General features: G+C 45.8%; 64 protein-coding genes, 7 tRNA genes, 1 rRNA gene and 1 riboswitch (1 of these 73 cut by a window edge). Of the genes, 3 read left to right on the top strand and 69 right to left on the bottom strand.

All coding sequences use genetic code 11. The annotated features are described in order from the left end of the window. The 28 genes from QOZ98_RS17670 to flgB all read right to left on the bottom strand — a co-directional run. Positions 1 to 371, bottom strand: the 5' portion of a protein-coding gene (locus tag QOZ98_RS17670; RefSeq protein WP_308788599.1) for an HAD family hydrolase. Its footprint begins 301 nt before the window's first position; only the first 371 of its 672 coding nucleotides appear in the window; its start codon is at positions 369 to 371; its stop codon lies off the left edge, out of view. An 18-nt stretch (positions 372 to 389) separates the two neighbouring features. Continuing rightward, entirely contained in the window at positions 390 to 1,163 is a 774-nt protein-coding gene (locus tag QOZ98_RS17665) for an arylamine N-acetyltransferase family protein (protein WP_308788598.1), read from the bottom strand. 114 nt (positions 1,164 to 1,277) lie between these two features. Further along, on the bottom strand, positions 1,278 to 1,628 hold the full coding sequence (locus tag QOZ98_RS17660; RefSeq protein ID WP_308788597.1) for a PilZ domain-containing protein: 351 nt from the start codon (positions 1,626 to 1,628) through the stop codon (positions 1,278 to 1,280). A 20-nt stretch (positions 1,629 to 1,648) separates the two neighbouring features. Further along, the gene (locus tag QOZ98_RS17655; RefSeq protein WP_308788596.1) at positions 1,649 to 2,086 is read right to left on the bottom strand and encodes a YaaR family protein; all 438 of its coding nucleotides are present in this window, start codon (positions 2,084 to 2,086) and stop codon (positions 1,649 to 1,651) included. After that, positions 2,087 to 2,518 (bottom strand): DUF6115 domain-containing protein, encoded by a 432-nt coding sequence (locus QOZ98_RS17650; RefSeq protein ID WP_308788595.1) that lies wholly within the window; start codon positions 2,516 to 2,518, stop codon positions 2,087 to 2,089. Positions 2,519 to 2,554: 36 nt separating this feature from the next. Further along, the gene (locus QOZ98_RS17645; RefSeq protein WP_308788594.1) at positions 2,555 to 3,313 is read right to left on the bottom strand and encodes a FliA/WhiG family RNA polymerase sigma factor; all 759 of its coding nucleotides are present in this window, start codon (positions 3,311 to 3,313) and stop codon (positions 2,555 to 2,557) included. A 36-nt stretch (positions 3,314 to 3,349) separates the two neighbouring features. After that, positions 3,350 to 4,219, bottom strand: coding sequence for a MinD/ParA family protein (locus QOZ98_RS17640; RefSeq protein WP_407676720.1), 870 nt, complete (start codon positions 4,217 to 4,219; stop codon positions 3,350 to 3,352). Then, positions 4,212 to 5,333, bottom strand: a complete 1,122-nt coding sequence (gene flhF, locus QOZ98_RS17635; protein WP_308788593.1) for a flagellar biosynthesis protein FlhF — start codon at positions 5,331 to 5,333, stop codon at positions 4,212 to 4,214. Before flhF ends, QOZ98_RS17640 begins: the two co-directional genes overlap by 8 nt. Then, on the bottom strand, positions 5,330 to 7,369 hold the full coding sequence (flhA, locus tag QOZ98_RS17630) for a flagellar biosynthesis protein FlhA (RefSeq protein ID WP_308788592.1): 2,040 nt from the start codon (positions 7,367 to 7,369) through the stop codon (positions 5,330 to 5,332). The genes flhF and flhA overlap by 4 nt, the downstream gene beginning before the upstream one ends. A gap of 22 nt (positions 7,370 to 7,391) precedes the next feature. After that, positions 7,392 to 8,480, bottom strand: coding sequence for a flagellar biosynthesis protein FlhB (gene flhB, locus QOZ98_RS17625; protein ID WP_308788591.1), 1,089 nt, complete (start codon positions 8,478 to 8,480; stop codon positions 7,392 to 7,394). After that, positions 8,481 to 9,260 (bottom strand): flagellar biosynthetic protein FliR, encoded by a 780-nt coding sequence (gene fliR, locus QOZ98_RS17620; RefSeq protein ID WP_308788590.1) that lies wholly within the window; start codon positions 9,258 to 9,260, stop codon positions 8,481 to 8,483. Positions 9,261 to 9,266: 6 nt separating this feature from the next. Further along, entirely contained in the window at positions 9,267 to 9,536 is a 270-nt protein-coding gene (gene fliQ / locus QOZ98_RS17615; RefSeq protein WP_142827577.1) for a flagellar biosynthesis protein FliQ, read from the bottom strand. A gap of 16 nt (positions 9,537 to 9,552) precedes the next feature. After that, positions 9,553 to 10,242, bottom strand: a complete 690-nt coding sequence (gene fliP, locus QOZ98_RS17610) for a flagellar type III secretion system pore protein FliP (RefSeq protein ID WP_142827578.1) — start codon at positions 10,240 to 10,242, stop codon at positions 9,553 to 9,555. Beyond that, positions 10,239 to 10,886: a flagellar biosynthetic protein FliO gene (locus QOZ98_RS17605; RefSeq protein WP_308788589.1), complete on the bottom strand. Its 648-nt coding sequence runs from the start codon at positions 10,884 to 10,886 to the stop codon at positions 10,239 to 10,241. Before QOZ98_RS17605 ends, fliP begins: the two co-directional genes overlap by 4 nt. A gap of 26 nt (positions 10,887 to 10,912) precedes the next feature. Continuing rightward, positions 10,913 to 11,968 (bottom strand): flagellar motor switch phosphatase FliY, encoded by a 1,056-nt coding sequence (fliY, locus tag QOZ98_RS17600; RefSeq protein WP_407676719.1) that lies wholly within the window; start codon positions 11,966 to 11,968, stop codon positions 10,913 to 10,915. Further along, complete coding sequence (fliM, locus tag QOZ98_RS17595) at positions 11,958 to 12,941, bottom strand: flagellar motor switch protein FliM (RefSeq protein WP_308788587.1); 984 nt, start codon at positions 12,939 to 12,941, stop codon at positions 11,958 to 11,960. The genes fliY and fliM overlap by 11 nt, the downstream gene beginning before the upstream one ends. Before the next feature lie 13 nt (positions 12,942 to 12,954). Continuing rightward, positions 12,955 to 13,170 (bottom strand): flagellar FlbD family protein, encoded by a 216-nt coding sequence (locus tag QOZ98_RS17590; protein ID WP_142827582.1) that lies wholly within the window; start codon positions 13,168 to 13,170, stop codon positions 12,955 to 12,957. Positions 13,171 to 13,218: 48 nt separating this feature from the next. Further along, positions 13,219 to 14,001 (bottom strand): flagellar hook-basal body complex protein, encoded by a 783-nt coding sequence (locus QOZ98_RS17585; RefSeq protein WP_308788586.1) that lies wholly within the window; start codon positions 13,999 to 14,001, stop codon positions 13,219 to 13,221. Between the two features lie 42 nt (positions 14,002 to 14,043). Then, complete coding sequence (gene flgD, locus QOZ98_RS17580; RefSeq protein WP_308788585.1) at positions 14,044 to 14,505, bottom strand: flagellar hook assembly protein FlgD; 462 nt, start codon at positions 14,503 to 14,505, stop codon at positions 14,044 to 14,046. A 16-nt stretch (positions 14,506 to 14,521) separates the two neighbouring features. After that, complete coding sequence (locus QOZ98_RS17575) at positions 14,522 to 15,877, bottom strand: flagellar hook-length control protein FliK (protein ID WP_308788584.1); 1,356 nt, start codon at positions 15,875 to 15,877, stop codon at positions 14,522 to 14,524. A gap of 4 nt (positions 15,878 to 15,881) precedes the next feature. Beyond that, positions 15,882 to 16,367, bottom strand: coding sequence for a flagellar export protein FliJ (gene fliJ, locus QOZ98_RS17570; RefSeq protein WP_308788583.1), 486 nt, complete (start codon positions 16,365 to 16,367; stop codon positions 15,882 to 15,884). Beyond that, entirely contained in the window at positions 16,354 to 17,670 is a 1,317-nt protein-coding gene (fliI, locus tag QOZ98_RS17565) for a flagellar protein export ATPase FliI (protein ID WP_308788582.1), read from the bottom strand. Before fliI ends, fliJ begins: the two co-directional genes overlap by 14 nt. Continuing rightward, positions 17,651 to 18,448 (bottom strand): FliH/SctL family protein, encoded by a 798-nt coding sequence (locus QOZ98_RS17560; RefSeq protein WP_308788581.1) that lies wholly within the window; start codon positions 18,446 to 18,448, stop codon positions 17,651 to 17,653. Before QOZ98_RS17560 ends, fliI begins: the two co-directional genes overlap by 20 nt. Continuing rightward, complete coding sequence (gene fliG / locus QOZ98_RS17555; RefSeq protein ID WP_308788580.1) at positions 18,441 to 19,454, bottom strand: flagellar motor switch protein FliG; 1,014 nt, start codon at positions 19,452 to 19,454, stop codon at positions 18,441 to 18,443. Before fliG ends, QOZ98_RS17560 begins: the two co-directional genes overlap by 8 nt. A gap of 11 nt (positions 19,455 to 19,465) precedes the next feature. Further along, on the bottom strand, positions 19,466 to 21,103 hold the full coding sequence (fliF, locus tag QOZ98_RS17550) for a flagellar basal-body MS-ring/collar protein FliF (protein WP_308788579.1): 1,638 nt from the start codon (positions 21,101 to 21,103) through the stop codon (positions 19,466 to 19,468). 7 nt (positions 21,104 to 21,110) lie between these two features. Next, a complete protein-coding gene (gene fliE, locus QOZ98_RS17545) occupies positions 21,111 to 21,407 on the bottom strand; it encodes a flagellar hook-basal body complex protein FliE (protein ID WP_308788578.1) in 297 nt (98 codons plus the stop codon). Positions 21,408 to 21,457: 50 nt separating this feature from the next. Continuing rightward, entirely contained in the window at positions 21,458 to 21,913 is a 456-nt protein-coding gene (gene flgC / locus QOZ98_RS17540; protein ID WP_308788577.1) for a flagellar basal body rod protein FlgC, read from the bottom strand. A 4-nt stretch (positions 21,914 to 21,917) separates the two neighbouring features. After that, positions 21,918 to 22,319 carry a flagellar basal body rod protein FlgB gene (flgB, locus tag QOZ98_RS17535; RefSeq protein WP_308788576.1) on the bottom strand — a complete coding sequence of 134 codons (402 nt, stop codon included), beginning with the start codon at positions 22,317 to 22,319 and terminating at the stop codon, positions 21,918 to 21,920. A 79-nt stretch (positions 22,320 to 22,398) separates the two neighbouring features. Next, a riboswitch (cyclic di-GMP riboswitch) is annotated at positions 22,399 to 22,485 on the bottom strand. Between the two features lie 223 nt (positions 22,486 to 22,708). Between flgB and QOZ98_RS17530 the strand changes: the two genes are divergently transcribed. Further along, complete coding sequence (locus tag QOZ98_RS17530; protein WP_308788575.1) at positions 22,709 to 23,545, top strand: flagellar hook-basal body protein; 837 nt, start codon at positions 22,709 to 22,711, stop codon at positions 23,543 to 23,545. A 14-nt stretch (positions 23,546 to 23,559) separates the two neighbouring features. Then, positions 23,560 to 24,402 (top strand): flagellar hook-basal body protein, encoded by an 843-nt coding sequence (locus QOZ98_RS17525; RefSeq protein ID WP_308788574.1) that lies wholly within the window; start codon positions 23,560 to 23,562, stop codon positions 24,400 to 24,402. Between the two features lie 57 nt (positions 24,403 to 24,459). Here QOZ98_RS17525 and flgL read toward each other — a convergent pair whose 3' ends face one another. The 33 genes from flgL to QOZ98_RS17360 all read right to left on the bottom strand — a co-directional run bounded on the left by flgL (position 24,460) and on the right by QOZ98_RS17360 (position 53,633). Next, on the bottom strand, positions 24,460 to 25,341 hold the full coding sequence (gene flgL, locus QOZ98_RS17520; RefSeq protein ID WP_308788573.1) for a flagellar hook-associated protein FlgL: 882 nt from the start codon (positions 25,339 to 25,341) through the stop codon (positions 24,460 to 24,462). Between the two features lie 27 nt (positions 25,342 to 25,368). Then, a complete protein-coding gene (gene flgK / locus QOZ98_RS17515; protein WP_308788572.1) occupies positions 25,369 to 26,637 on the bottom strand; it encodes a flagellar hook-associated protein FlgK in 1,269 nt (422 codons plus the stop codon). 25 nt (positions 26,638 to 26,662) lie between these two features. After that, a complete protein-coding gene (locus QOZ98_RS17510; protein WP_308788571.1) occupies positions 26,663 to 27,148 on the bottom strand; it encodes a flagellar protein FlgN in 486 nt (161 codons plus the stop codon). A 30-nt stretch (positions 27,149 to 27,178) separates the two neighbouring features. Continuing rightward, complete coding sequence (flgM, locus tag QOZ98_RS17505; RefSeq protein ID WP_142827599.1) at positions 27,179 to 27,448, bottom strand: flagellar biosynthesis anti-sigma factor FlgM; 270 nt, start codon at positions 27,446 to 27,448, stop codon at positions 27,179 to 27,181. Positions 27,449 to 27,481: 33 nt separating this feature from the next. Then, entirely contained in the window at positions 27,482 to 27,907 is a 426-nt protein-coding gene (locus QOZ98_RS17500; protein WP_308788623.1) for a flagellar protein, read from the bottom strand. 112 nt (positions 27,908 to 28,019) lie between these two features. Further along, positions 28,020 to 28,445, bottom strand: coding sequence for a flagellar basal body-associated FliL family protein (locus QOZ98_RS17495; protein ID WP_308788570.1), 426 nt, complete (start codon positions 28,443 to 28,445; stop codon positions 28,020 to 28,022). Between the two features lie 10 nt (positions 28,446 to 28,455). Next, positions 28,456 to 29,220 carry a flagellar motor protein MotB gene (gene motB / locus QOZ98_RS17490; protein WP_308788569.1) on the bottom strand — a complete coding sequence of 255 codons (765 nt, stop codon included), beginning with the start codon at positions 29,218 to 29,220 and terminating at the stop codon, positions 28,456 to 28,458. Continuing rightward, complete coding sequence (gene motA, locus QOZ98_RS17485) at positions 29,210 to 30,007, bottom strand: flagellar motor stator protein MotA (protein ID WP_142827603.1); 798 nt, start codon at positions 30,005 to 30,007, stop codon at positions 29,210 to 29,212. The genes motB and motA overlap by 11 nt, the downstream gene beginning before the upstream one ends. A 283-nt stretch (positions 30,008 to 30,290) precedes the next feature. Next, complete coding sequence (gene fliS / locus QOZ98_RS17480) at positions 30,291 to 30,668, bottom strand: flagellar export chaperone FliS (RefSeq protein ID WP_308788568.1); 378 nt, start codon at positions 30,666 to 30,668, stop codon at positions 30,291 to 30,293. Positions 30,669 to 30,689: 21 nt separating this feature from the next. After that, the gene (locus tag QOZ98_RS17475; RefSeq protein ID WP_308788567.1) at positions 30,690 to 31,076 is read right to left on the bottom strand and encodes a flagellar protein FliT; all 387 of its coding nucleotides are present in this window, start codon (positions 31,074 to 31,076) and stop codon (positions 30,690 to 30,692) included. Next, complete coding sequence (gene fliD / locus QOZ98_RS17470) at positions 31,076 to 32,578, bottom strand: flagellar filament capping protein FliD (RefSeq protein WP_308788566.1); 1,503 nt, start codon at positions 32,576 to 32,578, stop codon at positions 31,076 to 31,078. The genes QOZ98_RS17475 and fliD overlap by 1 nt, the downstream gene beginning before the upstream one ends. Positions 32,579 to 32,596: 18 nt before the next feature. Further along, a complete protein-coding gene (flaG, locus tag QOZ98_RS17465; RefSeq protein WP_308788565.1) occupies positions 32,597 to 32,941 on the bottom strand; it encodes a flagellar protein FlaG in 345 nt (114 codons plus the stop codon). A gap of 128 nt (positions 32,942 to 33,069) precedes the next feature. Next, positions 33,070 to 33,759: a glucosaminidase domain-containing protein gene (locus tag QOZ98_RS17460; protein ID WP_308788564.1), complete on the bottom strand. Its 690-nt coding sequence runs from the start codon at positions 33,757 to 33,759 to the stop codon at positions 33,070 to 33,072. Positions 33,760 to 33,963: 204 nt separating this feature from the next. Then, a complete protein-coding gene (locus QOZ98_RS17455; RefSeq protein WP_308788563.1) occupies positions 33,964 to 34,140 on the bottom strand; it encodes a YjfB family protein in 177 nt (58 codons plus the stop codon). Positions 34,141 to 34,569: 429 nt separating this feature from the next. Then, on the bottom strand, positions 34,570 to 34,671 hold the full coding sequence (locus QOZ98_RS17450; RefSeq protein WP_274624516.1) for a flagellin: 102 nt from the start codon (positions 34,669 to 34,671) through the stop codon (positions 34,570 to 34,572). Between the two features lie 355 nt (positions 34,672 to 35,026). Beyond that, a complete protein-coding gene (locus QOZ98_RS17445) occupies positions 35,027 to 36,040 on the bottom strand; it encodes a flagellin N-terminal helical domain-containing protein (RefSeq protein ID WP_308788562.1) in 1,014 nt (337 codons plus the stop codon). A 174-nt stretch (positions 36,041 to 36,214) separates the two neighbouring features. After that, positions 36,215 to 36,439: a carbon storage regulator CsrA gene (gene csrA, locus QOZ98_RS17440; RefSeq protein ID WP_142827611.1), complete on the bottom strand. Its 225-nt coding sequence runs from the start codon at positions 36,437 to 36,439 to the stop codon at positions 36,215 to 36,217. Positions 36,440 to 36,441: 2 nt separating this feature from the next. Further along, a complete protein-coding gene (gene fliW, locus QOZ98_RS17435; RefSeq protein ID WP_308788561.1) occupies positions 36,442 to 36,897 on the bottom strand; it encodes a flagellar assembly protein FliW in 456 nt (151 codons plus the stop codon). 107 nt (positions 36,898 to 37,004) lie between these two features. Then, positions 37,005 to 38,828, bottom strand: a complete 1,824-nt coding sequence (locus tag QOZ98_RS17430) for an adenylate/guanylate cyclase domain-containing protein (RefSeq protein ID WP_308788560.1) — start codon at positions 38,826 to 38,828, stop codon at positions 37,005 to 37,007. An 11-nt stretch (positions 38,829 to 38,839) separates the two neighbouring features. After that, positions 38,840 to 39,184: a DUF3307 domain-containing protein gene (locus QOZ98_RS17425; protein ID WP_308788559.1), complete on the bottom strand. Its 345-nt coding sequence runs from the start codon at positions 39,182 to 39,184 to the stop codon at positions 38,840 to 38,842. Continuing rightward, entirely contained in the window at positions 39,181 to 40,332 is a 1,152-nt protein-coding gene (locus tag QOZ98_RS17420) for an HD-GYP domain-containing protein (RefSeq protein WP_308788558.1), read from the bottom strand. The genes QOZ98_RS17425 and QOZ98_RS17420 overlap by 4 nt, the downstream gene beginning before the upstream one ends. Before the next feature lie 200 nt (positions 40,333 to 40,532). Next, on the bottom strand, positions 40,533 to 41,018 hold the full coding sequence (locus QOZ98_RS17415; RefSeq protein ID WP_308788557.1) for an SRPBCC family protein: 486 nt from the start codon (positions 41,016 to 41,018) through the stop codon (positions 40,533 to 40,535). A 62-nt stretch (positions 41,019 to 41,080) separates the two neighbouring features. Beyond that, positions 41,081 to 42,499 (bottom strand): purine-cytosine permease family protein, encoded by a 1,419-nt coding sequence (locus QOZ98_RS17410; RefSeq protein ID WP_308788556.1) that lies wholly within the window; start codon positions 42,497 to 42,499, stop codon positions 41,081 to 41,083. A gap of 379 nt (positions 42,500 to 42,878) precedes the next feature. Further along, on the bottom strand, positions 42,879 to 43,697 hold the full coding sequence (locus QOZ98_RS17405) for an STAS domain-containing protein (RefSeq protein ID WP_308788555.1): 819 nt from the start codon (positions 43,695 to 43,697) through the stop codon (positions 42,879 to 42,881). A gap of 273 nt (positions 43,698 to 43,970) precedes the next feature. Then, positions 43,971 to 45,773, bottom strand: a complete 1,803-nt coding sequence (gene glmS, locus QOZ98_RS17400; protein WP_308788554.1) for a glutamine--fructose-6-phosphate transaminase (isomerizing) — start codon at positions 45,771 to 45,773, stop codon at positions 43,971 to 43,973. Positions 45,774 to 46,430: 657 nt separating this feature from the next. Then, entirely contained in the window at positions 46,431 to 47,780 is a 1,350-nt protein-coding gene (gene glmM, locus QOZ98_RS17395) for a phosphoglucosamine mutase (RefSeq protein WP_308788553.1), read from the bottom strand. Between the two features lie 98 nt (positions 47,781 to 47,878). Beyond that, entirely contained in the window at positions 47,879 to 48,856 is a 978-nt protein-coding gene (locus QOZ98_RS17390) for a CdaR family protein (protein ID WP_308788552.1), read from the bottom strand. Next, positions 48,849 to 49,685 (bottom strand): diadenylate cyclase CdaA, encoded by an 837-nt coding sequence (cdaA, locus tag QOZ98_RS17385; RefSeq protein ID WP_308788551.1) that lies wholly within the window; start codon positions 49,683 to 49,685, stop codon positions 48,849 to 48,851. The genes QOZ98_RS17390 and cdaA overlap by 8 nt, the downstream gene beginning before the upstream one ends. 102 nt (positions 49,686 to 49,787) lie before the next feature. Next, on the bottom strand, positions 49,788 to 50,423 hold the full coding sequence (locus QOZ98_RS17380; protein ID WP_308788550.1) for an anti-sigma factor: 636 nt from the start codon (positions 50,421 to 50,423) through the stop codon (positions 49,788 to 49,790). A gap of 12 nt (positions 50,424 to 50,435) precedes the next feature. Continuing rightward, positions 50,436 to 50,999, bottom strand: a complete 564-nt coding sequence (gene sigW, locus QOZ98_RS17375) for an RNA polymerase sigma factor SigW (RefSeq protein WP_142827624.1) — start codon at positions 50,997 to 50,999, stop codon at positions 50,436 to 50,438. A 193-nt stretch (positions 51,000 to 51,192) separates the two neighbouring features. Next, entirely contained in the window at positions 51,193 to 52,101 is a 909-nt protein-coding gene (gene rocF / locus QOZ98_RS17370) for an arginase (protein ID WP_308788549.1), read from the bottom strand. Positions 52,102 to 52,171: 70 nt separating this feature from the next. After that, the gene (locus QOZ98_RS17365) at positions 52,172 to 52,735 is read right to left on the bottom strand and encodes a GNAT family N-acetyltransferase (RefSeq protein ID WP_308788548.1); all 564 of its coding nucleotides are present in this window, start codon (positions 52,733 to 52,735) and stop codon (positions 52,172 to 52,174) included. A gap of 16 nt (positions 52,736 to 52,751) precedes the next feature. Then, entirely contained in the window at positions 52,752 to 53,633 is an 882-nt protein-coding gene (locus tag QOZ98_RS17360) for a LysR family transcriptional regulator (RefSeq protein ID WP_308788547.1), read from the bottom strand. A 102-nt stretch (positions 53,634 to 53,735) separates the two neighbouring features. Here QOZ98_RS17360 and QOZ98_RS17355 point away from each other — a divergent pair, with 102 nt between their 5' ends. Then, the gene (locus tag QOZ98_RS17355) at positions 53,736 to 54,815 is read left to right on the top strand and encodes a citrate synthase/methylcitrate synthase (protein WP_308788546.1); all 1,080 of its coding nucleotides are present in this window, start codon (positions 53,736 to 53,738) and stop codon (positions 54,813 to 54,815) included. Positions 54,816 to 54,885: 70 nt separating this feature from the next. Here the strand turns inward: QOZ98_RS17355 and QOZ98_RS17350 are convergent. The 8 genes from QOZ98_RS17350 to rrf all read right to left on the bottom strand — a co-directional run. Continuing rightward, positions 54,886 to 54,958: transfer RNA gene (locus QOZ98_RS17350), tRNA-Ala, on the bottom strand. Positions 54,959 to 54,987: 29 nt separating this feature from the next. Next, positions 54,988 to 55,060 (bottom strand) — tRNA-Lys (locus tag QOZ98_RS17345). Between the two features lie 10 nt (positions 55,061 to 55,070). Continuing rightward, a tRNA-Gln gene (locus tag QOZ98_RS17340) sits at positions 55,071 to 55,145 on the bottom strand. A gap of 14 nt (positions 55,146 to 55,159) precedes the next feature. Beyond that, positions 55,160 to 55,243: transfer RNA gene (locus tag QOZ98_RS17335), tRNA-Tyr, on the bottom strand. 20 nt (positions 55,244 to 55,263) lie between these two features. Further along, a tRNA-Val gene (locus QOZ98_RS17330) sits at positions 55,264 to 55,339 on the bottom strand. Positions 55,340 to 55,347: 8 nt separating this feature from the next. Then, positions 55,348 to 55,422: transfer RNA gene (locus tag QOZ98_RS17325), tRNA-Glu, on the bottom strand. Between the two features lie 56 nt (positions 55,423 to 55,478). Beyond that, positions 55,479 to 55,551: transfer RNA gene (locus QOZ98_RS17320), tRNA-Thr, on the bottom strand. A gap of 43 nt (positions 55,552 to 55,594) precedes the next feature. Further along, positions 55,595 to 55,699 (bottom strand): 5S ribosomal RNA (rrf, locus tag QOZ98_RS17315); the annotation flags it as partial.

The following is a 55,699-nucleotide window of genomic DNA, read 5'->3' as shown; positions in this document are numbered from 1 at the left end:
TCCAGCTGAAATTGCCCTCTGCCGTTAGTGATCATCCCTAAGCGGAGAGTTTGCTGGGACAGGTTCTCGAGCATGCTACCTATATCCGAAAACGGTACACAATGATACTTAAAGTTGGATACGTAGTCAGCCAGCAAAGTTTGCCAGTCTATCCCTCTAATGTCCAACTCTTTGGTTAACTGTTGATAAACCCGGTCTTTCCAGACATAGCCTTTGGCATCCAACTCGATAAACCGGTCGATGAAAAGATCTTTCGGTATATGCTGCACGTGTTCAGCTAACCTATTGTACTGATCCTCTATAAATGCAGCCAAGGAGCTGTCCCGATCTAATAAGGTCCCATCCAAATCAAAAATAACGGCTTTGATCATCCCAATTCTCCTATTCCATCATTCGCTGCTTCCCAGATTCAACCGCTGGTAAAATCCCAGTGATTCTTTCAAAAACTCTTTGTCGTAATGCGTTTTATCATGTATTCGTTCTATCCATTCCTCCAGCGTTTCAATCGCGCTGTCGCGATAGAGCCCTGTGCTCGTACTCATAAAACTTTTCCAATTATCGAATTCCCAGTGGACGGTTTCGCTACTTTCCCACAGCCGAACTTCCACCAGCGGTTCCGGATGGATATGGTGCTGGGAATATTCAGCGGCCTCTAGGAAATCTGCCCGTTCAACAGGTTCCATTTCATAGATCTGATTGGACTGTTTGCCGTTAGGCCGATAATAAATGACTTCTACCCCTTTATCCGTTTGCTTTACTTGAACTTCCGCTCCAGGGAAAAACCCTGACAGCCTGCCGCCTTGGAACTCTGGCCGGTCTGCATCCAGCAGGATTGGCTGAATCCACTGGTCGCCCAAATCACATAGAAATCTGCGGCCATCCCGGTCTTCGGCTATAATCGCTGCATGAGCTTGTTCTGTTCCGAGTCCGCTGCCTACCGGGTAAGCTTTGATGCCGGCTCCATCAAACGCTGCCAGCAGCCAAATCGCCAAATCAAAACAATTGCCGGTGATGCCATATTGATCGTGGTGTTGTTTCATCAGCTCCACACTGCGCTGCTTTTGTTCACCTGACCGTTGATAGTACCAAGCTTTCGTTAAGGTCTCCATCGGAAAATCATCAAACTGCCGCCATACGGAAAGCATTTCTTCCGGTGCTTCCATTTTTCCACCTTCCCTTTTTTCGTATGGCTATTACTTCTCTTTTCCTTCCAGAAATTCCTCCTGAACAAAAAAAGAGCGGACCCGGGAGTCTGCTCTTTTCATGAAGTCATGAATCTATTCAAATAAAAAACTTTTTCGTTGGCGGATTTGGTAGTGGTTCAGTTGCTTGAATAACTCTGAAGATGTTCCTTGATCTACAGTAAATTCAACTCCGCATTCCACTATATCTACCCCTGTTGCTTTCCGGACAATAGACCCCTCTAGTAAGAAAGCGCTGTCTAATATTTCAAAGCTGCAACGCACGCTTTCCCCCAAAGGGATATCAAGTGCAGAAGAAAACACTAGCCCTCCGGCGCTGACATCATAAATGTCGACCGGGAAAAAATTGCCTCCATAAATTGAAATCTTTCCATTCAAAGCTTGATTGAAAAAAACCCTAAAAAACTCACGACGATTTTCTGACATTTCACCCTCTCCATCCTTCTTTACATATATAAATTGATAAGCAATCCCTTTATTTCTCCGACTAGATCCAAAGTACCAATTCCTTCTTCTTCATTATTCAATACTTCATCTTGAATTTCAATCATTTTTTTATCAATCACTTTAATGATTTGCTGGGATTTCATTCCCCCGGCTGGATGCTGGCTTTGCTCGTCAGATAAAAGCAAGCCAAAACGGATAGATTCGCCAACAAATTGCTTTACCGCATGCTTATAATTTAATACATTCTCAAGCGTGCGTTGATTGGAGAGTTTCTGTCCTTGTTCGTCCACTCGTCCCATTAATTGGTTTAAAGAATCATTTTGCAGCTTAGATTGGGATTTTTTCATGGCGTTTGAAAAAATTTCACTCGTTTTGTTTCCCGCAACTTGTACTGAAAACCGTTCATTCTGGATATTGCTCTGACTATCAATGCGCAATTACAGCACCCCGTCTTCTTTAAAATTCACTTGTTGTTTGTGGTTCATCTTAACTACGAGCTCCACTTTACCATGATCGGTTTGGAGCACTTTGGCAATTTGTTTGGTAGAAAACCCCTGCCTTGAGAGCTGAATTATTTTCTTTGTCTCCACAGAAGCCTCTTCTGGAATTTCTATTTCTTTAGAACTAGGAGCAAAATTTCCTTCCAAACTTTCGATTCTTTTCGTTAGATGGATTTCACTTTCTTTTACATAGGCGATTAATTTATCATAAAGTTCATCATTTTCTTTTTCAAGCTGCGCCACGAATTCTGCCATACTTTCGTGGACTCCAGTTGGACCTTCATCCATTCGCTGCTTTTTGACTGTTAGCATCAGCAGGACATTCATTAGCAACAGGACAATACTGATTGCCACCAATAGCAATTCCATGATTATCACCCTGGCTCTCTGTTTATTATTTTCATTTCAATAATTGTCGTGCACCGATAATATTGAAGCATGCAAACGCAGCATGGCTTTTGAGTGAAGCTGCGAAACTCTTGATACACTGACACTCAGGATTTCGGCGATTTCGGTTAGTTTCATTTCTTCGAAATAACATAGGGAAACTGTGATTTTTTCCTTTTCCGGCAATCGCTCAATGGCGCGTACCAGCGATTCTTTGGTCATCTGCTCTGACAGGTGGCGCTCGGGTGAATCGACATGGTAATTTCCGAGCCTTCCTTGTTCTTCGAAATTTTCATCGTCCATCGATATCATTGTCGATAAGGCTGCTTCAGAAACTGTTTTATTCAGCTCAGCTTTCGTAATGCCCAAGTATGAACTGACATCTTCATCGGAAACAGAGGTGCTATTCTGCTGCTCCAGCAGAAGATAGGCTTTTTCAATTTTCTTGACTTTATCCCGGACTGAGCGGGGAAGCCAATCACTGGTGCGCAATCCGTCAATGATAGCTCCTTTAATACGCCAAGAAGCGTATGTTTCAAACTTCAAATCCCGTTCGATGTTGAATTTGCTTAGGGCATCAAGCAAGCCTTCATAAGCGTAGCTGCGGACATCGTCTTTTTCCACCGTTTTAGGCAAACTGATCATGAACCGTTGAATCACGTAATCGACCAAAGGAAGATACTGTTCAACCAAGTATTCGCCAGCTTCCGGATCCCGATGTTGTTGCCAATCGCTCCAGCAGGTGAGTTCTTCTTTGGACAACTTATGATTCACCATAATCTTCACCACCATTTCCAAGCGGAAAAGCCGCTCTTATTTAAACAGAATCTTCATAATGAATCCTTTGAGGCCTAATTTGTAAGGGACTGGCAGCTGTAGAAATTCACCGGCCACTTTTCGGATAGCTGCCGCCGACGGGCTGTCCGGATATGCCAGCAAAAGCGGCGTTTGTTTTTTCACCGCTTCTGGTATGCGTGCATCGCTTGGAATGAAACCAAGCGTGCCGATTTCTTTGCCGAGAAACTGCTCCGCTACCTGTTTAAAGTTATCTGCCGTCTGCTGACCTTCGCGTAAGCTGGTAGATTGATTGATCACCAGCTTCATGTGGACGTTCGGGTCTTTGCCATGAACCATCTTAACGACTGAGTAAGCGTCAGTGATTGAAGTTGGTTCAGGGGTCGTCACCAGGATGACGTCGTCAGCAGCTAGGATAAAGCGGAGATTTTCGTAAGATAGACCTGCTCCCGTATCCAGAATGATATAGTCTACTTTTCCCTGCAGCGTGCTCAGTTCTTTAAAAAACTTTTCCAATTTAAGGTCGTCCATCCGAAACAGGTCATTAAATCCGTTGCCTCCTGAGATAAATAACAGGCCATTGGGACCTTCTTCGATAATATCCTGCGCGGCCAGATCTTTTTCGATCATCGTTGCGATCGTTTCCTGCGGTGTCCGGCCCAACAGCACATCGATATTCGCAAAACCAAGGTCAACATCGAATATGAGTACTTTCTTGTTTTGTTCCACCAGGCTCAACGCAAAATTTAACGCAAAGTTGGATTTCCCCACCCCGCCTTTGCCGCTGGTAATGGCCAGAACCCGCGTCTTCCTGATGGTTTTTCGATCAGGTTTTTTTTTTTGCTTTGCCAACATTCTTTCCCTTAATTCATTCGCCTGATCAAGCATGCTTTTCTTCCCCCATTAAAAAATCTGCAACCAATTCAGAAGTGACTGTCAAAATATCGTCCGGAACGTTTTGTCCATTGGCTATGTAGCGGATGGGAATATCGTAATGAAAAATCAGGTTCAGAATGGCTCCCGAAGAGCTTGTTTCGTCTTTTTTGGTTAGCAGCAGTTCGTCCATGGCAATCGACTGGAAATTGTCGATGATTTTTTTCATGTCTTCGTATTTGGCAGTCAGGCTGAGCACTAGGTTAATCTGGACTTTGTTGTCATTCGGCAATAAGCGTTCAAGCTCATCAATATACTGTTTTTGCTGGTAGTTGCGCCCGGCAGTGTCCATCAGAATAATGTCACATTCTGCAAAATCCTCAATCGCATGCTTCAACTCTGCAGCCGAGTCAACTACTTTGACCGGCAGATTCAAAATGCTGCCATAAGTCTTCAATTGCTCAACTGCAGCAATCCGGTATGTATCGGCAGTAATTAAACCTACTTTTTTATCTCTTGTCAGCATATAATCAGCCGCGATTTTGGCGATCGTTGTGGTCTTCCCTACACCTGTCGGACCAATAAAACAAATGATTTCAGGATCTTGAGCAACTTTTGGCGGCTGTTTTTCTTCAATTATGGCAAGGATTTCTTCCCGAGCAGCAGACCATACCTTCTCTAACGTATGGTCAGTCTCGTCATTCAAATTCGAAATGATTTTCGCAATCAATTCCGCTTGGATGTCTTCTGCTACTTCCTGTGCAGTTAAGTGTTTTTTCAATATCTGAAATGTTTCCGGCAGACGGTCTTCAGTCATCTGCTGCATCATGAATTGCTTGATGTTCTTCAACTCGCTGATCAGTTCAGTTGCCGTTTCTTTTGGAACAGCCGGCTGCTTGACAGGCTGTACTTTCGGAAATTCTGCCGGTACGTGTTCCCGTTCACTTTCCCGTGTTGCTATAGGGTCAATCGCTGCTGTCACTTCCAGTTTTTCTTTTTGGAAAAACCCTAAAAAGCCGCCCGTTTTCACTTTTTTTGTATTCAAAATCATAGCGTCCGCGCCTAAATCCCGTTTGATAAGCGGGATTGCCTCTGTCATACTTCCAACAATGTATGTTTTCAGCCTCATGAGATATTAACAACTCCAACACTTTGAATTTCAATCTCCGGTTCCAGCTCATTGTACGAAAGTACTGGCAGATCAGGCGCAAATCGCTCTACAAACTGCCTCATATAAATACGGATGGCAGGAGACGTGAGCAAAATCGGTTGAACACCTGTCTGCTGAAGCTGGGCGGCCTGTTCCGTGATCTTCTGGAAAATTGTCTGGGAAGACTCAGGATCGATGGATAGGAAATTGCCCTGCTCTGTCCGATGCACCGAGTCTGCAAATTTCTTCTCGAGGCTCGCTCCGGCTGTGATCACCTGCAGCGGCTCTCTTTGCGTCGTGTATTGCAGCGTAATTTGCCTTGATAGTGCCTGCCTGACGTATTCCGTCAACAGATCCGTATCTTTTGTCTGCGAGGAGTAATCAGCCAGCGTTTCCAAAATGACCAATAAGTTGCGGATTGATACTTTCTCTTTCAGAAGTTTCATCAATACTTTTTGCACTTCTCCGATCGTCATCAGCTGCGGCACCAATTCCTCCACAACTGCAGGCGCAGTTTCACGCACATTTTCGATCAGCGACTTGACTTCCTGTCTGCCGATCAGCTCATGGGCATGGCGCTTGATCACTTCTGTTAAATGCGTCGAGACTACAGACGGCGGATCGACAATTGCGTAGCCGGCCATTTCGGCTTCTTCTTTCATTTCTTCATTGACCCATAGCGCAGGCATGCCGAAAGCGGGTTCAACCGTTTCGATGCCTTCCACCGCTTCGTCATCAATTCCTGGGCTCATGGCCAAGTAATGGTCAAGCATAATTTCTCCGGATGCTACCCGGTTGCCTTTGATCTTGATGACGTATTCGCTAGGCTGCAGCTGGATATTGTCGCGGATCCGGATAACCGGTACCACGATGCCAAGCTCCATTGCACATTGCCGGCGAATCATGATGACACGGTCCAACAAATCGCCGCCTTGGTTTTTGTCGGCAATTGGGATCAGCCCATAGCCAAATTCAAATTCAATGGCATCGACATGAAGCAGGTCGATAACGCTTTCCGGACTTTTCATTCCTTCCAGCTCTTTCTCGTCCTTGCCTATTTCCACTTCCTGCTTTTCCTCAGAGTTTAATGCTTGCTGCATCCGGAAAGCACCATATGAAATGACACCTGCAATCGGCACCACTAGCAGTGGGCTGATTGGTGTAAATACGGCAAACATTACAAGGGTTGCAGCTACAACATACAGCATTTTAGGATAAGCAAAAAGCTGCTTCGTGATATCCGATCCTAAATTGCCATCCGATACTGCACGCGTTACGACAATACCCATCGCTGTGGAGATCAACAGCGCAGGAATCTGGGAAACCAGACCATCTCCGATGGACAGTAGGGTGAATAGCTCGGCTGCTTCTCCAAATGGCAGTCCGTGGACCATCACTCCGATCAGCAAGCCGCCGATAATGTTAATGATGGTGATGATGATGCCGGCAATGGCGTCGCCTTTGACGAATTTGCTGGCACCGTCCATCGCTCCGTAGAAATCTGCTTCCGAGCTGACTTTTTCGCGCCGATTTTTGGCTTCCTGATCCGAAATCATTCCGGATCCCAGATCAGCATCAATGCTCATTTGCTTGCCGGGCATTGAGTCGAGCGTAAATCGTGCAGCAACTTCTGCCACTCGCTCAGATCCTTTTGTGATAACCAGGAACTGAATGATGACCAGAATCAGGAACACCAAAATCCCAATAATGGCACTGCCGCCAACAACAAATGAACCGAAAGTCTCGATAACTTGTCCAGCTGTCTGTTCGGTCAAAATGGAACGGGTTGTTGATACGTTTAATCCCAAGCGGAACAGTGTAGTCAGCAAAATCAGTGTGGGGAATATAGAAAATTGAAGCGGTTCTCTCGTATTCATTGCCACCAACAGGATGGTTAGGGCAATACTGATATTAATCATGATTAAAATATCTAATAAGAGCGGCGGAAGAGGGATGACCATCATCACAACGATCATGATGACGGCTACCATAATGGCATAATCTCTGATTTTCACGCGGTCCCCTCCTCTTTCCAATTCATCGGATTTTTCCTTTTAGTCGGTAAATATATGCTAAAACCTCTGCCACGGCCAGGAACAATTCTTCCGGCACGGTATCCCCTATTTCAACCTGGGCATACAGCGCACGTGCAAGAGGCTTATTTTCCATCGTCACAATTCCAAGCTCTTTCGCTTTTTCTTTGATTTTTAAGGCCAGATGATCTTTGCCCATCGCGATGATGACCGGAGCCGCCATCGTTTCGGCATCGTACTTGATGGCGATTGCATAATGCGTCGGATTAGTGATCAGCACGTCCGCGCCCGGCAAATCCTGAATCATTCGATTCATGCTCATTTGCCGTTGCTTGTCTTTTATTTTTGATTTGATCAGCGGATCGCCTTCCGCTTTTTTGTATTCGTCTTTAATGTCCTGCTTGGACATCCGTATGCCTTTTTCAAATTCGTATTTCTGGTAAATGTAATCGAGAATGGATAAACACAGCAGGATAATGCCTGCAACCAACCCCATTTGAAACACTAAAGAGCCGATAAAAGATAAGGAATGACTAATGCTTTTTTGAGACAGTAAAAACAATTCTTCCTTGCCAAGCCACAGCACACCAAAGGCAGCGCCTCCGATAATGGCAATCTTCAGCAAGGATTTTCCCAATTCGACCAGGGCACGAGCTGAAAAGATTCGTTTTGCGCCTTTAATCGGATCCATCCGTTCCAACTTTGCCATAATCGGATCCGTCGAAAAGATGGCACCGACCTGAATAAAGTTTCCAAAAAAACCGAAGACTACACCAATCAGCATGATCGGCATCATGAGCAAAAATGCATTCATAGCCATCTGTTCAAACAATGTTCGAATGGTCGCGGGTGTTATTTCCCAGGAAATATATTCAGTAAAGTGGATGCGGTAGATCGCCAAGATCCGGTCCAGCATCCAGCCGCCCAGTGAATTCAGCAGCATGATCCCACCTAATAAAATCATGGCTGCGGCGACTTCAGGGCTTTTGGCTACCTGGCCTTTCCGTTTGGATTCCTGGCGTTTTTGCGGTGTCGCTTTTTCAGTTTTTTCACCGGCAAAAAACTGCAGGTCCAGGGGATACCTTTTCACCACTTACGTTCCTCCTAATAAACTGATCAACTGAGCCATGCTCACCAAAATTTTCTCAAAGAGAATCTGCAGGATGAAGAAGAATACAGGCATGGTCAGAAACAGCATAACAAAGCCGACTAAAATCTTTATCGGCAAGCCAACAGCGAATATATTCAGCTGCGGAACTGTTTTTGCCAGGATGCCAAGTGCAATATCCACCAAAAATAAGGCACCGATGATCGGCAGCGCAATCTGGAGGGCGATCAGGAACATATCTGTGAACAAGCCGGTCATAAATTGAGCGATGTCTTCAGCTTTCACCGAAATCGCCAGACGTTCCACCGGAAACACGCGGAGGCTATGCATGACGCCATCCAGCATCAAATGGTGTCCGTTGGCTGTCAACAGGAACAGGATGGCCACCATGTACTTAAAGTGGCCAATAAGTGGTACTTGTGCACCTGTCTGCGGATCCAGTACATTGGCCATGGAAAAACCCATCTGAAAATCGATGAAGGCACCGGCAATCTGGACTGCGTACAACAGCAGTGCCGCTGTGAATCCAAGCGCCAGTCCCGTACCAAGCTCTTTGATGATTAATAAAATGTAAGAAGAGTCCATTGGAATCGTATCGCCCATCGGCAAGGTCGAAACAGCGACAAACGCCAGAAAAGCAGCGATGCCGATTTTAAATTGCGCCGGTACGCCCCGCATGGAGAAGATCGGGGCAATCAGGAAAAAGCTGCTCAACCGGATGAGCATCAGCAAAAAATAAGGCAGTATGTCAAAAATCATTTCCATGCCCGCTTACCCGATGATTCTTGGCAGCTGCTGAAACAGGTCTCTAGTGTAATCCAGCAGCAATGTCAGCATCCATGGTCCAAAGACTACAAGCGAAATGAAGACTGCCAGTATTTTCGGAATGAACGCCAACGTCTGCTCCTGGATTTGCGTCATTGCCTGGAAGACGCTGACCAATAATCCGACAGCAAGCGCAATCAGCAGCATCGGGGCCGAAATGAGGATAATGGTAAAAATCGATTGTTCGGCTAGTTTGATCACCATATCTGGAGTCATCGTTTTCTTCCCTTCGTCAAAAGCTGACAAGCAGCGATTCGATTATTAAGTACCAGCCGTCCACCAGGACAAACAGCAAAATTTTAAAAGGCAGTGAAATCATCACCGGCGGCAGCATCATCATCCCCATTGCCATCAGCGTACTGGCAACCACCATATCGATGATCAAAAAAGGAATGAAAATAACAAAGCCGATTTGGAATGCGGTTTTCAGTTCACTGATGGCAAATGCCGGAATCAGTGATGTCAAGGGGATTTCCTCAATGCTGTCGGGCTTTTCCAACTCTGCGTATTTAAAGAATAAGGCCAAGTCTTTTTCCCGTGTGTTTTGTGCCATGAATTCCTTTAACGGAAGAATGGCGGTATCCAATGCTTCCTGCTGCTCCATGTCGCCGTCTAAATAGGGCTGCAAGGCCGTTTCATTCATTTCCATCGCAATCGGCGACATGATGAAGAACGTCAGGAACAGTGCCAGGCCAACCAATACCTGGTTCGGTGGCATGGATTGTGTACCGAGTCCGGTCCGGACAAATGACAGCACGATGATGATCCGCGTAAAGCTGGTCATCATGATGAGAATTCCCGGGGCCAGCGACAAAACGGTCAACAGGAAAAATAGCTGTAGAGTCGTTGAGACATCTTCAGGCGATTCTCCGCCAAAATCAATGCCCGGAATATTGATGGATGATAAAATTTCCGGAATCATAGCGGACGCCCTTCCTTGTCGGTCTGTTCTTGTCCGAGCTCATTTTGGAGCTCTTGCTGTTTGGCTTTTTGCTTGTTTAGGCTTTGATGGAAAAGCTGATCAAAACCTTTTTTTTGCGGATTTTTCGAAAAATCCCCGATTTTCTTTTTCGTAAAGTCCAGCAGGTTTTTGGAAAGTGCCGGCTGCTGATGTTCAAAGTCTTTTTCAATGCCGCTAATTTCAGCTGCATCCGAGAATTCTTTGATCAAGGTCACTTCATCACCGACGCCAATCAAGTACATCTGGCCGCCAACTTTCACCAATTGAAGCGATTTGTTGTTGCCAAGAGGCGTACCACCCATCAGCTTGACTGCCTGGTTCGGCTGAAGATTCTTCTGGCGTGCTGCCAAAAACTTGATCAGACCGTAAATCATCGCCACAATTAATAGCGTATAAAGTACCAATTGAACAATGATGCCAGCCAGGCTTTTTTCTTCCACCGGTGCCGTTTCTACCGGATCTGCCGGCGTTTCTTCTTCGGGTTCTTCGTTGTTGAGCCATTCCACGACATTCGGGCTTGCCTGAACAGTCAATGGAACCGACAGTGCACCGAAAAACAAGACTGCCATTAGCAGTGCGATGTATACATTCTTTGATTTGTTCAATTTCGGCAAACTCCTTCTATCAGACATTAACGCAGCTTCGAGATACGCTCCGCTGTACTTAGTACATCTGTGACGCGGACACCGAAATTTTCGTCAATGACTACGACTTCTCCAACTGCGATCAACTTGTTATTGATCAAGATATCGACGGGTTCTCCAGCCAATTTATCCAGTTCGATGATAGATCCCTGTGAAATTTCCAGTATATCTTTGACCACACGTTTTGTACGACCTAGCTCCACAGTAACTTGAAGCGGGATATCCAATAGCATGTTCAGGTTATTCGGTTCCGACGGTGCTGTTTCCGTGTTATCAAAGCTTGAAAATTGGACGTTTTGTACCGTTTGTGTTTCTTGAGTCTGTTGATTTAGCTGTTTGTCTAGATGGCTTTCCGATTGCTTTGGCATTTCACCTATCTCCTTTGTGTCTTCTTCGTCAAACGGTTCAGTTAATATAGCTACCAAAAGTTTCGCTAGTGGCACTGGAAGGCATAGATGAAAACGGATATTCTGCTTGCCGCTAATATTCAGCTGAAATTGGGATTCCGTAAACCATTGCTCTTTCGTGAAATTGGCCAATGGAAAATCTACATTCCGATCGACAACATCTATACCCGATAGAGAATGGGCAATATCTCTTTCCAATAGAGATGACATCGACTGCGCTACGGAGTCGAACATTTTCCCAATCATGCTTTGAACAGCTTGAAATGCTGTTTCGTCTTCTGCATCCTCCAGTCCAGCTTTCAATGCAGCATCTACATCTTTTTTGGAAACGGCAAGAACTTGCATCCCGTTTGCTGCACCTGTATATTCACCAAGTGCAACATAAAACGGTGCACTTACCGAAGCGAAGACATCATCCCTATTGGTGATGGCCAAAGTTGGCGAAGTCACGAAAACCTGTTCAGAAAGCAGCGAAGTCAGTTCAGCGGCTGAACCGCCGAGTGATGCGTTCAGCAATTCGATGATTGCTTCTGTTTCCATTTTCGATAATGAACTTTCAGACATCATCTTTCCTCCCACATTCTTATAATTCAGTAAACCTGCAGTTTCTTCCGAAGAAGGTTGATCAGTCATCATCAAATAGAATTCCTTGAGTTGACACTTCTGTTACCTGTACAGCCATTCGACCTTTTGAAACGCCAGGCTGTGCATAAAATTTCAATTTATTGTCCACCTGGAGCGTGACCGGAGCATCATACGACTCATTCAAACGAATCACATCCCCGTTTTTCAGGTTTAGAAAATCCCCAAGTTCAATCGTCGATTTTCCCAGTACAGCTTTGATTTCCATTTTAGTGCTTTGAAGTTTTTCCTCCAAAGCTTCCATCTCATGTGTTTCAATTGCTTTTTTTTGATTGGCAAGCCAGTGTTTTGCTGACAGCTTCGGCAAAATTTGTTCCAGCACGACATGGGGCAAACAAATATTGATGATGCCTTCCACATTGCCAATTTTCGTTTGCAGCTTGACCAAAATGACCGTTTCATTTGGCGGAGACGTAGTCAGAAATTGCGGATTCACTTCAACCTCCCTGAGTTCTGGAGTCAGCTTCACTACGGACGACCAAGCTTCCTCGAAACAATCCAGTGATTTCGAAAATACACGTTCAATAACGCTGATTTCAATTTCAGTCAACTCACTGTCCTTCTGCAAAAGATTGCCTTGCCCCCCAAGAAGCCGGTCGAACATGACATATACCACATCCGGGGAAAAGCCCATAACCATACTGCCCTGCAGCGGTGCCGCTTCGAAAACTCCCAACATCGATTTTTTCTGGACATTGCGGATAAATTCCTGATAAGAAACTTCTTCTACCGTCTCGACACTAACTTGAACAAAAGCCCGAAGCTGCGCTGAGAAATAAGATGACAATAAGCGGGAAAAGTTCTCATGGATGCGGGATAAGGTACGAATCTGATCTTGTGAGAAACGCAACGCTTTCTTGAAATCGTATGCTTGAACATTTCTTTTTTTGTCGATAACTTTTGGCTCTTGGTTCCCCATTGCCGAAAGGATGGTTTCAATATTTTCATCTGATAAAACATCGGTCAACTTGATTGCCCCCTCATTCGTCCAAGTTCGGCTCATGCAAACGAGGTAAAATGTTCAGTTTCCGGTAATAATCGGTCACTTTGTCCATAACTTCCTCTACGGTTTCCAATACATGGACTTTCTTGCCCGTTGTTAAAGTCACGACGGTATCCGGTGTGGATTCCAACCGTTCAATATAAATAGCATTTAATACAAAAGAAGAGCGATTTAACCTGGTCAATTGAATCATGTCGATTGCTGTTCAAAGCTTAGCCCTGCTCAGCCTGAGCCTCCTCTATTATCGTTTCAAGTTGACTACTTCCTGCAGAAGTTCATCTGAAGTCGTGATTGTCCGTGAATTCGCCTGGAATCCGCGCTGTGCAATGATCATTTCCGTAAACTCTTCCGTTAAGTCAACGTTGGACATTTCAAGCATCCCAGAACCAATTTCTGTATTCTTGTCTGTAGCTGTTTGGATATTCAAGCCGTTTGCACTGGCCATTCCTGTCATCTCATACAAAGAACCGCCAAACTTCCGAAGGCCTGATGGGTTTTCAGGTGCGGAAATCCCAATCTCGGCAATCGTTGTTTCTGTTCCATCAGCTTGTTTTCCAATTACTTCTCCTAAGCGATTGATACTGAAGGAATCGTACTCTGAGACATTGATTGCCTGCTCGTTACTGCTTAAAACATTGTATCCCTGTGCCGTCACTAAATTACCTTCTGCTGTCACAGTAAAATTTCCCGCACGCGTTAAATATTGCCCTTCTCCGTTGGCAGCTTCTGGATCTTGAACAACAAAAAATCCGTCACCCATAATCGAAAGATCTGTTCCAACTCCTGTAGTCATTGCTGATCCTACATTATGGTTTACATTGATCGAAGCCATTGATGAACCTAAACCGATTTGCATGGGATTTGTTCCACCGCTTGATAAATTTTGGCTTAGAAGATCTTGAAAGTTAATCGTACTTTTTTTGTAGCCTATTGTATTAACGTTGGAAATATTATTCCCGATTACATCCAGCTTGGTTTGAAACCCTTTCATTCCTGAAATTCCTGAGTACATTGAACGCAACATTTAATTTTCCCCTTTCAAGAATCATCTTTTGACCGTAATGGGTCAGACGATTTCTTGGTCAATCGTGGCTGCTGTTTGTTTTTCAATCCGTTGAATCGATTCGATTGGCACTTTTACATCCGAGCCTTCAAGCTCAGCGAGCAACTCGCCGTTCTTGCTGGACAAAGCTTTAACAATTCCTTCACCTGAGCCTGTTTCTGACTCCCATTTAACTGATGTGCCGATTAAGTGTGCATAGTCCGCTAATGAAGAACTTCCCTGATTGCTGACAAACTGCGTCATTGTTTTGTTTAAGTTGGTCAGTTGTTCGAGGCTCGTAAACTGAGCCATCTGCCCAATGAATTCCGTGTCTTTCAATGGTTCCATCGGATCCTGGTGCTTCATTTGAGTGACCAGGATTTTCAAGAAAGCATCTTGCCCGAGTGCATTTGTGGCTTCCGTCTTAGCAGCTGGTGCTGCTGGAGCTGCTGCTGCGGTTCCCGTTGTTGCTGTCGAGATGTTCATCAAAACACCCTCTCTTCTATACTGTGTAATCCACTTTCATCAACTGGCCAACCGAAGGCTGCCGTATAGACGCCTTTTCTTCTTCGGGCTGAAAATAGCCATTTTTGTCTCGGTTGGCTGTTCCATTCTTATGCTGTTGCTGGGAAAATCGCTGTTCGGCATGAGATTGCTGTTGGCTGAAAGGCTGCGGCGAACTTTGCTGCAGCACTTCGATTTTTTCAACAGCTACGCCTTGCTGCACCAACGAAGCTCTGAGTTGATTGAGTTGAAGTTCAAGTGCTTCTTTTGCCATCGGTGTGCTTGCCATAATTTGAGCGGCCAGTTTTCCGTTCACTGATGTGAGAAGAATTTCCAGGTGGCCGAGATGTTCCGGAAAAATATTCACGCGCATTTTCATGCCTTCTGCAGTCTCTGCCATGCGCATCGAACTTTTCAGCATACCGCCCAAATCCTCAAGAAGGTTGGATAGCCGGACAAATGGTGCAGCGGGTGGATTTGCTTCTGTCCGCACTTGGTTGCCAGCAGCTTTTACAGCTTCAGCCGTCACGCTAGTGGTTGGCTGGATAGTCGTCTCTTGAGCCGTTTTGCTGTCAGCTGCCACTTTCGGCGACTGAAGTTCCTCGGCACCCTGAAGTTTTACGGATGGCTGAAGTGCAACTTCTTCTGCTTGTAGAGATGTTCCTTGTGTTTCAACAGGGACTTTCGGAAGTTCTTTGACTGGTTTTAAGGTTTCATTTAGAAACCTGGGAATATCATTTACCGATCTGCCCCCTTCAACCGGTAATTCCTGGCCAATCGACTTTCCTTGTTGAGCAGCTAACGTTGCTTGCTGCTCCTTTTCCAGAAGGCCAATCAACTCATCTAGTTGCTTTGAAATTTGAGGTAAATTGATAAGGTTGATGCTGTTTGTTTGTTCAGCTGCTTCTTTAACTACCGAACTTCCTGTGGATTGTGCAGACGCTATGCTTGAGAGAACTTGCAGCTTCTGCTGGATGTTTTCGAGCAACTCAAGCAGTTTGGCGGAAGCAGCTGTGGATTCTGCTAAACTGCCGCTCGTTTGGCTGGGTGCCGTCACGTTAAGCTGTGCATTTCCCGCCTGAAGCTCCTGCAGTTGAAGAATCGCATATTGAAGTTCCTGCTGTTCAGCCGTTTGTTCTTCAACCGGTATTTCCTGTAGGAGCGCCAACAAAGATTCCAGGTTTTCCAGCACACCTTCTGCCGAGGCTTGTTCTTCACTAGGAAGTTCCGCTTCAGTGGTGCCTAATGAAGTCAGCAAAGAAGCAAACAGAGCCTGATCTTGTTGAGCTGGTACAGCCGCTTTTTTTGCAGTCGGGCTTATGGTTTGTGGAAACGATAGTTTCAAAGCTTCCATCTGCTTAACTTCCTTCCGCTAAACTGTTCGCTTTGGCCAAACGATAAAATCGGGTGCTGGCCATTTCGTCAAAAAAGCTTTGCTCAGCCGCTTTGCTTTCTTCTTTGAAATGGTTCAATTTTTGCTGTTTTAAGTTTTCCCAGGTTTTTTCTTCCTGTGCTTTTTTTTGCAGCAAACCTTGAGATGTCGAGACGTTTTTCTGCAAATACTCCAATTCTCTTTTAGAAGAAAGCGATTGATCCTGCAGCTGGTGAATATAGCTTTCCAGCATTCTCAATTCTGAAATATTGACGCCGCTTTGCTGTTTAGTATTTTTCAATTGCTCGATATCGCTTATTTGGCTTTGAATGGCTTTGTTTCGTTGATGGCCCACTTCGTGCTTTTTGATGGCTTCAGCCATTTGGATCTGCGCAAAGCCCTTTTCATTTTCTTTTAAATCCAATATTTTTTGAAATCGAAAGTTGAATTGTGTCAGTTTAAACGCCCCCAAATTGTGCTGATAGCCGCTCTATACTTTCTTCCAGTTTGGCTTTTTCATAAATGTCCTGCTGCAAGTATTCCTTTATCAGTGGATGCGATCGAATCGCATCATCAATCTCTTTGTTTGCGCCACTCTTGTAAGCTCCGATATTAATAAGGTCTTCTGAAGTTTCGTAAGCTGCAAGCAAACGCTTGAATTCCCGTGCTGCCAGCTGATGTTCTTCTGACACGACTTCGTGCATAACGCGGCTGACGCTGGCCATGACGTTGATCGCTGGGAATTGGCCTTTTTGGGCAATTTTACGGTCCAACACGATATGGCCATCCAAAATTCCGCGCACCGCATCGGCAATCGGTTCATTCATGTCGTCGCCATCCACTAAAACGGTGTAGAAAGCAGTAATGGAACCTTTGCTTGAAGTGCCTGAGCGCTCCAGTAATTTTGGCAAGAGGGCAAAGACGCTCGGTGTGTAGCCTTTACTGGTCGGCGGTTCGCCAACAGCCAAGCCAACTTCGCGCTGCGCCATGGCAAATCGCGTAACCGAGTCCATCATCAGCATGACGTTTTTTCCTTGATCCCGGAAATATTCGGCAATTGCTGTTGCCGTAAGTGCTGCTTTAATGCGCTGCATCGGTGTCTGGTCTGAAGTCGCTGCTACTACTACCGACTTTTTTAACCCTTCAGGACCGAGGTCGCGTTCAATAAAATCCCGAACTTCACGCCCTCGTTCCCCGACTAAAGCGATAACGTTGATATCGGCTTCGGTATTGCGGGCAATCATGCCCATTAAGGTACTTTTTCCGACGCCGCTTCCTGCAAATACGCCAACACGCTGGCCTTGGCCAACGGTCAGCAAACCGTCAATCGCACGGACACCGACTTCAAGGGGCTTATCAATCCGCGGACGTTTTAACGGATTTGGTGGTGCGTTGTTCGTGGAATACTTTTTCAATCCGCGCGGCAATAAACTTTCATCAAGCGGCATTCCTGTTCCATCCAGGATTTTCCCTAAAATGGAGGGACCGACTTTGATTTGAAGCGGCCCGCCTGTTGCGACTACTAAGCATCCCGGACCGACTTGCGATAAGTCCTGCAGCGGCATGAGCATAATCCGATTTTCTCTAAAGCCGACCACTTCCGCTTCAATCGGTGGTTCATTGCGGTTTGGATATAACAGGCAAAGCTCGCCGATTTTCGCATTTGGCCCTCTCGATTCAATCGTCAAGCCGATGACCTGAATCACTTTCCCATGCTTTTGAATCGGTTCGATGTCACTCAGCAATTCCAGATACTCATCTTCCCACAGGTTCATCGTTGGTCTTCTCCTCACAATAAGCGAGCAATTGTTTTTTGATTTCATCCAGCTGATTGTCGACCACGGCGTCGTAAGATCCGCTCGCCGTATGAATCCTGCAGCCGCCTGGCGTCAGATTGGCCACTGGAACCAGTTTCAATTCCGAATCAGCTTTAATGTACGTCTTTAGTTCTTCCAAAAATGGAATGATGGTTGGATAGTCTTCAGCAGAAACCTGCATCGTGACGTCTTCCGATTCCTCTACCTGCTTTAATGCATGCTGTATAATGTGCAGCACCTGCTTTGTGTCCTGGCGGAGTTCATTATGAATAATTTTCTCTGCCACTTTGACACTTAATGATAATAAGAAAGGTTCAGCCTGCTGGATAATTCTTGTTTTTTCGTCGTAAGCCGTTTCCAGCAAGTGAGTCATTTCCAGTCGTTTTTCAACACTGTCCTGCTCAGCTTGCTGGAGGCCTTCTGAAAATCCAGCTTGAAATCCTTGCTGCCGTGCTTCTTGCGCCAGTTTTTCAGCATGCTCTAAAGCTTCATGCTGCTTGTCGTGCCACCATTCACTTATTTCCTGCTGTGCCGTTTGCTGATCGTTTAAAATTTGGTTGTGCAATTGTTCCTGGCGAGTTTCCAACTCAGCAATTTCTTGTAGTAATTGCTGGCGTTGCTGCCTTGGATCCTGTTCCTGATTACTGAAAACAGTTTTTTTAGTCTCAATTTTACGAGTCTGGATAATTTTCTTTTCTTTAGAAAGAGACTGTGGAAGACGAATGATGTTAGACAATCATTTCCTCTCCTTCTCCACGCGCTACGTCAATTTCTCCTTTTTCTTCCATGCTTCGGATCAATCCGACGATATTTGTTTGTGCATTCTCTACATCTTTCAGCTTCACTGGCCCCATAACTTCGATTTCTTCACGAATAGCTTCCGCTCTTCGTGTAGACATATTGCGGTAAATACTGTCTTTGACTTCCTCGCTCGCTACTTTAAGTGCAAATGTCAGATCAGCATCGCTCACTTCACGGACAATTCGCTGAACGGAACGAGTTTCCAGATTGACAATATCTTCGAAGACAAACATACGTTTTTTGATTTCCGCAACCAGTTCCACATTATCTTTTTCGAGTTCGGTCAATATGGATTTTTCTGTACCGCGATCAACATTGCTCAACACGCGAACAATCGCTTCAACACCACCGGTAGCAGTATAATCCTGTGATCCTGTAGCAGTCAGCTTCCGCTCTAAAATCTGCTCTACTTGATGGATGACATCCGGAGAAGTGCTTTCCATCAAGGCGATCCGCCTTGCGACTTCCGCTTGTTTGTCACTCGGCAACTCAGACAAAATCTTCGACGATTGCTTAGCATCCAAATAGGACAGCACCAATGCAATCGTTTGGGCCTGTTCGTGCTGCAGAACATTTAAAATCTGGTTTGGATCGGCTTTTCGAGCAAAACTAAATGGTTTTACTTGAAGCCGGTTTGATAGCCGGTTGATGGTGTCCATCGCCTTATCTTTTCCCAGTGCCTGTTCAAGGATATTTCGGGCGTAAACCAAACCACCTTCATTCATATAATCCTGGGCTAGAATCATTTCGTAAAATTCATTAATGACTCTTTCTGTTTGGCTGTTCTTCAACTGTCGAACGTTGGAAATTTCCATGGTTAATTGATCGATTTCCGGCTCTGTCAGTTGCTTAAATATCTCAATCGAGACTTCAGGTCCTAAACCAACCAATAAGATGGCCACTTTCTGAATCCCTGTCAACTCTTGTATTCCTCTAACCATTGGCCACTCTCCTAGTCATCTGCCATCCATGACCGCAACAATTTAGTAAAGTCTTCAGGTCTTCCTTTGGCAAGCTTTTCAATCGTTTTCCGCTTCGGATTCGATCTGGCACTAAACTCAGACAAATCAACTTCTTCTTCAATATTTACTTGGTTTGACTTGGCTAGCGCCTGTTCAAAACCTCCAAAATCATACTCTTCTTCAAATACTACTTCTTTTTTCTTTCTGCGAAGCAATAGCAATACAATGACGATGATCAGTACCAGCACAACTGCTGCGGCAATGACCAGAAGCAGATTGTTCGGTACGCCGGCGAGGAATGTTTCAGCTTGTTCTTCTTCCTCAATATCCGGACGTCCTTGGAATTCAGTTGCAAAAACAGAAATTCGGTCTTCCAGTTCCACTTCGGTTGCAGCAAATTCATTCATGCTCAATGAAGTACTGACAGCATTCTTCAATAGATTACTGATGTCCGTGACATTTTCCTGTGTTAAACTGGCCGGATTTTCCGGAACTGGCGGCTCTACGCCGACATTGATCGTAATGTCATCAATCACATAAGGGCTCATCTCAATTTGCCGGTTAATCCGGTTGACTTCACTGTTGATCCGCTCTTCCGTACGCTCCGACTCGCTGTTTCCAGCACCATCCAAGCCCGGATAATTGGCGACTTCCGTTTCACCGGTTCCTGCTGGATCTTCCACGACCACGCCTTCGCTCGAATAAGTTTCGACGATGCGTTCCACGCTGATATCCAAGCCTTCATTGTTTTCAACATCGACGGGTTCAACCAATTGCTCTTCCCGCTTTTCTTTCGTGAAATCGATGTTTGTCATAACAGAGACAACCACTTTGTCCTGCCCAAGCAATAAGCCGAGCATTTGCTGCAGCTCACGTTGAATATCCTGCTCGATGCCTTTTTGGATTTCGCGATGCTGCTGGTAGACCGACAGATTGGTATCTGCCACGTTGGCATCCTGCACTTCAAACACTTGGCCGTTTTGGTCCATGATCACTACCTGTTCAGCCGGCAAACTTGGAACTGATTTGCTGATCAAGTGATACAAACCGTTAATCTGCTTTTGATCCAATTGCAGCGTCGAATCGCCTTGGATGACAATAGAAGCTGTAGATGTCTGCTCTTCATCCGTGATCCAAACATTTTCTTTCGGCAGTGTAATCATGACATTCGCTTCTGTTACTCCATCGATTTGTTCAATCAAATACGCCAACTCATTTTGCATGGCGTCCCGTTCCACAACATCAAAATGGCGATCGGTCATTCCGAGCCCCATATTTTCGCTGAATATCCCGTAATTCACATTGCCGTTCTTCGGTATCCCCTCCGCAGCCAGGCTGACTTTCAAATCTGCCAAATGCTCTTCAGGTACGCTGATCGTTTTGCCATCGGCCGATACTTCCACCGGAATAGCCTGTTCTTCAATAGCCGTCTTGATTTCGCCCGCTTCTGCTGCTGCCAGATCAGAATACAACACTGAGAAGTTAGTGCGATTATTGAGAAAAACAAAGACAATAATAATAATTAAGGTAAGAAAAAAGGAACCAATAACAGCCCATTTTGTCACAGGAGAAAAACTGGTCCAAGATTCCTTTAACTTCGTTTTATATACTGAAACCTTCTCTTTCATTTACGCATCATACTTGCATTCTCATTACTTCTTGATACGCTTCAACAACCTTATTGCGGACCTGCATCGTCATCTGCAATGACAAACTGGCCTTTTGCGAAGCAATCATGACTTCGTGTACATCCTGTACTTCTCCTGTCACCAATTGGTTGGTCAATTTATCTGATTCATTTTGCGCTTTGCTCACTTCTTTTAGCGCATCTTTGAATATTTCTCCAAATCCTTCAACTTTGTTTTCAGGCTGCACTTTATCGAACAATTGATTTTGAATAAATGGGGGTTGAATCTGGCCTATTTTTTCCATGGGGGGCCTCCTTGATGTTCTATAGTAGATTGTTCTTAATAATCATCGATTTATTTTCCGATCTCCAAAGCTTTCATATACATGCTTTTTGAAGCATTCAACGCAGTGACGTTCGCTTCATAAGAACGGGTTGCAGACATCAGATCCACCATTTCTTTCAGCGGATCAACATTGGAGGTACGAACATAGCCGTCTTCTCCGGCATCCGGATGTTCCGGATCGTAGGACAGGTTAAAAGGGGCGTCATCTTCTCTGATCTCTGATACTTCGACTCCAGATACAGCTGTGTTCCCTCTATTAATAACTGACTGCAGTTGATTGGCAAACGGTGATCCGCCGCTTTGCGACAATTCCACTGTTTTCCGGCGGTACGGGAGCCATTCCCCATCCACCAGCTCGGCGCGATTTGTATTAGCGTTGGCGATGTTGGCGGATACGACGTCCATGCGCATGCGATTGGCCGTCAATCCGGATGCGCTGATATTAAACCCACTGAATAAACTCATTTTTTTATCTCCCTCCATTAATTACTGAGCTGAGACTGTTGAGCTTGCCGTTGACCCGTTCTGTAACAGCGTTATACCATAACTGGTTTTTTGCAAGCTCGGCCATTTCTACATCCATATCGACATTGTTGCCATTATTATTGTATTTTGTTGAATTGTCGGTAAGGATTTCTGTTTTACCAATTGAAGATTCATTGCTAAATGAGAGGTGGCGTTCGTTAGTTTTGTAGCTGGAGAGACTTTGATTGTTTATTGCGGTATCCAAGGCTGCTTGGAAATCGACTTTTTTGCTTTTGTAATTAGCGGTGTCCACATTGGCGATATTCGCCGAGTGCACTCGCTGCCGCAATGTCGATGCTGAAAGGGCTTGTTCCATGGACTCAAGCGACTTAGGGAATATACTCATCGAAAAACTCCTTTTTTTAACATTTAATAGTTAATAAAAATCCACCTTTAAAAAGGTGGATTTTGGTCAAATCTACCATTTTGATGACTCGGCTGCCTTGTACACTGTGTATTTAGGCCCGTAGTTTTGCGTCTTTACCTTTCGAGTAAGTTTGCCATTTTCATAATGATTTTTTATTATTTTATTGTTAAACTCGTTATTTCGTACTATTTTCTAAAATTAATATCAAAGTGATAGTATCATGTTTCTATAATTTTGTATATTTTTCTTTTTAAAAAAATAAAATGATATATTTTCCATATTAATCAATAAGACTCTATTTTTATTCAAGTGTTAATGTTATGCTACGCGATATCTACCATTATGCTAATAAGAAGGAGAAAAAACCTATGTTTCGTGGATTATACACTGCTACATCAGGGATGATGGCCAATAATAGGAATCAACAAATATTGACAAATAACCTATCAAACGCCAATACTCCAGGATTTAAAGGAGACCAAACCGTCTTACGCGCTTTTCCGGATCAGTTGATTACAGCGATCGAGAACGGAAAAAAAGGTACAATAGCCCCACAAAATATTGGGACTTTAACCACGGGCGTATATGCTCAGGAGGGCATCCCTTCTTTTCTTCAAGGTCCATTAAAAGAAACTGGAAATTTGACCGATTTGGTGCTGCTGGATGAACTACTTCCAACAAATCCTGAAACCCAACAAAAAGGATCGATGGTTTTCGCAGTGGCTGCAGAGAATGACGAAGTGCGCTATACAAAAAACGGATCTTTCACTGTAAACACTGAAGGCTTGCTGACCACCAGCGACGGATTTCCCGTCTTAGGCGAAAACCAGCAGCCGATTCAAGTTGGATCAACAGACTTTACTGTTCAGGAAAATGGCCAAATCACTTTAGCCGATGGCACTCAAGGCGATCGCTTATGGATTGGCTATACGGAAAATCCGGACCAATTTGTAAAACAGGGACAAAATTTGTTGCGCTGGGAAGGCAATCCCGAAACCCCTCCTCAATTTGTTGAAAACGAAGCATTGCTCGAGGGCGCAGGCGGTTTTGTAAAACAAGGATTTATCGAACAATCGAATGTTGATTTGACCCGGACGATGACGGACATGATGACAACTTATCGAGGCTTCGAATCAAATCAAAAAGTTATTCAGGCTTATGATCGCAGCATGGAAAAAGCAGTAAATGAAATCGGGCGCGTCTAGGAGGAAGTTATTAGTTGAACATTCAAATGAACACAGCCAGCAACACCATGGGCGAACTGCAAAAAAAGATCGATTTGATCGGCAATAACATTGCCAATGTAAACACCAATGGCTATAAACGCCAAGAAGCCAGTTTTTCAGACGCCCTCGTGCAATCAATTGAAAAACAAGTCGGTCCGCAAAACGAAGTTGGGCGAATTACGCCTTACGGTTTGCGCATCGGTGCCGGCGCGATTTTGTCACAGACAGCTACCCGCAACGAGCAGGGCTCTATCCGCCAAACAGACCGGCCGCTTGATTTTATGATCCAGGGCGAATCGGCTTACTTCCGAGTTGAGTCTGAAGGCAACGCCTTTTATACAAAAGACGGATCTTTCCAAGTCCAGCCGGTGCCAAACTCAAACCAAGTCAGCTTGGTGACGGCCAACGGGGATGCCGTTCTGGGAGCTGATAATCAGCCGATCGTTTTTGATAATGATTATGACACTCTCCAATTAAATGGAGATGGCGCTTTGGAAGTTTCCTTTAAAGATGCAAATAAACAACCGGCTGAAATCCAAATGGGCATTGCCCAAATAGATCGGCCGGACTCTCTTGAAAAAATAGGCGGCAATCTTTTCCGCCTGACTGGCACTGAAGCTGAACAACTTGCCAATGGCAATCTGCAGTTTATCGATTTAGCTCAACAAAATGACGGAACTATCGCCATCAAACAAGGTGCACTTGAAGCATCCAATGTCGAATTGGCTGATGAAATGACCGAATTGATCGCGACGCAGCGTTTGTTCCAATCACAAGGAAGAGCCATTTCATACGCAGATGACATGATGGGCTTGGTTAATACGATTAAAGGATAATGCAAAAAAGCAGGCGCCCCGCGGGGTGCCTGCTTTTTCATTATCTAATTATTTCACTTATCTTAAAAAGTCCATCAAACTCGGCTGGATTATTTTTGATGATGCAGCAAGGCTCGCCTGGTAGACGCTTTCTTCGCTGGTTAGCTTGATGATCGCTTCTGCATAATCGATGTCTTCGACTTTTGACAACATCGATTTGAGTTCCAGATTGCTATCAAGCAGCCGGTTTTCAACGGCTTCTACACGATTCTGCCGCACTCCGTTTTCAGCACCCACTGTCAACAACCGATCTATTCCTGCATCGATTTTATCCAGATCAATGGAATTCCCAGCTTTTAAATCAGTGGATATACTTTGCAATGTTTTGAAAATATTGTTGTCATCTGCTGCCGTTCCAAACAACTCATCAGGCAGAACACTTGATTGGATCTTGATGCCATCCCCGATCGTGAACGTTTTAGCGATTAGGTCTGCAGAATCAGCTGCAAGGTTTCCTTTTTCAGGAAAAGGAAGTTCGCCTGTTTTTTGGCCGTTGAACAATGATTGGCCATTAACTTTAGCATTTGCCAATTGGCGCATCCGCTCTGTCAATTCTTCTATTTCAGCAGCCATTGCCGTCTGATCCAGCTCCGAATAAGTACCATTGTTGCCTTGAACCGCTAATTCTCGCACCCGCTGCATCGCATCCACCATCGAGTCGATATTTTGACCGGTTTCGTTCATCCACAATTTGGCTTCATTCGAATTCCGTTCGAATTGGGTGTTGGCTGCAAGCGTACTTTTTAAGTTCATCGCTTTGCTGACGCCATTCGGATCATCTGATGGGCGGTGAAGCAATTTGCCACTTGCAACTTGGTTATTGATTTTTTCGAAGCGGCTCAAGTTTTGGTTCATATTGCGTATGGAATTCTGGTTAAGCATCTGTTGCGTGACTCTCATGTTTTTCCCCCCACGTTCCTTCTGCTATCAGTTGCCCATTCGGTTAATGATGGTATCCAACATTTGATCCGTCATTGATACTAACCGTGCTGCCGCATTATATGAATGCTGGTACTTGATCAAGTTAGCCATTTCTTCATCCAGCGAAACACCGGTCACTGACTGTCTGCGATTTTCTGTTGCTTGCAATGTTGCTCCGTGATTCGTAACGGAGTTGATTGCTGCTTGGCTCTGTGCACCAAGCTGGCTAACCAGTTTTCGGAAATCACTTTGCGCTGCTTCAGCTGTTTTTCCCGTGGTAGCCGGTTGCTTTAAAGGACTTGCCTCGTAATTAACTTTTAGCTCAGATAGTTTAAAATCTGCGGCATTTCCGATAAATAAAGCCTGATCTTTACCGCCTACAGCCGCCATACTATTAGCTTGTGCAAAATCACTAACCACTTGGTTTAAGTTTTCCTGATAAGCTGTTGCGGTATCCATCGACTGGCTCAATCCAGCCAACTTGCCACCGTACATTTCATTTTCACCAGTACCGGTTTTGTGATCGACTTCAAAAACTTCTTCACCGCTGACCAGTTGCTGGTTATTTGAAGAGAGGCTGATCGAGTAGCTGCCGTTCGATTTTTCGTCTACTTTAATCGACATCAACGTGGATAGTTCTTCCACAAGCGCATCACGTTTATCTTTCAAATCATTTGACTGGCTGCCATCGCGGACAATGCTTTTATTTAATTCTGCGATTTGTTTCAAATAACCGTTCGCTTCAGCAACTGTTTCTTGTGATTGCTGCGTCAATTCGCTTTTCAAACTGTCCATCGATTTGTTCATCGATTGCGCTACTTCGATAAAGCCTTGTGCACGTTCTTTGACCACAGCTTGTGCAGACAAGCTATCCGGCTCGTTGGCCAAATCCTGCCAAGCGCTATTCAATCCATCCATTGCGCTATTCAACCCGCTGTCGCTTGGTTCGTTAACGATTGTTTCCAATCGGTCCAATGTTGTTTGTTTTGCTTGCCACTGTCCGAGTGTTTCGGAATGATCACGAAATTGCTGATCGAGGAAGCGGTCTCTTACACGGGTGATCGAATCGAGATTAACGCCGGTTCCAAGCTGTCCTGTATTCGCCCCTTGGCCTGTCCAAACGTCCAATGACGGCGAAGCACTTGAGTTTACTTGTTGGCGTGAATAGCCTTTTGTGTTGACGTTGGCAATATTCTGTCCAGTTGTCGCAATGCTTGCCTGACCGACGGATAATCCGCGTTTTCCTAATTCTAATCCGTGAAATGATGAAACCATGGTTTTCCCCGCTCTCTTACAATTCCTAGGCTCTTGTATCGAAAAAGCCTTGATTGTTTGTTTGTGGCTTTTGCTGCACTGCCGGCGATTGATAATTGAAATGCTGCTGTTTCGTTTTTGTTACTTGAGTGATCATATGTTGAACAAAGCTCATCGAGTCTTCCAGGATTTTTTCGTTGACTTTGTTTTTCACCTGCAGCTCAGTTAAAAGCATTTGTAACGTTGTCAATTGTGAGTGGAGCTCTTGTTTTACATCTTCATCTGGAATCTGTTCTGCAAACTGGCTGAATGTCAGGCCAGGATGTTCTTCCAATACGTCGGCTACAAGTTGCTGCCGCTCGTCTTCCAATTGGCCTAGCTGTTTGACCAGCTTCGTTTCTTCTTTCACAAGCTCTGTCAGTTCATCGACTTTTCGCTCGATCAACACCGTCTGCTTGCGTTCGGCGTAACGGATAAGCTGTTTTTGTATGCTGATCAATTCGTCCAGCGTGTTTACTACTAAGTTCAGCATCCGCTATCCTCCTCTTTTAAGAGCTCTACTTTATTTATCGAACCAGAATTGATGAACTTTATCTGCTACCTTGCCCGCATCGACCTGGTATTCACCTGATGACACCTGAGCTTTTAGGAGCTGGATCTTTTCTTGTCTTTCAATATCAACATTGGCATTTTTTTCGAACATCGCCTTCGCCTGGTTTGAAATCTGCAGTTCGTCTTCTTTTTGCAGCGACTTTGTTTTGGCGGCCGGAGCCACCTGCAATTTTTGATAAGCTTGAATAAAGGAAGAACCATTCGTTTTGTCAATATTCATTCCTTCACCGCCCTTTAGTTTAGTTTTGTTCTATTATCGTATTTTCCAATATTGTGCGTTGACCTTTGGCCTTACTCGTTTTCTTCCAGTTTCCTCTAAAAACTTATCGTTTTTCATTGTCGCATCGATTTCCAATGAAAAATCCTTAAAACAGTCATCACACAGGATCTGCCTTTTGATTACTTTACCACAATGCTTGCACGGGTAACCCAAATTTGGGAGATCGTCTGCATAAATGCGCCCGTCGCGAATAAAATCGGCAATTTGTTTGACAGAGACATTTGTGGACAAGCTGACATCTTGAATATTCGCAAAGCGATTGGCTTCGATTTTCAGAAATTCGTTCACTATCTTGAATTCCTCTTCGATTTCCTTGTAGCAGTCCAGGCAATAGTCAGTGTAGTCCTTAAGGAATAATGTACCGCAAATTCGGCAATTATCTAGCTGATTTGCTTTCATATCCACTCACCTGACCTTCTCTATAGATTTATATCGGCAGTTTTGCCAAAATGTTTAGCGGAATTTCAATTTTTTCTGCTTTAAAAGCCAATAGCTTTTACAACACTCTTCTTTACTGCATTTTAAATTCTGTCACCAGAACTCGATCCACTTTTCCTTTTTCAAAAACTTCCGATAAGCGAGCAGCAAGTTCTTCTTCAATCAGTGTAATTCCGCTTTCTCCGATCAATTCATCTTTTGTAAAGCTTGCAACGGTCGCAATTACTGCTGCACGCACTTCAGCAGTACGTTTTTCCGCTTCTTCTTTTGTTTCCGTATTACTTAACAGGATATTGAACTGAACAATCCCGAAGTTTCCTGGCGATGCCAGATTTGTCGTGATCACATCGGTGTCGATGCTCATTTCTGCCAACTCTTCAGCGGTTAGCGGTTTTTCCTCTTCTGCTTCGACATCTTTCTGCACGAAGTAAAATGCGGCACCTACGCCCATAACTACTGCAATAATGACAACACCAATGATTTTCTTTAGTTTTCCCATGGTACACCTCTTAATCGTCAGTTTCTTTTTCATAAGGTGAAATCAGCACTTCGACACGGCGATTTTCCGCTCGACCTTCTGGTGTGTCGTTTGCAGCAATCGGATGGTACTCGCTATAGCCGGATGCACTGAATTTCTGCGGTTCCAAATCCTCGTTTTCAAGAAGCAGTTTCATAAAATTGATGGCACGTGCAGAACTCAATTCCCAGTTTGATGGAAATTCCGTTGTCCCCGTCGGAATATTATCTGTATGTCCTTCGATGAAAATCATGCGCGCCGGATCGGAAACCAGCAAATTTGAAATTTCAGCCGCAATCGTCTGTGAACCGCCGATTATATCTGCACTCCCTGATTCGAATAACACACCTTCTTTGATCGTAATCATTAAGCCTTTTGTCGTCATTTCAGTATTGAGACGAGACGCCAAGCCTTTTTCATCAATATACGCTTCAATTTTCGTCTGGAAATCCTGCAATTCCCGCTGATCTTTCGCAGCAAGAATCTCTTCTGGGCTTTCACCTGACGGCGGATCTTCGCTCAATTCGGCGGTCGGTGACGTGTCGAAGCTCTCAACCGGCGCCTGTTCATCCAGTATGCCGGTACCGCCCTGCAACTCGCTATTGAATGATTCGGCGATGGCGTTGAACTTTTCGGCATCCACTTGGCTGGAAGCGAACAGCACGATAAACAGCGCCAAAAGCAGCGTCAAAATATCGGCATAAGGCAAGAGCCAGGCTTCATCGACATGTTCTTCATGCTTTTTTTTACGCTTCAACTTGAACACCGCTTTCTTCTTGAGATTCAAGCATACGGTCTTTCGCCGGCAAATAAGTCAACAGCTTTTCTTCTACAGTCCGGACTGGCAGCCCTTCCTGAACAGCCAGCAAACCTTCTAGCATAATCATTTTTGTTTTGGCTTCTGCTTCGGATTTCCGTTTCAGCTTGTTGGCAAATGGATGCCATAGTACGTAGCCTGAGAAAATCCCGAACAGGGTCGCGATAAACGCGGCGGATATGGATTTACCAAGCAAAGCCACATCGTCCAAGTGGCCAAGTGCAGCAACCAACCCGATAACGGCACCCAGCACACCCAGTGTAGGTGCGTATGTACCTGCCTGCGCAAAAATTTTCGCCCCTAGTTCATGGCGTTCTTCCATCGCAACAATTTCCTCTTCCATCAAATCACGGATCTGTTCCTGTGACTGGCCGTCAACGACCATCTTCAGGCCGCGCTGTAAAAACGGATCTTCTACTTCTTCCGACTTTTCTTCCAATGCCAGCAAGCCTTCTTTTCGTGCCAGCATGGCCCAGCCTGTGAACATCGGTATCAATTCTTTGATGGAGACTTTTTTTTCTTCTCTGAATATCACTTTAAATAAGCTGGGAATCTTTTTTACTTCGTCCATTGGAAACGCAACGAGGATACAGGCGATGGTTCCGGCAAAAATGATTACCAGCGCCGCTGGATTGTATAATGCGATCGGGCTTGATCCCTTCAGGATCATTCCACCAATCAGCACGACAAATCCCAATATGACTCCTATCCATGATGTCTTATCCACGTTTATACCTCATTTCATTTGCATGTATAGTTTGTACTGAGATTTCAAATATGCTTAATATTCTTATGGATATTGCACAAAACAACTCCGCTTTCCTGCGGGCTTGCGCCGAACTAACTCGGGCTCAACGCCCGAGTGGATTTCGGCACTTCGCTATCCCGCGGGAGTCTCCGTTGTTTTGCTCCATATCCTAGTAGTGGAAATCCCCCCGGAAAGCGTCCGCCTGAAATGATTTCCTCTAGTTATCTTGTAAATTAAATTAATAAAAATCCGTTATATTAGATTAATTCTTTTTCGCTAATGCCATAGCTTCTTTCCAGGTGTTGCGCATATCTGTCATGAGTATTACCACTTCTTCCAGCGCTTCTGTGTCGTTTTTCATGTTGGCGTCCAAGAGGCGTGTGTACATGTATTCGTACATTTGGGCCAGCCCGGCTGACATTTCGATTTTCAGGTCTAATGTGACGCGGAGTTCCTGGACGATGTTTTGGGCTTTGATGATGTTGGTGTTTTTTTCTTCAAATTTTTTATCGGCCAGTGCGCGTTTTGCCATTTTCATGAATTTCAGGCTGCCGTTGTACAGCATCAGGGTCAGTTCCTGGGGTGATGCCGTCATTGCTGAGTTTTGCTGGTAAGTCTGGTAAGGATTGATCGTTGCCATGTGTTCTTTTCCCCCTAGCATTTAGTTCCGTTTGTCGATAAATGAACCTTCAGTGGATACGGTCTGATAAGCGCTGCTGTATTTTTTGGATATTTCTTTTGTCTGGGCAATGCGATTGATTTGTGTAAAAAAGGATTGATGTAAGTCGTTGAGCAAGAAGTGAAGCTGTTGATCGATTTCCTTTACTTGCTCAATGATGGACTGCTCTTCGGCTGTCCACTGGAAGTTTTTTTGCTTCATAAAGGTTTCCAGCTGCTTTATGGATTGCTGGCGGCGTTGGAAGATGGTCTCAAGCGATTCAACGCTGCCTTCTTCATTAGCTTCCATCCGTAAATTGATGTCCTTGGCTTTTTTGTAGAGCTCCTGTGTCTGTTCCAGAAAGGCATACATAATTGTTTTTGAGCTCATTACGCGCCACCAAACATGTTCTGCTGCATCCAGGTGCTTTGGGAGTTCATCTGGCTTAGCGCTTTCTCCATTGCCGTGAACTGCTTCCAGTAGCGGTCTTCTACGCGCGTCAGGCGATCCTGCCAGCGGCTGATCTCGTCGTTCATCTGTTTGATCTTTTTGGAAAGTGTGCTGTTGTCGATGGAGCTTGAAGAGCTGCCCGCTTTTTCGCTGAGGTTTTTGACAACATTGTTTAAGGTGTCGTAGACTCTTGCCCCAACACCGTTTCCTGCAGCATCCCGGGTCGTGAACAGCGCCATTACTTCGTCCGGTTTGTCAGTTAGTGCTGCGCTTAGTTTCGCTTCGTCAATAAACAACTTGCCGCCTTCTGTATACGATCCGGTGTTGATGCCAATCTGCGATAAATGATTGATATTGCCTTCTGCAAGTCCGCCTACGCTGTCCATAAAGGCTCTGCGCAGATCTTGCATGGCAGATTTTAATACCGGGTCGTTGCGAAGCAAACCGCTCCGTGCTTTTTCTTCCCATAATTCAATTTCAGTTTCCGTCAGGTCCTTTTTTTGTTCATCAGACAAAGGTTGGAAATCGGGAAAGCGTTTTTCGACGAGCTGCTTCTGCAGGTTCTCGATTGTTTCGTTGTATTTATCGACAAAGTCTTTAATCATGGCCAGTGGTTTTTCAGGATTGGATTGGACGTCGACGATTTCTTCTGCACCAACCTGCAATAGGTTGACTGTTAACCCGTTAACGGTTGTTTGATTAGTTTTTAAATTTTTAATTTCAATGTCATCAAACATGATGGAACCGTCTGTTGCTCCGGTAGCTGTTACTGTTACGGGAGGTGGGTTTGTCGTTTTGTCATTAATAATCTGTTTAGCCAAAGCTGTATTGTCTGTCCCATCTGCATTTGTAAATTTTAGAGAAAAAGCTTGTTCTGTACCCATACCTTTTGTAGCTATGAAGAACCGAGATGTCGTGCTATCAAAACTGGCTCGTAATGCCGGAACTGATGCTGCCGTTAAATCTTGAAGGTTTTTGGCTATATCTGCATAAGTATCTGTGCTTTTAATATCAATCACAATATCGGTTCCTGAACTGTCAATTGTGATTTTTCCAGCTACACCAATTTGATCTGTTGATCTTACAGCGTCACCTGCCGAATTTGCGATTGCATTTGCGGAGTTCAATTTCGCTCCACTCGCCACACTCGTCACTTGCACTTTATAAGAACCGCCCATGGCATTGGCCGTTGTCGCGACCGTGAAACTGTTTGGAGCGGGCGAGGTGGCGCTATAGGAATTGAATGACGACTGAAGACGCAAATTGCTTGCGCTTGTCCGCAGGTTCGACATTGACAGGTTGGTATCCCGGAACGCTTCCTGCTGCCATTCTGTAAAGGTTTTTTGCTGCATTAATTTATCTAAAGGCATTTTTTGGATCTTCATCATGTCTTTGACGATTGATTCTGTATCCATACCTGATGCTAATCCGCCAACGCGCATAATAAGTTCACTCCATTCTTATCGTTTCTCATCCACGATCAGGCCCGCTAAATCGGCCATTGAGGCATACATATCTAAAAATTTCTTATTGGGAATCTCCCGCAACACTTCATCCGTTTTGGAATCAATTACTTGGACATAATAAACTTCTAGCTTTTCATGCAGCTGGAATTTTACATTTGTTGATGTTGGTTCTAAAAATTCGTTCATGCTGTCTACTTTATTTACGATTGCTTCCTTAGTAATGGGTTGATCGGTATTTTCGTTGTTGTATGGTTCAGGAGTGACTGTCTTCTTGGGAACTGCCGGGTTCGACTCGTTAATTTTTGGAAATTGAATAACAGCTGAGTTTGTTACTTCCATAGTAAAACCACTCCTCGTCTTCTTAAAACTTAAATAGAATCTATATAATAGTTATCGGCAGAAAAGCAGATTTTTTTAGTAAAAAAGCAAAAAAAAATAAGGCAGGTCTGTGAAGCACCTGTCTTAGCTTATGTGAGCTTGGAATAATAGTTGCTGACGCCTTGCGTCCAGTGGTTGTTCAATCCTGTTGGATCATTGGCAGCTCCGACCGGCGCGTATTTCGCTCCGATCTTCGCGATGGTGTCTTTGCCTTCATTCAAATAGTTTTGACGCAGGTTGCGGGCCATATCGAAAATGCTATCTTCCACAGAAGCGTAGCTCCGAAGTCCATTCTTGCCCATCATGCCGGCAACATTGTTTTTGTCATTTACAGCGCGTGATGAGCCATTGCCGGTTTCGTGGATGGCGATGGCTGACAGTAGATTGGGATCCAGGTCGTATTTTTTCCCGGCATTGATAAAGTGGGCGGCCGTTCCTTCCAGCTTGCCTTCCAAGGTACTATCCAGCTTAATAAATTGGGTCGGCCGGAATTTCAAGTCACTTGTATCCGTTGCTGCGGTTGGCACTTCTTGTGTGTTGAGCGGCGGGATCGTCAGGGCTGGGTTATAGGAATTGGTTAACGGTGCCGTGAGCGGCGTAGTCAAAGACGGCAATGCAGCCTGAACACCTGTTTGCGGAGCTGTCCCAGCATTCGTTTGTTCCATACTTTCCATCATGGCATTCATCAGCATCGCAAAAAACGTGCTGGGGCTTGTCGAACTGCCGATGGAACTATTGGCGCTGTCGGTTTGGCCTAAAGCAGGCATCGACTTTGCCATAGTAGCGATCGTATTATATAAAAGAAAATTATTAGAAATCGGACTGGTCAATCGGTTCTCACACCCTTTGCTCGAGTTAATCTTGTTTAGTGTACAAGATAATGATTGAAAAAAGAATAGGATAATTGTGGGAGAGAAAACTATTTTTACAATAAAAAAATAGAAAGCCTATGACCTCTTACAGTCATGGACTTTCTAATTGTTTTATCCTCTAATATCTAAACGGCTTCCGATATGAGGCTGAACAGACTGTTCCAACATCTTTACAACATCCTGGCCATTTGTCTCCGCCTGATCGATCGTTTTTTTCATAATCGATACATTCGCTTCTGTCCGGACATTCATTTGGCTCATTGCCATCGATAACGCAGCGATATCCATTGGATTGCCTCCTTATAAAAAAAGGAGCCCAAAATCAGGCTCCTTTTGACTCTTAAGATTAACGCAGCAATTGTAGTACTTGCTGTGGTGCTTGGTTGGCCTGCTTTGCCGCTATGTCTTTCGAACATAGAATAGACTATATCTTCACCCTCGAATTTGAGGGGCTGGGCACTTCGAACGGCGCTTGCCGCCCTACGGATTTCATCGCCATAGCTTTCGCCTTAGACGGTCTATCCTAGTCGTTGAACCTTCCCCAGAGTTTCCTCACAGGAGCTTGGCTGCTGATTATCCATTGGTGCATCCCCGTCATTTTCAGACCGTCACGCCGACCGTTTCCAGTTACGTTGTGGTTGATGGGGCTTTAGGAAGTTCCAGCAATTCACCCAGTTATACTCTAACCCGTTACCCGGTTAGACGCCCTAGAATCAATTATCTCAACAGTTGTAACACTGATTGAGTCATTTGATTGGATTGAGCCAGCATTGCTTGTGATGCTTGTGCAAGAATCGAGTTCTTTGTTTGTTCCATCATTTCTTTCGCCATCGTGCGAACATTTACTTTCATAAATGACTAGACTATATCTTCACCCTCTAGTGTTAGTAGGGGCCGGGCACTTCGGATCGTTCAGTGGTGATGGCCACTGTGTCACCTACGGATTTCATCACCATAGCTTTCGCCTTAGATGGTCTACCCTAGTCGTTGAACCTTCTCCACTCTTTCGAGACAGGAGCTTGGCTGCTGATTGCCCAATCTTTTATTTTTTCGAACCGTCACGTTTGCCGTTTCCAGCTGCGTTGTGGCAATAAAAGCTATCAGGGGTTTCCAGCAATTCACCCGGTCGTAATCTCTGGCTGTTACCGGCCAGGACGACTGTACCTCTGCTCGCTTACGCGGCTTCGGCATAATCAACGTCGCGGATTCTTGATTCCGCAGCTGTTAGGTTTTCAGAAGATGTGTTCAAGTTGTTGATTGTATGATCTAAACGGTTTTGGCTTGCACCAAGTTTTGAACGTTCAGAAGAAACTGCTTCGATTGCGCTATTGATTGTTGTAATTGCAGTATCAGCTGCTCCTTGTGTAGAAACATCAATACCAATCACTCCACCCTCTCCTATAGCAAGAGCAGTTGATTGAGCTACTACAAGTTCACCAGCACCTGCCGCACCATCGTAATAACCAGCAACTCCAGGTTTTGCTGCTGCTGCTTCTGCTGCTAATGCTGCTTTTTCTAAATCTTGATCTGTAGCATCCGCATCTGCAGCTGTTCTAGCTGCCGTTGCTGCTGCTGCTGTTGCTGTTTCTACCTGGGCTGCTGTTGCAAACTCTGCTGTTGCAGTAGCATCTGCTGCATCAGTGTAAGTAATCTCAGTTGCGCTAGTAGCTACATAATCTGTTCCTACTTTAAGTGCATCTGAACGCATATCACCGATTGAGATAGAAAGGTTTTGACCAGAGTTTGCACCAATTTGGAAAGTAGCTTTAAAATCGCCGTTTAACAAATCCTTAGTATTGAATGCAGTATCGTCACCGATTCTTGTGATTTCAGAAGCCAATTCAGTTACTTCTTTTTGGATTTCGTTACGATCTGTATCTGTGTTTGTATCGTTGGCAGATTGAACTGCTAGTTCACGCATACGCTGAAGAATATCTTGAGTTTCATTCAAAGTACCTTCTGCAGTTTGGATCAATGAGATGCCATCTTGTGCGTTTGTCGAAGCCTGCTCAAGTCCGCGAATCTGTCCGCGCATTTTCTCAGAAATTGTAAGACCTGCTGCATCGTCTTTCGCGCTGTTGATGCGAAGTCCTGATGACAATTTCTCCATGCTGTCCATTTGCGCGCTTTGAGCTGAGCCCATTTGTCTGTGTGTGTTAAGTGCTGCGATATTGTGGTTGATGATCATTGTGTATTACCTCCGTGTAATGTTTTTTTGTTTTTTTGTAAGCGCCCAAATCCTTTTGAACTGCCTTACATAAGTTATATCGGAGGGGTTTAACAAATGTTTAGTGTTTTTTGAAAGTTTTTCTTTTTTATTTTTATCCACGTAAAAAGCCTGCAAGATCTGCAGGCTTCGAGTCTATTTCTTCCGCATGCTCAGGAAGTCGCTCAAATTGATGACGTTCGATGTGGCTTGCTTGTTTTCTTCTTGAATCTCCAGGTACACTTCTTTGCGATGGATGGTCACTTGCTTCGGCGCATTGATGCCGATCCGCACCATATCGCCTTCTATAGAGGTAACCGTGATCTCAATGTCGTCATTAACGATGATTGTTTCACCTTTTTTACGTCCCAGTACTAACATCGTTACACCTGCCTTGCAGCGGTGTCGCCACTGTGGAATAAAGCCTGTTTGATCTGGTAGTCTTTGTTGTTCAAGACAATCTGCATGCCGCTTTGCTTCTTATTGTTGATGACAAGCGGCGCTTTCAAGTTCGTCGTCGCTCCGCTGATATCGCCTTTAACCGTCACAGTCGTCAGCACGATAGCATCTGCCGGTTCTTCCAGCTGCAGCCGCTCCACCATTTGCTCTTCCAGCTTGATGTCGTAATCCTGGAAAAACGTAAATGGATCGACCAAGAAGAAGCTAACTTCCACCGCTTCGACTGACTGCAAGAAAAAGAATGGAGATTCCCCTTCTGCGTCCGCTGGGATTAATACGTACTTCTTATATTCTTCAAATCCTGGAATTCCTTTATCAAACGTAATGACACGTTCTTGCCCCAGGTCCACTTCACCGAATTGTTCTGTTTGAACTTTCATGCCCAACTCCCTTTCCTATAACAAAAAAATGCCTCTTAAGATAAAGATATCTCAACAGGCATTTATTAACAATCAATATTTAATTTGCTCCATCTATTGGAAACCATTCAACCCGCATGCTTCTCAATCACTAAATTCTCTTTTAACCGAATCCGCACCAAATCCACAGTGCCATCGATTCCTTTCAGAACAGCCGAAAACTCTTCCAGCCCTACATCAGCAGACGACAGCAATCCTGCTGACATCGGCTGTGCCAATACGCCGCGGCTGATGATGACGTCGCCCCCTTCGCCCTGCCCCTGGATGCGCGCCGCAATGTTGACGGTCCGCCCAAAATAATCGAGACGGTCGTTGGAATTTACGGCAATGGCCGGTCCACTGTACAAGCCGATCCGCAATACGAGTTCTTCATTGGCCGTACGATTGAATTCTGCCAGGTTTTTCTGGATGGCTAAAGCCGCCTTCAGCCCTTCCTCCGGTTTATGGAAGATCGCCATGACGGCGTCGCCGATTGTTTTCACGACGCTGCCGGAATTTGTTTTGATATGTCCGATCAAAAAATCAAAATGATTTCGCACCTGGCCGTAGGCACTGGAATCGCCGATTGTTTCATACAGTAAGGTCGATCCTTTTAAATCGGTAAACAAGATGGTCACGTGATCGATGCCGATTTTCTGGCCCGGCGACAGCACTTCAGAAGAAAACAAATCCCTGAACTCCTGCATCGCTGTGACCTTAGCAGCCGTTACTGCCTGCTTGTTCCAGTCCGAATGTTCCAAAGCGACGACAATGTCTGCACTGCTGGAGTTTGTAATGACAACGTCATCAGAGCCAGAAACCGAATCCTGAGACCAGCCCAAATCTGAATACAAAAGCTGTATCGCTTCCGCATTTTTATCTACAGCCACTCTGTCGTTTGCTTGAAGCACACGCAAACGCAGGGCATCTTCACCCTTAGGAATCGCAAAGCTCGCGGTTTTGCCTTTTTGGATGACCTGCTGCGCTTTGACGTGCGGCGTAATCATCGGGCCGCCGATGCAATAGACTTCAACATAGGCTTGGCGCACCGTTGGATGGATCGAGAAGTTCAGCTCGACAAATTGATCGAAATTGGCATCGTAGTTCACGCCGCACAAATCGCAATGAAATTCCTGTTCCAGCTCAGACAAAGAGTTATGCTCCACTTTTGAAACGCGACAATTCGGACAGATGACGTTCCAGCTGAGGTTCAGCAAGCCAGCTTTTGTGGCGTACAGCAATACGCGCAAGGTGTCATCCAAATCGGCTTTCCATAACCTGGCAAGATTCACCGGCTCGATTTGGGCAACATCGTGATCGCCTTTTTCAGCCAAATACCGGTGCAACAATTCCACATACTCATTCTTAACAGGGGACTTAACAAGCAGACCCGCCAGCCGATCCAGTTCCGGCAGATTGATTTTGGACGTCACCTGTTTTTGCGGCGCTTCGAAAACAGCTGTTGCCCCAGACGCTAAATAATCGTCCAAATAACGCATAATCTTTTTGATTGCTGGCAATCCGGTTGCCCAAATGGCGGCATATCCCAATGGATTGAGCGGCACAAAATCCGCCGTCAGCTTGACCCGCGTCCCACTCTCTCCGTTGTCGAACAGCTCAACTTTCAATGTGTAATGCTTCATCGGCCCCGAAAGATAGCGGCGTTCAACGGTATAGCTGTCGTTTTCCTGCCACTGGAACGGGAACTCCTGCCACGAAATGGGCACGAGCCCCAGCACTTTGGCATGCGCTTCCCGGTAAAAAACTTCCGCTCCGTCTTGTTTCGCCGGACTGAAGTTGACTGGAAACAGGCCGATATACAAGTTCATGCGGTTATTGTCCGCCAGCAGCTGCCATGCGGTTTTACGGTCCAGAGTATATTCTTTTTCAAGCACGTACGTCTTAGCTTTCATGTTGTTCACTCCTAGGAAATCGCGATGGCAATGGCAAGCAAAATGATATGGAAAATCTGGTCCGCCACAATGGACAGCCAACCCTTCTCCGGTCCTTTAGCGGTCTGGACCCGTTGCACCCAAAACATGACAAAGGTTTTGCGGTCCAAAATAATATGGCCGAAAAATATGATGGCCAGTGCCGGCAGGGACAGCCCTCCTGAGAGGATGCCGAGTACGGCAATAACCGCCGTATAAACCGAAACATGCGTCAATAGCGGCAGCCATTTGGTCGCTTTGTATTTGGCCATCCAACTTGTCTGAAGCAGAAAGTCGCCGATCAGATGGCCGATCAATAATACGTCAAACTGATTCATAGCTTGTAGCCTCTTCCTTGTTGTTCTTCATATTGTCCCAATCGGTAATCGCAGTCGGCGAGAATTCCTGCGAATGCATCAACCACTTGGCCGTCGAATAAGGTTTCCCGGCAGCGTATCAGCTCTTCTGCACCTAAACGGAACGACAGCCCTTTGCTGTAAGAACGAGCGGTCGTCATGGCATCAAACGCATCAGCTACACCAACGATTCGGGCGAATAACGGAATGTCCGCACCGGCCAAACCATGCGGATAGCCAGTGCCGTCGAGCCGCTCGTGATGGGACAAGGCAGTTCTAATCGCAGGCACCATGGCGTCTTTCGGTTCCATATTGGATAGGATGTCCGCCCCAATGACCGTGTGCTGCTTGATGGCTGCGAACTCTTCGCCCGTCAGCCCTCCAGGCTTTCGGAGAATAGCATCCGGTATCCCAATTTTCCCGATATCGTGCAGCAATGCCGCTTTATACAGCTCTTCACAGTCATGTGTATCAAGCCCAAGCTTTTGGGCAATCCATAGCGAGTATTTTGCCACCCGCTCTGAATGGCCCGCCGTATAAGGATCGCGCGCGTCCAGCACTTTCGCCAACGTGCGGATCATGCTCAACAGCATGCGCTGCAGTTCATCGTACATTTGGCTGTTGTGGAGCGCCAATGCCGATTGATTGGCGAGTGCCACTGCCAGGCTGATGTCCTGTTCCGAGAAAAAGGCGATGTCCTTTTTATTGAGCAGCTGCAAAGCACCAAGCACGTTGCCTTTGACCGCCAAAGGAACTGTGATCATCGACTCCGTCACAAAACCGCTGGAATGATCGACCCGGTTTGCCCAGTCTGGGTTGGCCGCTACGTTTTCGATCAACTGGGCCTCACCCGTTCCGATCACTTTGCCGACGATGCCTTCGCCCATTGCCAGCTCGATGTTGAGGATTTTCGATGCGGATGCCCCATATGCTGCAACAGCTTTGATCTTTTGCCGGTCTTTGTTCAACACCCATAATGTTCCCGCTTCCGCTCCCACTACCTGCACCATCTGCAGCAGGATGCTTTCGAGAACCTCGCCCATTTCCAAATTGGAATTCAACTGCTTCGAGGCTTCCAGCAAAGTAACCAGTTCTTGAACTTTGGATTCCAAATCCTTTAGTTGCGTCATGAACTTCCTCCGATAGCTTATAATAATCAAAAATGATTTATTTTTATGCTAGTTTTATTGTTTCTTGTCGATCATAGCTCGGAATATACAATTATGCAATATTACCCAGATCGATTTATTTCTTTTTACTCAATTGACATTCATATTAATCAAACAAAAAACCGCAATCTCTCCCATTTCGAGAGATTGCGGTTTTCCTGTTATTCTTTTTCCACCAGCTGCTTTAAATTCTCAAACATCATACTCCAGCCTTCTTTGCTTTGGCTGCTGTATTCTTCGCCGTTTTTTTTGATGTCTTCTTCCGTCCAGCCTTCCTCGTGCGGCACGACAATTTCCTGGACAAACGCCATTTCACAACTGTTTTGCACCATCGAGATCCACACCGTGACCCGGTCTTCCAGGTCGTTAAACTGCGGCATCTTGAAAGAGAACATCAGTTTATGCGGTGGCTTTAATTCCAGATACTCGCCGATTGCCCGGTAATCCACGCCTTCGCGGCGGTCGACGATTTCCCAGGCTCCACCCACGCGCAAGGAATTTTTTGTTGCCTGGTTTGTGTCTTCTTGCGTAAACAGCCATTTCTTCATCAGTTCCGGGTTGGTCCACGCTTCGTAAACTGCTTTGTCACTGGCATTAAAACGCCGTGCCATCGATAAGGTCACTGTAGAAGTCGTCAACTCAATCATCCTTTCCGAATGGAATGAACATACGCCTTGTTGTTGCTTTTACTTTACCTCAGAACGTTTTCTCAGGCAATCCAATCCTCTTTCGGAATATCGGTTGCTTCTTTTCTAATATAGTAACGGCCTTTTGTAGCGATTGCCAAAACAACGGTCAAAATCGATGCTAAAATCAAGGCGAAGAATGCCGCCGTACTTTGCAGGAACGTGCCCATATAGCCGAGTGCTGCGATGGTACCAAGTGCAGTCGGCACTATCAATGCCACAATGCCGACGGGATTCCATTTATACAGGTTTTTCTGCCTTGATTCGTAATAGCCCGGACCGATCTTCAGCCATTTCTTGACGACCAATGCGTCCGTCACCAAAATCGATGCCCAGCTCATGAGCGCAACCCCTTGGAAGGTCATCGCCGTATCTAGATGGTCAACGATGCCCCCTAGCATGAGGATCATCGCAATGACGCCTGCCACCACTACCCAAAACCGGCGGCCCGGCGTAAAGCCGAACATGTTTTCAAAAAAGCTCGACAGGGACAGCGAGCTGCTGTAGATATTGGTGATGTTGATGCGGATTTGCGTCAGCATCGTAAACAGCACACCGCCAAGCCCGAGCAGAACAACAATGTAAATGCCCGGGTTCGATTCGCCGAGCGTTACGCCGAACCAGATGCCGAGGCCGCCCATAACACCAAAACAGAAAATCTGGGGAATAAACCCGATAGCGATCGAGCCTACTTTTAAATCTTTCGGCTTCAGGAAACGCGCATAATCCGAAGCGATCAGCGCAGTCAGTCCCATGATGCCGTGTTGCATACCGATGCACAGCAGCAAGGCTGTTCCACCGATTTGGACGCCTTCAGGCATATAAGTCCAGAAGCTGCCGTCATATTCTGATGTGGTGTTAAAGGCGACGACAATTGCCGCAATCAGGAAAATCGCAAACACGGGCAGCGACCATTTCTGTAATTTATCCAATTGTTTAATGCCGAACCAGTTTAATGGAATGACCACTGAACCAAACACGACAATGAGGAGCCACATGGGGATGGCGGGGAAATAAGCATGGACAGCAGCGACCAGGATCATGCCTTCGAATGCGCAGTACATGATAAAGTTCGATGCGTAGATTAAGGAGGTTAACGAGGCTCCGATGTAACCGAAGCCTCCGCGGGATAGTAAATTGACGTTCATACCGGACTTGGCCGATAAGTAAACAACGATGCTTCCAAGTACGCCTGCGACAATAATGGCATAGATGGCTGAAATGATGGCATTGGCGGCCCCGAACTGCAGCGCCATAACGCTCCCCATCTGGAAATAGAAAATGGCGGTCGCGATGCCAAACGTGATGTTGGTGATGCTCAGCCACCCCATTTTGCGTTCTTCACGCGGGACGCGGTCAAACGTGTAGTCGCCTGTATTTTCATCTCCACGATTTTGTTTCTTTTCGATTAACTCTTGATCTGCAGTAAGATCAGATCTCATCCAATCAATTCCTTTCCTATTCAGTTTTCATTGTCCTTAGGGAATCTTTGCAGGCTTGGCCTTTTCCCGTTCGTTTGCGGAGGCGGGTAGAAGATAATCGTTCTGAAGGTGTAAGGGAGGCGAAAAGCTTACACTTGATTCACGAAAGACAAAAAACAGATTTTTTCCATCCTAGCACAGCTCAGAATGGGAAAAATCTCATCCTTTCCTATTCTAACATAACATTCGCATGAACTGTTGCGCCCCGCCACCGACTCGTTCCAACGGTATAATTTTCAGCCAGTTACTGGGTTGGCCTTTTGATAAGGCTCCCCTTCAGCCTTGCCACATAAAAAAGACATCCCAGCAACAAATGCGGGGATGGCTCCATACTTTAAATCTACCTTAAGCTTTCAAGCGCTTGTTTGACTGTTGCATAGACATCTGCATCCAGCATATCAATTCCGCTGTGGACGATTGTTTGGACGAGGTCCGGCCGCAACCCGGCGATTACGACGTGGATGCCCATCAGTTTGAGTGTCCCGCCAATCTGCCCGATAGACTGCGCAATATGGGCATCAATGGTCAATACACCTGAAAAATCAATCACCACATGATTGACGTTCTTCTCTGCAACTCTCGGGATAACATTGTTCAGGATATGGGCGATGCGGTAGCTATCAATTACGCCGACGAGCGGCAATACCACAACGTCTTCCAGTACAGGCACAATCGGCGCTGACAGGTTGAGCAGCTCCACTTGCTTTTCCGCTTGATACCTTTCCGACAAGCGTTCAAATGCGTAAAAAGTTTCATTCAAACTGATATCCAGGATGGCATTGATGCCCTTGATGGCTTTGGCGCTTTCTGTGACCGACAATCCAAACTTCAGGCTGAGGCGCGTGAAAATCTCCGAGAAGACCTGCCGCGTCACCGGGTAGCGGATGACAATCTCAGAAATTTTTCCGCCAGCAGCCACCTGCATTTCTGCATTTTTTTTGCTCCATTCAATTAGCGATTCGGGAACTTCGATGCGAGTTCCTTCCAGAAGAGACTGCCCGAAAAACCCGATCAGCTCCACGTACATGCAAACAGCCTGCTCTTTTTCCCACTCGGGGATGTTCAGTTCCATCTCCTGTACAACTGATTCGACCACTTCTGCCGACAAGAGGTCGGCGTTTTCACTTATGTATTGGGAAAAGCCTTTTAACGAAGACATCCATTTCACCCTTTTTCTTTATGGTGAATTAATTATACCATTTGGCATGGGGGAGGATAACTACTAAAGAAATATTCCAGTCGAATCTTTATAAAATTTTCCTTTAAGCAACTTAAAACAAAAGTAACGCATACTTTAGCTATTCTAAAAACATTTCATATACACAATTTCGTTGTCATTCACCTTTTATTTAAATTATTTTAAAACATAAAACGCCCCTTCGGATGAAAATCCAAAGGGGCGCTGCTGTAAAACCAGAACCTGGCTTACTATTTATTCGACTGTTACAGATTTCGCAAGGTTACGCGGCTTATCAACGTCACAATCGCGGTGAAGCGCTGCGTAATAGCTGATCAGCTGCATCGGGATGACCGATACAAGCGGTGTCAGCAATTCGTTGACTTTCGGAAGGACCAGGCTGTCGCCTTCTTCCTGCAAGCCTTCCATTGAAATGATGCACGTGTGTGCGCCGCGTGCTGCTACTTCCTTGACGTTTCCACGGATATTCAAGTTAACCGACTCTTGCGTTGCAAGTGCGATAACCGGTGTGCCTTCTTCGATCAACGCGATCGTGCCGTGCTTCAGTTCGCCTCCAGCAAATCCTTCTGCCTGGATGTATGAAATCTCTTTCAATTTCAACGAACCTTCAAGCCCAACGAAATAATCCATGACGCGGCCGATAAAGAAGCAATTGCGTGTTGTAGACAAGTAGTCTGCAGCGATCTGCTCCATCTCTTCTTTCGAATCAACTTGTGACTGAATGGCATTTGCAACGATTCCCAGTTCCTGAACCAAATCAAAGCCGATATCAATGCCGCGAGCTTCTGCTGTTACCGCGCCCAAGATTGACAATACAGCCAACTGCGCTGTGTAGGCTTTTGTTGAAGCAACGGCGATTTCAGGACCTGCGTACAATAATAACGTATGGTCAGATTCACGTGACAACGTAGAACCAGCAACGTTTGTGATGGTCAATGAAGCATGGCCCATCTCTTTGATTTTCACCAAGACTTGGCGGCTGTCCGCTGTTTCTCCTGATTGGGAGATAAAGATGAACAATGGGTTTTCAGAAAGCAAAGGCATGTTATAGCCGAACTCGCTTGAAACATGCACTTCAACCGGAATGCCTGCTAATTTCTCGATATACTCTTTACCGATCAATCCTGCGTGATAGCTTGTTCCAGCGGCAATAATGTGGATGCGGTCAGCAGCCTGCATAGCGTTTAAAATTTCTGGTTTGATGGTCAATTTATCATTTTCGTTCTGGTAGGCTTGAACAATTTTACGGACAACCGCTGGCTGCTCGTCAATTTCTTTCAACATATAGTGAGGGTATGTCCCTTTTTCGATATCGCTCATGTCAATTTCTGCAGTGAATGGCAGGCGGCTTACTGTCTGGCCATCCAATGTCAAAATTTCCACGCTGTCTTTGCGGACGATGACAATTTCCTTATCCATCAATTCAACAAACTGGTCTGTCAATTGAAGCATGGCCATTGCATCAGATGCTACGACGTTAAAATCTTCGCCAAGTCCTACAAGAAGCGGGCTTTTGTTTTTTGCAACAAAAATTGTCTGCTCTTCTTCCGCGTCCAATAATGCAATCGCATATGAACCCTTCAGTAAGGTAAGAGCTTTGCTGAAAGCGTCCTGTGTCGTTAGGCCTTCTTCAACAAATTTGCCGATCAATTGCACGATGATTTCCGTATCTGTGTCCGACTCCATTTCCACGCCAGCCAAGTAATCGCGCTGGATGTGGTGATAGTTTTCAATCACGCCGTTATGAACAATCGTGAAGCGGTCAGATGTATTCTGATGCGGGTGAGCATTTGCACGGTTCGGTTTGCCGTGAGTTGCCCAGCGTGTATGGCCGATTCCAGTAGATCCGGTCACTTCTTCTTCTACAACGCCGCGCAAATCAGCAATGCGGCCTTTTTCTTTAAAGACCGTAACGCCCTTGCCGTTGCGTACAGCAATTCCTGCTGAATCGTAACCGCGGTATTCCAAGCGTTCCAAACCTTTCAATAAAATTTCCTTCGAGTCGTTTTCTCCAATATACCCAACAATTCCACACATAATCTAATTCCTCCATTTTTTAAAAAATCAAAATAAGTGTTTGCCTAATTTCTCAAACACTTCTGCTTGAGCCCATCCATCTTGTTGTCCAATCGATCACTCGACTGTTTTAAGAATGGACATAACGACCGGGCTTCACGGCCGGAAGGTATCCGCCGAAATCTCGATAATCCTTCTCCTCGTCTACTGAAGATGACTGGTCCGTCCGATTTCTTCAGTACAGGCGCTATAATTGTTTTCCTCGCACTAACTACTATCCCCCTTTTGCTGCGGTCATAAACCGACTTTACCATCATACAGCTTTCACACAATCCCGTCAATTAAAGCAGATAGTTATTTAGGTATATGTCATCATATTTTTCCGTTAATTGGTTCTTTTTCCTTTTAATATTATTTACTTTTTCGCATTTGGAAGACCAAATAGTTAGTTGTAAAAAAGTGTCTCTTTCTGTGGATATTCTGCAAAACAGCAGCGCTTTCCTGCGAGCTTGCGAGAGCCTCTGCTGTTTCGCTGCATATCCTACTAATAAATATACTTTTTTCATTTATTATATGTTATACAATGCTTAGAAGAAAGTGTAGAAAGCGGCGACTTCTTCACCAATATAAAAAGTCCGTAAGCAAAGATGCTTACGGACTCCAGATTGCTGTATTTGATTAGTTTAAGCCCATTTCATTGCGCACAACTTCTGCGATGCGTTCTACGTAGTTTTCACAGTTTTCTGCAGAAGCCGCTTCGACCATAACACGTACCAATGGTTCCGTACCGGATGGACGCACAAGTACACGGCCGTTGCCGTTCATTTCCGTCTCAACGTCTTCAATGACAGCTGCCACTTTAGCGTTGTCTGTTACTGCATGTTTATCCGTCACGCGGATATTTACAAGTTTTTGCGGGAAAATCGTCATTTCGGCAGCTAGCTCAGACAACTTCTTGCCCGTAATTTTCATGATATTGACAAGCTGCAAGCCACTCAACAAGCCATCGCCCGTCGTATTGTAATCAAGGAAAATAATATGGCCCGATTGTTCGCCGCCCAAATTATAGCCGTTTTTCTTCATTTCTTCTACTACATAACGGTCGCCGACAGCAGTCTTGTTGCTCTTCATGCCATGGCTTTCCAAGGCTTTATAGAAGCCCATATTGCTCATGACAGTCGAAACCACAGTATCTTTCTTCAAGCGGCCTTCTGAATGCAGGTGCTTGGCGCAAATGTACATAATCTGATCGCCGTCTACGATTTGGCCTTTTTCATCCACCGCAATCAAGCGATCGCCGTCTCCGTCGAAGGCCAATCCGATATCCGCATTTTTAGCGATTACCAGCTCCGCCAATTTTTCAGGATGAGTCGAACCGACTCCAGCATTGATGTTTAAGCCGTTAGGTGAAGCACCCATCGACGTGATGTCTGCATCCAGATCTGCAAATACATGCGTTGCCAGTGTAGACGTTGCCCCGTGTGCACAATCAAGTGCCACATGGATGCCGTCGAATTCTTCATCCACAGTCTGTTTTAAGTACTGCAAGTATTTCTGGCAGCCTTCAAAGTAATCCGTGATGCTTCCGAGGTCGCCGCCGGTCGGGCGCGGCAATAAATCTTCACTGCTGTCTAGCAAGGCTTCAATTTCCGCTTCCTGTGCATCTGACAACTTAAAGCCATCTGAACCGAAGAATTTGATGCCGTTGTCTTCTACAGGATTATGTGAAGCAGAAATCATTACGCCCGCTTCAGCGCTCATAACACGCGTCAAATAAGAAACGCCGGGTGTACTGATAACGCCAAGGCGCATTACTTCTGCTCCTACAGAAAGCAGTCCGGCAGCTAAAGCGCCTTCCAGCATTTCACCTGAAATTCGTGTATCGCGCCCAATGAGCACTTTCGGTTTGTCTTTTGCACTTTTCGTTAAAATATATCCGCCAATGCGCCCTAATTTAAAAGCCAGTTCAGGTGTCAGCTCTGTATTGGCGACTCCCCGTACTCCATCTGTTCCAAAATATTTTCCCATTCTACTTTTCGCTCCTTCAATCATTTGCTTCTGATTGTTTTAGTTAAGCTTTCGCTTTTTTATCATTTCATTGCCATTATGCCTTCAATTATTGTTTATTAGTTTCCAAGATCTTCAGGAACCTGTGCCGATTCATCGACAATCGTTTCTGCTTCCACTGTGACTTGCCCCGGTGATACTGCAGAAGCACCCGAAGGAACTTCCAGCTCTACTTCCACCGTGGTGTCTTCAGCGGTGACGGTAGAAGCGTCCACTTCGACCACATACTCGGTCAGTTCATCGACAACGGTTTCGGGTCCAAAAACGCGGACTTCTTCAGTTGCGGTACTCCAGTCGGTTATGGTAATGCCTGTACGGGCTTCGCCAGTTGGTTCAAGCCTTACCGGCACCATTTTGCTGTATTCGACGACTTCTATATCGACTTCTACTTCCTCAGGTTCAATTTCTGCATTTTCCAGCTTTGTCAAATCTTCTGCTAAGACGCGGACCCGGGCTGCGGTCGTGAAAGATTCCTTCACTCCCTGCTCCCCAGAAACCGTTGCTTTAACAAAGCTGATGGCGTCGATTACACTTTTCGGGCCCGTTACTGTCACGGTTTCCGGATCGACAGCGACACTTTCCAGAATAAAACCATCCGCCAGCATCCGTTCATTTATTTCCGGATCGATGCGGAACTCCTGGGATACCCGCTCTTCAATCACGACGTTAACAAATGCCGGGTCGACCCGGATATTCAATTGTTCAGACAGATTTTCCGTTTGGATCGGGACTTGGTGCTCGCCCATCGGCAAATTGCGCAAATCCACAAACAACGTAAAGTCTTCCAGTTGACGGGCGGTTTGCACCACACTGACAGGACCATTCAAATGCAGATCTGCCGTGCTCGGTACACCGCTGACCATCAGGCTGTTATCGTGATAGACCTCAAGTTCCACATCTTCGATCACTTCTGATGTCCGGCCGGCGTCTGTCGTCCCTGTGGAACTGTCTTCCGCCTGCACGGAAAAGAATAAAAGAAAGGCTAACAGCAGCGCTGTAATGCGCAAAAACCAGCGATTGTCCATCATCTTATCCATTCTTTTTCCCCCTCCAATTCCACCAGGAAGGAGCGACTTCCTGCTGTGCCGCCCCGAACCAGATTCGGCGCAGCTTCACTTCAAAGTCTTCAAGTGATAAATTACGATGCAAATCGCCATTCGCCGTCAAGCTGATGGCGCCTGTTTCTTCTGATACGATAATCGTGATGGCATCGGTCACTTCACTGATGCCGAGAGCTGCACGGTGGCGCGTTCCCAGTTCTTTTGAAATGAATGGACTTTCAGACAGCGGCAAATAGCAGGCAGCCGCCGCAATCCGATTTTTTTGGACAATTACCGCTCCATCGTGCAGCGGCGTATTCGGAATGAACAAATTGATCAGCAGCTCCGACGTAATATCCGAGTTCATCGGAATGCCGGTCTCAATGTATTCGCTCAAACCGGTTTCACGTTCAATCGATACCAATGCCCCAATTCGCCGTTTCGCCATATAGCTGACAGACTTGGACATGGCCTCAATCAGCCGGTTGCGTTCAGACTCTTCATTCAGCGTACTGCTAGAGAACAGTTTGCCGCGGCCGAGCTGTTCCAGTGCACGGCGCAATTCGGGCTGGAAGATGATGATGATGGCCAGAAAGCCCCACTCCAGCACCTGCTGCATGATCCAGCCTAATGTTTCCAGGTTGAGTGCCTGCGTCACGAGGCGGGCAATGATAATGACAAAGATCCCTTTCAGCAACTGAACGGCCTTTGTTCCTTTGATGACAGTGATCAATTTATAAATAACGAACCAAACTAATAAAATATCAATAATATTTCCTAGAAGTTCGAGTGGTGTTTGGTCTGTTAAACTCTCCAAAAAAGGCATCTGCAACCCTCGCTTTTCTACATCTGCATATACATTCAGTATAGCATAAGTGAATTGGGCTTGCCTTCATAGAAAAAACCCATCCTTTAGGAGAGGATGGGTTTACTCTGTAGTTTGGCTGTCGTCTCCATCAAAAATAGCGGCTGCATCTTTAAAGCTGTTTTTAATGGAGTGCCACAACCATTCGAATGCTTTGTCGATTTCCTCAATTTCACCGGTAATGACACCGCTCGATGCCATGTACTGGCCATTGACGATTGTCACGTCCCCTTGAAGCTCGCCTTCCACACGCAGATCGCCATTGCGTACAGTCAAGTCGCCGACTACTGTCTGGCCTTCAGGCACCACAACTGTCTGGCCCTCCACCATCAAATTGGGCTGTTTGGTAAACGAAAACTGCTGATCGTCATTGAAATTTGTAAATAACGCTGCACTCATCAGTATGCAGAAAATTGCTGCAGCTGCCAGCATTGGATGTCTTCTAAACCAGCGCTGGACACCTGCCCGCTGTCTTTCTTTTGGCAGCCTTGCCATGGTCTTTTGGACAAAATCGGAAGGTGCCTGTATATGTGATGCACTTTGGACAAATGCAATGGTTTTGCTTAAGGCCTGATACTGCTTTCTGCAATCGCTGCAGCTTTCCAGGTGTTCTCTTAGTTGTCTTTCATCGCTTGGACTGATATCCCCATCCAGGTAATCGTCCATTAGATGAATTACGTTTTCCGGACACGCATTCATCGCGCTCGCCTCCTACAAATTGCTCAATTGCTTGCGAAGAGCTTCTCGCCCTCGGTGTATACGCGTCTTCACCGTACCCAACGGCAAATCCAGGATTTCACTGATTTCCGCCAGCGGCAATTCTTCAATATACTTTAATACAATAGCGGCACGGTACTTATCTGGCAAGCGGCTGATTTCGTACTGTACCCGCTCCTGAACTTCCATCCGCATCAACTCTTCTTCTGGAAGTTCATCATCATTGGCAATTTTCGAATACATGTTCAAGCCTTCCGTCCCGCGCACTTCAGCATCCAGGTGATAATCCGGCTTTTTCTTGCGGATCCGGTCGATGCACAGATTGGTGGCGATGCGGTACAGCCATGTCGAAAATTTCCGGTTCTGGTCAAACGTGTGGATATTTACATAAGCGCGCATAAAAGCTTCCTGAGCGATATCTTCCGCTTCCTGCTTGTTGCCAAGCATCCGGTAGCAGATCTGATACAACTGGTGTTGGTAAAGCTCCACGATTTCGGCGAATGCGTTCTGATCGCCTTTTAGTACCTTAGCTATTCGTTTATTGACTAACGCATCCATGATCTCATTTCCCTCCGCCTATGCGGCTGTACTTTATATACGTCCCTTGTCTCTAAAAGTTTCATTTATTTTTTCTTATTCTATCGTATCAGACAATACCCAAATAAATCCAACTAAATTTTGTAACGTTTTTCACCGGAAAAAGTTTCCTGTTAAAAGGCATAAAAAAAAACAGGCTTTCGCCTGTCTTTGATTACAGTAATTTTTCGCCGAATAATGAACCGATCAATGCAACCGCTACGTCAGCTGTCCGGTTTTTCTCATCCAAAATCGGATTGACTTCCACAAATTCAGCAGAAGTAATGATGTCTGCATCAAACAGCATTTCCATCGCTAAATGGCTTTCGCGGTAACTGATGCCGCCTGGAACCGGTGTCCCGACGCCCGGTGTGTACATAGGATCGATGCCATCAAGATCCAATGACAGATGGACTGCATCCGTCTTGCGCTCTTCTTTCAAATAGCGGATCGAATCTTCGATCACGGCGTTCATGCCCATTTTGTCGATTTCGTGCATGCTGTAGACGCGGATGCCACGTTCTTTGATCAATTGGCGTTCGCCAGGGTCTACAGAACGTGCACCGATGATCACGATGTTTTCAGGCTTTACTTTTGGTGAATAGCCGCGGATATTCGTCAATTTTTCATGGCCATGTCCGAAACTTGCAGCAAGCGGCATGCCGTGGATATTGCCGGATGGTGAGGTGTCGCTCGTATTCATGTCTGCATGTGCATCATACCAGATAACACCTAAGTTTTCGTGGCGCTCAGAAATCCCAGCCAGTGTACCGATGGCAATGCTGTGGTCGCCTCCCAAAACTAGCGGGAAATTACCGGCCTCCGCCACTTCGAATACTTTATCGCCAAGTGCTTCTGTCGCTTCCGTAATCGCTTTCAAATTACGCAGGTTTGTCGATGTATCGACACTGCCGTCTGCCTGGCCTATTTGGATATCTCCCTCGTCCGAAACTGTGTGCCCCAATTCTTCAATGCGGTCTACGACGCCCGCATAGCGGATAGCGCTTGGCCCCATGTCGACGCCGCGGCGATTTTGTCCGTGGTCCATTGGAACCCCAATAATAGATATGTTTAATTTATTCATTATTTTATACCCCCTTAGCAAGATAGATTCATTGTAACCGCTAAGGTCTCTTTGGCTCAACCGCACAAAATCAGGTATATTTATTCACTTTTTTCGCAAGATCTTTTTTCACTTTCGGCCAATCCCGGTCAATGATTGAATAGACCACCGCGTCTCGCGGCATACCTGTTGAGCGGATGCGTTCATTGCGTAATACGCCTTCTTTGACAGCCCCGATCCGCTCAATGGCCTTCTGTGAGGGAACATTATCAGCATCCGTTTTAAATTGGACTCGAATCATGCCGCGCTCTTCAAAACAATAACTCAGCAATGCCCGTTTAACCGCCGTATTGACATGTGTCCGCTGAGCCGACTGCGCATAAAAAGTGGCACCGATCTCACAGCTTTTATTGGTCTCATCAATTGCATATATGCGTGTTGTTCCAAGAATATCACCCGTTTGGGGGTTTTCCACGGCAAAAATAAGTACATTGGACTGGTTCAAACCTGCTTCCAACCATGCAACCATGTCTTCGAAAACTTCGACTTTGTTGAGCATGTGCTCAAATATTTTCGGAGTATACAAAGCCCATAACGCTTCAAAATCGTCCCTCTTCAATAAACGCAAACGAATGTCATCCGATTCAATAATCATCCCGATCTCTCCTTTTTTAAGTAAAGTATACCGATTGAATGCGCCGCAGAAAATCCTCCTCAAGACGGCCCATCGTTTTTGTCAAAAAATAAGTGGAGACTGCAGGCAAAGAGAATAAGTCGAAATACGCTTCCATCAGTCTCCCTTCCATCAACTCCCGCCGAACCATCGACTTCGGCAAAAACGATGCTCCCAAGCCTTCCTGGATAAACCGTTTGGCAATGTGTGCCTGTGTCACTTTCATGGTTCGGATACCCGGAACACGAAGCCGCAGCTTTCTTAAAAGTTCCTCCCAGAACACCGGGTGATGGTGTGTAAAAAGAACCGAATTCCGCAAGGCCCACTCTACTGAAACTGCCGGGCCGGTTTCATCATCATAGGCATCTCTCGGCAGGATGAAGAGCAAAGGATCATCGTAAACAATGTGTTGAACGATATCTCGCCCAATAGGCGGCATGGCCGAAATTCCCGCTGAAACCTGTTCGGATTCGACCAACGCTTCAATATGCTCAGACTCCTCCACGCGCACCACCAATTCCACTTCCGGATGATCCGCTATAAACGATTTCAGCACATAAGGCAAAATCGTTTCTGCCATCAAAGGAGAAATCGCCAAAATCCATTTTTTCCGGTAACCCTGCGCAAACGAATGAAGTTCTTCGACACTGGTGTCCAGCTGTTCCAGCACGTGTGCAGCCCGCTCTTTAAAATGCCGGCCTTCCTCTGTCAGCGACACACGGTTATGACTGCGCTTGAATAAAGGGAGGCCAAGACTTTCTTCCAGCAACCGAATGTGGACGGTGACGCTCGGCTGCGACATCATTAAGCGTTCTGAAGTCATTCTGAAATTTAAGGTTTCTGCAGCGTCCACGAAGGTTCTTAACCACTGGACTTCCATGACATCCCCCATTTCAATTACTATTCTTAATTGTTTCAATTATATATCTTTAATTTTTTTTATCAAACTGGGAGAGTAAACTAAAGAAAAGGAGGAGTTTTTATGTTTCAGCAAGGATTAAAAGGTGTAGTCGCGGTTCAAACAGCGATTGCTTCCGTAGATGGGGACCGGGGAGAACTGCGCTACCGTGGACAGTTGGTAGAAGACGTTATTCAGGGCAAGTCTTTCGAAGAAACTGCCTACTTTCTTTGGCATGGACAGTGGCCTGATGCTGTGGAACTGAAAAGTTTGCAGCAACAATTGATCGACTCACGCAAACTGCCGGCGCATATTATCGAAATCGCTAAACTGCTTCCAAAAGAAACTTTTTTGATGGATGCTATGCGTACGCTGGTATCGGCATACACACAGGCTGATTTTCAAAGATTGTCCTCAGATGCACAAGCTATTTCACTGACCGCTGCGCTGCCGGTAATGACCGCTCTTTTTTACCGTATTCAAAACGGGCAGGAGCCGATCGACCCAAGAGATGATTTCGGACATACAGCCAACTATCTATGGATGATCAACGGACAGGAGCCGACCAGTGCACAGACCGAAGCTCTTGAAACCTATTTGAAGTTGACCATGGAACACGGCATGAACGCTTCGACATTCGCAGCGCGCGTTACCATCTCGACCGAATCCGACCTTGTCTCTGCAGTGACCTCGGCGCTTGGCACGATGAAAGGTCCACTTCACGGAGGCGCTCCTTCCGGCGTCATCGATCTGCTGGATAGCATGAAAACCGAAGACCGCATCGATGCAGTTATTACGGAAAAACTGGGCCGTGGAGAGAAAATCATGGGCTTTGGCCACCGGGTTTATCGCACAGAAGATCCGCGGTCGGTCATCCTCCGCAAAAAATCCCTGGAGCTCCAGGGAGAAGACCCATGGCTGGATTTGGCGACCGTTGCCGAAACCCGCATCATCAAACAGCTGAACGAACGCAAACCGGGACGCGCGCTTTATACAAATGTAGAATTCTATGCAGCGGCCATTATGCGGTCAATTGCCATGCCGACCGCGCTGTTTACCCCGACATTCAGCATCGCCCGCATCGTCGGATGGACGGCCCATGCGCTGGAGCAGCAAGAGAACAATGTCATTTTCCGCCCACAGTCCGAATACATCGGAAACTAAAAAAAAGCCGTATCCAAGTTAATGGATACGGCTTTTTTACACATGGATAGTACAAATACACATGGAACAATGGAGCCTAGGGGGCTCGAACCCCTGACCTCGTCACTGCCAGCGACGCGCTCTCCCAGCTGAGCTAAGGCCCCGCGCTGAACAGGCGCAAGGAATTTGAAAATGAGCCATGAAGGATTCGAACCTTCGACCCTCTGATTAAAAGTCAGATGCTCTACCAGCTGAGCTAATGGCTCATAGTAAAAATGGCTGGGGTACCTGGATTCGAACCAGGGCATGACGGGATCAAAACCCGTTGCCTTACCGCTTGGCTATACCCCAAACTTAATAAAAACTGGTGGTGGGGGGCAGATTCGAACTGCCGAACCCGAAGGAGCGGATTTACAGTCCGCCGCGTTTAGCCACTTCGCTACCCCACCGTATGCACTTAACGAAAAAATGGTGGAGGATGACGGGATCGAACCGCCGACCCTCTGCTTGTAAGGCAGATGCTCTCCCAGCTGAGCTAATCCTCCATGAAAATTGGTGACCCCTACGGGATTCGAACCCGTGTTACCGCCGTGAAAGGGCGGTGTCTTAACCGCTTGACCAAGGGGCCTTGATTAAAATAAGTATGTTTAACTTTCTGCTTAGAAACTCCTAAAAGAAAACAAAAGCTTCCAACCGGATTCGAACCGGTGACCTCTTCCTTACCATGGAAGCACTCTACCTGCTGAGCTATGGAAGCAAGGTAAAAGAATCATTAGGGACAAAAAAATAAACATAGAATAGCCCAGCGATGTCCTACTCTCACAGGGGGAGACCCCCAACTACCATCGGCGCAAAAGAGCTTAACTGCCGTGTTCGGGATGGGAACGGGTGTGGCCTCTTTGCCA

This window comes from Planomicrobium stackebrandtii, assembly GCF_030814955.1.
GTDB classification, from domain to species: domain Bacteria; phylum Bacillota; class Bacilli; order Bacillales_A; family Planococcaceae; genus Planococcus; species Planococcus stackebrandtii.
Note: the sequence above shows the minus strand (reverse complement) of the source record. Positions and strands in the feature narration are given on the sequence as shown.

Excerpts from the sequence above, each read along its gene's own strand:
- QOZ98_RS17650 (WP_308788595.1), bottom strand. The coding sequence starts at position 2,518 with ATGGAATTGCTATTGGTGGCAATCAGTATTGTCCTGTTGCTAATGAAT.
- flgC (WP_308788577.1), bottom strand. The coding sequence starts at position 21,913 with ATGAGTTTATTCAGTGGGTTTAATATCAGCGCATCCGGATTGACGGCC.
- flgM (WP_142827599.1), bottom strand. The coding sequence starts at position 27,448 with ATGAATATTGACAAAACGAATGGTTCTTCCTTTATTCAAGCTTATCAA.
- QOZ98_RS17425 (WP_308788559.1), bottom strand. The coding sequence starts at position 39,184 with ATGAATCAGTTTGACGTATTATTGATCGGCCATCTGATCGGCGACTTT.
- flaG (WP_308788565.1), bottom strand. The coding sequence starts at position 32,941 with ATGGAAGTAACAAACTCAGCTGTTATTCAATTTCCAAAAATTAACGAG.
- QOZ98_RS17355 (WP_308788546.1), top strand. The coding sequence starts at position 53,736 with ATGTTTCAGCAAGGATTAAAAGGTGTAGTCGCGGTTCAAACAGCGATT.
- flgD (WP_308788585.1), bottom strand. The coding sequence starts at position 14,505 with ATGAACATCTCGACAGCAACAACGGGAACCGCAGCAGCAGCTCCAGCA.
- fliS (WP_308788568.1), bottom strand. The coding sequence starts at position 30,668 with ATGGCAACGATCAATCCTTACCAGACTTACCAGCAAAACTCAGCAATG.
- flgB (WP_308788576.1), bottom strand. The coding sequence starts at position 22,319 with ATGAGTATATTCCCTAAGTCGCTTGAGTCCATGGAACAAGCCCTTTCA.
- fliE (WP_308788578.1), bottom strand. The coding sequence starts at position 21,407 with ATGGAAAAAATAGGCCAGATTCAACCCCCATTTATTCAAAATCAATTG.
- QOZ98_RS17640 (WP_407676720.1), bottom strand. The coding sequence starts at position 4,219 with ATGCTTGATCAGGCGAATGAATTAAGGGAAAGAATGTTGGCAAAGCAA.
- sigW (WP_142827624.1), bottom strand. The coding sequence starts at position 50,999 with ATGGATGCGTTAGTCAATAAACGAATAGCTAAGGTACTAAAAGGCGAT.
- fliD (WP_308788566.1), bottom strand. The coding sequence starts at position 32,578 with ATGCGCGTTGGCGGATTAGCATCAGGTATGGATACAGAATCAATCGTC.
- QOZ98_RS17455 (WP_308788563.1), bottom strand. The coding sequence starts at position 34,140 with ATGGATATCGCTGCGTTATCGATGGCAATGAGCCAAATGAATGTCCGG.
- QOZ98_RS17430 (WP_308788560.1), bottom strand. The coding sequence starts at position 38,828 with ATGAAAGCTAAGACGTACGTGCTTGAAAAAGAATATACTCTGGACCGT.
- QOZ98_RS17510 (WP_308788571.1), bottom strand. The coding sequence starts at position 27,148 with ATGCTGAACTTAGTAGTAAACACGCTGGACGAATTGATCAGCATACAA.
- QOZ98_RS17585 (WP_308788586.1), bottom strand. The coding sequence starts at position 14,001 with ATGTTGCGTTCAATGTACTCAGGAATTTCAGGAATGAAAGGGTTTCAA.
- fliY (WP_407676719.1), bottom strand. The coding sequence starts at position 11,968 with ATGATGACTGATCAACCTTCTTCGGAAGAAACTGCAGGTTTACTGAAT.
- QOZ98_RS17415 (WP_308788557.1), bottom strand. The coding sequence starts at position 41,018 with ATGATTGAGTTGACGACTTCTACAGTGACCTTATCGATGGCACGGCGT.
- QOZ98_RS17575 (WP_308788584.1), bottom strand. The coding sequence starts at position 15,877 with ATGGAAGCTTTGAAACTATCGTTTCCACAAACCATAAGCCCGACTGCA.
- QOZ98_RS17405 (WP_308788555.1), bottom strand. The coding sequence starts at position 43,697 with ATGTCTTCGTTAAAAGGCTTTTCCCAATACATAAGTGAAAACGCCGAC.
- QOZ98_RS17360 (WP_308788547.1), bottom strand. The coding sequence starts at position 53,633 with ATGGAAGTCCAGTGGTTAAGAACCTTCGTGGACGCTGCAGAAACCTTA.
- QOZ98_RS17410 (WP_308788556.1), bottom strand. The coding sequence starts at position 42,499 with ATGAGATCTGATCTTACTGCAGATCAAGAGTTAATCGAAAAGAAACAA.
- fliR (WP_308788590.1), bottom strand. The coding sequence starts at position 9,260 with ATGGAAATGATTTTTGACATACTGCCTTATTTTTTGCTGATGCTCATC.
- QOZ98_RS17495 (WP_308788570.1), bottom strand. The coding sequence starts at position 28,445 with ATGGGAAAACTAAAGAAAATCATTGGTGTTGTCATTATTGCAGTAGTT.
- QOZ98_RS17450 (WP_274624516.1), bottom strand. The coding sequence starts at position 34,671 with ATGATGGAACAAACAAAGAACTCGATTCTTGCACAAGCATCACAAGCA.
- QOZ98_RS17390 (WP_308788552.1), bottom strand. The coding sequence starts at position 48,856 with ATGGATAAGATGATGGACAATCGCTGGTTTTTGCGCATTACAGCGCTG.
- QOZ98_RS17475 (WP_308788567.1), bottom strand. The coding sequence starts at position 31,076 with ATGAGCTCAAAAACAATTATGTATGCCTTTCTGGAACAGACACAGGAG.
- QOZ98_RS17660 (WP_308788597.1), bottom strand. The coding sequence starts at position 1,628 with ATGTCAGAAAATCGTCGTGAGTTTTTTAGGGTTTTTTTCAATCAAGCT.
- QOZ98_RS17460 (WP_308788564.1), bottom strand. The coding sequence starts at position 33,759 with ATGGCAAAGTCGATGCCTGCTTTAGGCCAAACCGACAGCGCCAATAGT.
- rocF (WP_308788549.1), bottom strand. The coding sequence starts at position 52,101 with ATGAATAAATTAAACATATCTATTATTGGGGTTCCAATGGACCACGGA.
- QOZ98_RS17500 (WP_308788623.1), bottom strand. The coding sequence starts at position 27,907 with ATGAAAGCAAATCAGCTAGATAATTGCCGAATTTGCGGTACATTATTC.
- csrA (WP_142827611.1), bottom strand. The coding sequence starts at position 36,439 with ATGTTAGTACTGGGACGTAAAAAAGGTGAAACAATCATCGTTAATGAC.
- QOZ98_RS17665 (WP_308788598.1), bottom strand. The coding sequence starts at position 1,163 with ATGGAAGCACCGGAAGAAATGCTTTCCGTATGGCGGCAGTTTGATGAT.
- glmS (WP_308788554.1), bottom strand. The coding sequence starts at position 45,773 with ATGTGTGGAATTGTTGGGTATATTGGAGAAAACGACTCGAAGGAAATT.
- QOZ98_RS17530 (WP_308788575.1), top strand. The coding sequence starts at position 22,709 with ATGTTTCGTGGATTATACACTGCTACATCAGGGATGATGGCCAATAAT.
- fliW (WP_308788561.1), bottom strand. The coding sequence starts at position 36,897 with ATGAAAGTTCAAACAGAACAATTCGGTGAAGTGGACCTGGGGCAAGAA.
- QOZ98_RS17380 (WP_308788550.1), bottom strand. The coding sequence starts at position 50,423 with ATGAATGCGTGTCCGGAAAACGTAATTCATCTAATGGACGATTACCTG.
- fliP (WP_142827578.1), bottom strand. The coding sequence starts at position 10,242 with ATGATTCCGGAAATTTTATCATCCATCAATATTCCGGGCATTGATTTT.
- flhF (WP_308788593.1), bottom strand. The coding sequence starts at position 5,333 with ATGAGGCTGAAAACATACATTGTTGGAAGTATGACAGAGGCAATCCCG.
- flgL (WP_308788573.1), bottom strand. The coding sequence starts at position 25,341 with ATGAGAGTCACGCAACAGATGCTTAACCAGAATTCCATACGCAATATG.
- fliQ (WP_142827577.1), bottom strand. The coding sequence starts at position 9,536 with ATGACTCCAGATATGGTGATCAAACTAGCCGAACAATCGATTTTTACC.
- fliI (WP_308788582.1), bottom strand. The coding sequence starts at position 17,670 with ATGAACCTGTGGGAAGATGAGTATCTGGAATTGCTGAGTGACATCGAA.
- QOZ98_RS17420 (WP_308788558.1), bottom strand. The coding sequence starts at position 40,332 with ATGACGCAACTAAAGGATTTGGAATCCAAAGTTCAAGAACTGGTTACT.
- QOZ98_RS17645 (WP_308788594.1), bottom strand. The coding sequence starts at position 3,313 with ATGGTGAATCATAAGTTGTCCAAAGAAGAACTCACCTGCTGGAGCGAT.
- QOZ98_RS17445 (WP_308788562.1), bottom strand. The coding sequence starts at position 36,040 with ATGATCATCAACCACAATATCGCAGCACTTAACACACACAGACAAATG.
- fliG (WP_308788580.1), bottom strand. The coding sequence starts at position 19,454 with ATGGTTAGAGGAATACAAGAGTTGACAGGGATTCAGAAAGTGGCCATC.
- QOZ98_RS17590 (WP_142827582.1), bottom strand. The coding sequence starts at position 13,170 with ATGATTCAATTGACCAGGTTAAATCGCTCTTCTTTTGTATTAAATGCT.
- QOZ98_RS17365 (WP_308788548.1), bottom strand. The coding sequence starts at position 52,735 with ATGATTATTGAATCGGATGACATTCGTTTGCGTTTATTGAAGAGGGAC.
- cdaA (WP_308788551.1), bottom strand. The coding sequence starts at position 49,685 with ATGCCTTTTTTGGAGAGTTTAACAGACCAAACACCACTCGAACTTCTA.
- glmM (WP_308788553.1), bottom strand. The coding sequence starts at position 47,780 with ATGGGAAAATATTTTGGAACAGATGGAGTACGGGGAGTCGCCAATACA.
- fliF (WP_308788579.1), bottom strand. The coding sequence starts at position 21,103 with ATGAAAGAGAAGGTTTCAGTATATAAAACGAAGTTAAAGGAATCTTGG.
- flgK (WP_308788572.1), bottom strand. The coding sequence starts at position 26,637 with ATGGTTTCATCATTTCACGGATTAGAATTAGGAAAACGCGGATTATCC.